Source organism: Ensifer canadensis (genome assembly GCF_017488845.2).
Lineage (GTDB): Bacteria > Pseudomonadota > Alphaproteobacteria > Rhizobiales > Rhizobiaceae > Ensifer > Ensifer canadensis.
In genome coordinates this window covers 1817501-1875171 of sequence record NZ_CP083371.1, presented here as the reverse complement: position 1 = coordinate 1875171, position 57671 = coordinate 1817501, and the positions used below count along the sequence as shown (strand labels likewise).

Annotated in this window: 50 protein-coding genes and 2 pseudogenes (2 of these 52 running past the window's edge); 32 read left to right on the top strand and 20 right to left on the bottom strand. The window is 61.9% G+C overall.

Features of this window, described 5'->3' with window-relative positions; translation table 11 throughout:
• The 5 genes from J3R84_RS28295 to J3R84_RS28275 form a co-directional block, all read right to left on the bottom strand.
• Nucleotides 1-451: the 5' portion of a TRAP transporter substrate-binding protein gene (locus tag J3R84_RS28295; RefSeq protein WP_057206047.1), read on the bottom strand. It extends 524 nt beyond the left edge of the window; the window shows 451 of its 975 coding nt (coding positions 1-451); its start codon is at nt 449-451; its stop codon lies off the left edge, out of view.
• 60 nt (nt 452-511) lie between these two features.
• Nucleotides 512-1393, bottom strand: coding sequence for an amidohydrolase family protein (locus tag J3R84_RS28290; protein ID WP_025429919.1), 882 nt, complete (start codon nt 1391-1393; stop codon nt 512-514).
• A gap of 1 nt (nt 1394) precedes the next feature.
• Nucleotides 1395-2531, bottom strand: a complete 1137-nt coding sequence (locus J3R84_RS28285; RefSeq protein WP_113567236.1) for a mandelate racemase/muconate lactonizing enzyme family protein — start codon at nt 2529-2531, stop codon at nt 1395-1397.
• Nucleotide 2532: 1 nt separating this feature from the next.
• The gene (gene kdgD, locus J3R84_RS28280) at nt 2533-3438 is read right to left on the bottom strand and encodes a 5-dehydro-4-deoxyglucarate dehydratase (RefSeq protein WP_057206051.1); all 906 of its coding nucleotides are present in this window, start codon (nt 3436-3438) and stop codon (nt 2533-2535) included.
• A gap of 69 nt (nt 3439-3507) precedes the next feature.
• A complete protein-coding gene (locus tag J3R84_RS28275) occupies nt 3508-4260 on the bottom strand; it encodes a FadR/GntR family transcriptional regulator (protein WP_113567238.1) in 753 nt (250 codons plus the stop codon).
• Nucleotides 4261-4451: 191 nt separating this feature from the next.
• On the opposite strand from J3R84_RS28275, the gene J3R84_RS28270 reads away from it, so the two are divergent.
• Nucleotides 4452-5249, top strand: a complete 798-nt coding sequence (locus J3R84_RS28270) for an NAD-dependent epimerase/dehydratase family protein (protein WP_203529050.1) — start codon at nt 4452-4454, stop codon at nt 5247-5249.
• 175 nt (nt 5250-5424) lie between these two features.
• Here the strand turns inward: J3R84_RS28270 and J3R84_RS28265 are convergent, their stop codons facing one another.
• The 3 genes from J3R84_RS28265 to J3R84_RS28255 all read right to left on the bottom strand — a co-directional run bounded on the left by J3R84_RS28265 (nt 5425) and on the right by J3R84_RS28255 (nt 8564).
• The gene (locus J3R84_RS28265) at nt 5425-6216 is read right to left on the bottom strand and encodes a LytR/AlgR family response regulator transcription factor (protein ID WP_207207670.1); all 792 of its coding nucleotides are present in this window, start codon (nt 6214-6216) and stop codon (nt 5425-5427) included.
• The gene (locus J3R84_RS28260; protein ID WP_057206062.1) at nt 6213-7307 is read right to left on the bottom strand and encodes a sensor histidine kinase; all 1095 of its coding nucleotides are present in this window, start codon (nt 7305-7307) and stop codon (nt 6213-6215) included. The genes J3R84_RS28265 and J3R84_RS28260 overlap by 4 nt, the downstream gene beginning before the upstream one ends.
• A gap of 162 nt (nt 7308-7469) precedes the next feature.
• Nucleotides 7470-8564: a sensor histidine kinase gene (locus tag J3R84_RS28255; RefSeq protein ID WP_203529048.1), complete on the bottom strand. Its 1095-nt coding sequence runs from the start codon at nt 8562-8564 to the stop codon at nt 7470-7472.
• 224 nt (nt 8565-8788) lie between these two features.
• Between J3R84_RS28255 and J3R84_RS28250 the strand changes: the two genes are divergently transcribed.
• Nucleotides 8789-11950: an autotransporter domain-containing protein gene (locus J3R84_RS28250; protein WP_203529046.1), complete on the top strand. Its 3162-nt coding sequence runs from the start codon at nt 8789-8791 to the stop codon at nt 11948-11950.
• Entirely contained in the window at nt 11950-12486 is a 537-nt protein-coding gene (locus J3R84_RS28245) for an invasion associated locus B family protein (protein WP_057206068.1), read from the top strand. The genes J3R84_RS28250 and J3R84_RS28245 overlap by 1 nt, the downstream gene beginning before the upstream one ends.
• A 61-nt stretch (nt 12487-12547) precedes the next feature.
• On the opposite strand, the gene J3R84_RS28240 is transcribed toward J3R84_RS28245, so the two are convergent.
• From J3R84_RS28240 to ytfQ, 6 genes are all read right to left on the bottom strand, one after another.
• Entirely contained in the window at nt 12548-13804 is a 1257-nt protein-coding gene (locus J3R84_RS28240) for a GGDEF domain-containing protein (protein ID WP_156585504.1), read from the bottom strand.
• A 114-nt stretch (nt 13805-13918) separates the two neighbouring features.
• Nucleotides 13919-14662: a FadR/GntR family transcriptional regulator gene (locus J3R84_RS28235; protein WP_082555537.1), complete on the bottom strand. Its 744-nt coding sequence runs from the start codon at nt 14660-14662 to the stop codon at nt 13919-13921.
• A gap of 23 nt (nt 14663-14685) precedes the next feature.
• A complete protein-coding gene (gene yjfF / locus J3R84_RS28230; protein ID WP_057206074.1) occupies nt 14686-15654 on the bottom strand; it encodes a galactofuranose ABC transporter, permease protein YjfF in 969 nt (322 codons plus the stop codon).
• Nucleotides 15651-16676 (bottom strand): ABC transporter permease, encoded by a 1026-nt coding sequence (locus J3R84_RS28225; protein WP_025429932.1) that lies wholly within the window; start codon nt 16674-16676, stop codon nt 15651-15653. Before J3R84_RS28225 ends, yjfF begins: the two co-directional genes overlap by 4 nt.
• Nucleotides 16673-18193, bottom strand: coding sequence for a galactofuranose ABC transporter, ATP-binding protein YtfR (gene ytfR, locus J3R84_RS28220; protein ID WP_113567245.1), 1521 nt, complete (start codon nt 18191-18193; stop codon nt 16673-16675). Before ytfR ends, J3R84_RS28225 begins: the two co-directional genes overlap by 4 nt.
• A 241-nt stretch (nt 18194-18434) precedes the next feature.
• Entirely contained in the window at nt 18435-19397 is a 963-nt protein-coding gene (gene ytfQ, locus J3R84_RS28215) for a galactofuranose ABC transporter, galactofuranose-binding protein YtfQ (protein WP_025429934.1), read from the bottom strand.
• 349 nt (nt 19398-19746) lie between these two features.
• On the opposite strand from ytfQ, the gene J3R84_RS28210 reads away from it, so the two are divergent.
• The 5 genes from J3R84_RS28210 to J3R84_RS28190 all read left to right on the top strand — a co-directional run bounded on the left by J3R84_RS28210 (nt 19747) and on the right by J3R84_RS28190 (nt 24992).
• Nucleotides 19747-20589 (top strand): inositol monophosphatase family protein, encoded by an 843-nt coding sequence (locus J3R84_RS28210; RefSeq protein WP_107028381.1) that lies wholly within the window; start codon nt 19747-19749, stop codon nt 20587-20589.
• An 80-nt stretch (nt 20590-20669) separates the two neighbouring features.
• Nucleotides 20670-21281 (top strand): dual specificity protein phosphatase family protein, encoded by a 612-nt coding sequence (locus J3R84_RS28205; RefSeq protein WP_113567246.1) that lies wholly within the window; start codon nt 20670-20672, stop codon nt 21279-21281.
• A complete protein-coding gene (locus J3R84_RS28200) occupies nt 21281-22996 on the top strand; it encodes a metallophosphoesterase family protein (protein ID WP_171521289.1) in 1716 nt (571 codons plus the stop codon). Before J3R84_RS28205 ends, J3R84_RS28200 begins: the two co-directional genes overlap by 1 nt.
• A gap of 2 nt (nt 22997-22998) precedes the next feature.
• Nucleotides 22999-23295: a MurR/RpiR family transcriptional regulator gene (locus J3R84_RS28195; RefSeq protein ID WP_057213248.1), complete on the top strand. Its 297-nt coding sequence runs from the start codon at nt 22999-23001 to the stop codon at nt 23293-23295.
• A 53-nt stretch (nt 23296-23348) separates the two neighbouring features.
• Complete coding sequence (locus J3R84_RS28190) at nt 23349-24992, top strand: Na/Pi cotransporter family protein (protein ID WP_057206084.1); 1644 nt, start codon at nt 23349-23351, stop codon at nt 24990-24992.
• Between the two features lie 27 nt (nt 24993-25019).
• Here J3R84_RS28190 and J3R84_RS28185 read toward each other — a convergent pair whose 3' ends face one another.
• On the bottom strand, nt 25020-26006 hold the full coding sequence (locus J3R84_RS28185) for a LacI family DNA-binding transcriptional regulator (protein WP_057206086.1): 987 nt from the start codon (nt 26004-26006) through the stop codon (nt 25020-25022).
• A 622-nt stretch (nt 26007-26628) separates the two neighbouring features.
• On the opposite strand from J3R84_RS28185, the gene J3R84_RS28180 reads away from it, so the two are divergent.
• The 8 genes from J3R84_RS28180 (at nt 26629) to J3R84_RS28145 (ending at nt 35462) form a co-directional block, all read left to right on the top strand.
• The gene (locus J3R84_RS28180; RefSeq protein ID WP_057206088.1) at nt 26629-28482 is read left to right on the top strand and encodes an ABC transporter permease; all 1854 of its coding nucleotides are present in this window, start codon (nt 26629-26631) and stop codon (nt 28480-28482) included.
• Nucleotides 28482-29615, top strand: a complete 1134-nt coding sequence (locus J3R84_RS28175) for an ABC transporter ATP-binding protein (protein ID WP_057206090.1) — start codon at nt 28482-28484, stop codon at nt 29613-29615. Before J3R84_RS28180 ends, J3R84_RS28175 begins: the two co-directional genes overlap by 1 nt.
• A 59-nt stretch (nt 29616-29674) precedes the next feature.
• Nucleotides 29675-30814: an ABC transporter substrate-binding protein gene (locus J3R84_RS28170; RefSeq protein ID WP_057206092.1), complete on the top strand. Its 1140-nt coding sequence runs from the start codon at nt 29675-29677 to the stop codon at nt 30812-30814.
• 33 nt (nt 30815-30847) lie between these two features.
• Complete coding sequence (locus tag J3R84_RS28165) at nt 30848-31981, top strand: ABC transporter substrate-binding protein (RefSeq protein ID WP_371412324.1); 1134 nt, start codon at nt 30848-30850, stop codon at nt 31979-31981.
• Nucleotides 31982-32032: 51 nt separating this feature from the next.
• The gene (locus J3R84_RS28160; protein ID WP_371412323.1) at nt 32033-33163 is read left to right on the top strand and encodes an ABC transporter substrate-binding protein; all 1131 of its coding nucleotides are present in this window, start codon (nt 32033-32035) and stop codon (nt 33161-33163) included.
• Between the two features lie 65 nt (nt 33164-33228).
• Nucleotides 33229-34119 carry an inositol monophosphatase family protein gene (locus tag J3R84_RS28155; RefSeq protein ID WP_082523488.1) on the top strand — a complete coding sequence of 297 codons (891 nt, stop codon included), beginning with the start codon at nt 33229-33231 and terminating at the stop codon, nt 34117-34119.
• A gap of 20 nt (nt 34120-34139) precedes the next feature.
• Entirely contained in the window at nt 34140-34763 is a 624-nt protein-coding gene (locus J3R84_RS28150) for a dual specificity protein phosphatase family protein (protein WP_057206096.1), read from the top strand.
• Nucleotides 34764-34901: 138 nt separating this feature from the next.
• Nucleotides 34902-35462, top strand: coding sequence for a methylated-DNA--[protein]-cysteine S-methyltransferase (locus tag J3R84_RS28145; protein ID WP_057206098.1), 561 nt, complete (start codon nt 34902-34904; stop codon nt 35460-35462).
• A gap of 150 nt (nt 35463-35612) precedes the next feature.
• On the opposite strand, the gene J3R84_RS28140 is transcribed toward J3R84_RS28145, so the two are convergent.
• Complete coding sequence (locus J3R84_RS28140; protein ID WP_057213238.1) at nt 35613-37610, bottom strand: putative bifunctional diguanylate cyclase/phosphodiesterase; 1998 nt, start codon at nt 37608-37610, stop codon at nt 35613-35615.
• Nucleotides 37611-37924: 314 nt separating this feature from the next.
• Between J3R84_RS28140 and J3R84_RS28135 the strand changes: the two genes are divergently transcribed.
• From J3R84_RS28135 to J3R84_RS28065, 15 genes and pseudogenes are all read left to right on the top strand, one after another.
• Nucleotides 37925-38968, top strand: a complete 1044-nt coding sequence (locus tag J3R84_RS28135; RefSeq protein ID WP_025429949.1) for a class I SAM-dependent methyltransferase — start codon at nt 37925-37927, stop codon at nt 38966-38968.
• 474 nt (nt 38969-39442) lie between these two features.
• The gene (locus tag J3R84_RS28130; RefSeq protein WP_203529037.1) at nt 39443-41080 is read left to right on the top strand and encodes an amidohydrolase; all 1638 of its coding nucleotides are present in this window, start codon (nt 39443-39445) and stop codon (nt 41078-41080) included.
• Nucleotides 41081-41201: 121 nt separating this feature from the next.
• Complete coding sequence (locus J3R84_RS28125; RefSeq protein WP_113567269.1) at nt 41202-42800, top strand: ABC transporter substrate-binding protein; 1599 nt, start codon at nt 41202-41204, stop codon at nt 42798-42800.
• A gap of 203 nt (nt 42801-43003) precedes the next feature.
• The gene (locus tag J3R84_RS28120; RefSeq protein WP_084815080.1) at nt 43004-43939 is read left to right on the top strand and encodes an ABC transporter permease; all 936 of its coding nucleotides are present in this window, start codon (nt 43004-43006) and stop codon (nt 43937-43939) included.
• 4 nt (nt 43940-43943) lie between these two features.
• On the top strand, nt 43944-44765 hold the full coding sequence (locus J3R84_RS28115) for an ABC transporter permease (protein ID WP_025429953.1): 822 nt from the start codon (nt 43944-43946) through the stop codon (nt 44763-44765).
• A complete protein-coding gene (locus tag J3R84_RS28110; RefSeq protein WP_025429954.1) occupies nt 44762-45739 on the top strand; it encodes an ABC transporter ATP-binding protein in 978 nt (325 codons plus the stop codon). The genes J3R84_RS28115 and J3R84_RS28110 overlap by 4 nt, the downstream gene beginning before the upstream one ends.
• Nucleotides 45732-46703, top strand: coding sequence for an ABC transporter ATP-binding protein (locus J3R84_RS28105; protein WP_113567251.1), 972 nt, complete (start codon nt 45732-45734; stop codon nt 46701-46703). Before J3R84_RS28110 ends, J3R84_RS28105 begins: the two co-directional genes overlap by 8 nt.
• Nucleotides 46704-46842: 139 nt before the next feature.
• Nucleotides 46843-47279 (top strand): annotated as a pseudogene (locus tag J3R84_RS28100) (ester cyclase).
• Between the two features lie 162 nt (nt 47280-47441).
• Nucleotides 47442-48542, top strand: coding sequence for a bifunctional DNA-binding transcriptional regulator/O6-methylguanine-DNA methyltransferase Ada (ada, locus tag J3R84_RS28095; protein ID WP_113567253.1), 1101 nt, complete (start codon nt 47442-47444; stop codon nt 48540-48542).
• Between the two features lie 132 nt (nt 48543-48674).
• Entirely contained in the window at nt 48675-49325 is a 651-nt protein-coding gene (locus J3R84_RS28090; RefSeq protein WP_113567255.1) for a hypothetical protein, read from the top strand.
• Nucleotides 49322-49969, top strand: coding sequence for a DNA oxidative demethylase AlkB (alkB, locus tag J3R84_RS28085; RefSeq protein WP_113567257.1), 648 nt, complete (start codon nt 49322-49324; stop codon nt 49967-49969). The genes J3R84_RS28090 and alkB overlap by 4 nt, the downstream gene beginning before the upstream one ends.
• 130 nt (nt 49970-50099) lie before the next feature.
• Nucleotides 50100-50663, top strand: coding sequence for a methylated-DNA--[protein]-cysteine S-methyltransferase (locus J3R84_RS28080; protein WP_113567259.1), 564 nt, complete (start codon nt 50100-50102; stop codon nt 50661-50663).
• A complete protein-coding gene (locus J3R84_RS28075) occupies nt 50660-51409 on the top strand; it encodes a 2OG-Fe(II) oxygenase (RefSeq protein WP_192434017.1) in 750 nt (249 codons plus the stop codon). Before J3R84_RS28080 ends, J3R84_RS28075 begins: the two co-directional genes overlap by 4 nt.
• Before the next feature lie 121 nt (nt 51410-51530).
• Complete coding sequence (locus J3R84_RS28070) at nt 51531-52442, top strand: alpha/beta hydrolase (protein ID WP_025429962.1); 912 nt, start codon at nt 51531-51533, stop codon at nt 52440-52442.
• 281 nt (nt 52443-52723) lie between these two features.
• Nucleotides 52724-53563 carry a phosphotransferase family protein gene (locus J3R84_RS28065; RefSeq protein WP_162771091.1) on the top strand — a complete coding sequence of 280 codons (840 nt, stop codon included), beginning with the start codon at nt 52724-52726 and terminating at the stop codon, nt 53561-53563.
• Here J3R84_RS28065 and J3R84_RS28060 read toward each other — a convergent pair.
• Nucleotides 53560-54504, bottom strand: a complete 945-nt coding sequence (locus J3R84_RS28060) for a 2-hydroxyacid dehydrogenase (protein WP_057206118.1) — start codon at nt 54502-54504, stop codon at nt 53560-53562. The genes J3R84_RS28065 and J3R84_RS28060 overlap by 4 nt on opposite strands.
• Nucleotides 54505-54518: 14 nt before the next feature.
• Nucleotides 54519-54931: pseudogene (locus tag J3R84_RS28055) on the bottom strand (VOC family protein).
• A gap of 93 nt (nt 54932-55024) precedes the next feature.
• On the opposite strand from J3R84_RS28055, the gene J3R84_RS28050 reads away from it, so the two are divergent.
• On the top strand, nt 55025-55894 hold the full coding sequence (locus tag J3R84_RS28050) for a LysR family transcriptional regulator (protein WP_435526095.1): 870 nt from the start codon (nt 55025-55027) through the stop codon (nt 55892-55894).
• 64 nt (nt 55895-55958) lie between these two features.
• On the opposite strand, the gene J3R84_RS38845 is transcribed toward J3R84_RS28050, so the two are convergent.
• Both J3R84_RS38845 and J3R84_RS28040 read right to left on the bottom strand, forming a co-directional pair.
• Complete coding sequence (locus J3R84_RS38845) at nt 55959-56354, bottom strand: helix-turn-helix domain-containing protein (protein WP_309239200.1); 396 nt, start codon at nt 56352-56354, stop codon at nt 55959-55961.
• 140 nt (nt 56355-56494) lie between these two features.
• Nucleotides 56495-57671, bottom strand: the 3' portion of a protein-coding gene (locus tag J3R84_RS28040) for an acetolactate synthase large subunit (protein ID WP_113567263.1). Its footprint extends 461 nt past the window's final position; only the last 1177 of its 1638 coding nucleotides appear in the window; the start codon falls outside the window, past its right edge; the stop codon is at nt 56495-56497.

Genomic DNA, 57671 nt, shown 5'->3' with positions numbered 1-57671 from the left:
AATAGAACGAGCGCGCGCCGGAATCGTAGAAGGCAAGTCCGATCAGGCCGTGCGGTTCGAAGGCGGCAAGCACTTCGTCGCCGATCGGCCCGTCGACGGTCTTGTGCATGTGCTCGGTCGAGCGGAACAGGAAGGGAAGCCCGAGCACGACGGTCTGCGGCACCAGGTTGTTGAAGGGTGCTGCATTGACGCGGTTCATGTCGATGACGCCGAAGCGCGTCTGCTCGATCGTGTCCTTTTCGCTACCAAGCGCTGCATTGTTGGTGACGTCGATCTTGATGCGGCCATTGGTGCGCTTGGCGACCAGTTCGCCCATGTATTTCACAGCCTCGACGGTCGGATAACCGTCCGGGTGGATGTCGGCCGAGCGCAGCGTGATTTCCTGCGCCTGCAGGGTGCCGGCGCTGAGGGCAACGCCCAGGGCCAGGCAAAGCGTTTTTGCGATGTTCATTTTGTCCTCCTCCTTCTTGTAGCGCCGAAGCCTCCTCGCTTCGGACGAATGCGGGTGGCTTCAGGCACCTCTGTCCGTGAATGGCTTCAAGCCAAAGAGCCGTTCAGGATTTTCGACGAGCACGCGATGACGGGCGCCGGCGTCCGGCAGCCAGCCCAGAACTGTGTCGGTCAGTTCGGCATCGTCGGGATAGTCGGCGTTGGTCTTTGCAAGGTTGTGTGGCCAGTTGCTGCCCCAGACCACGCGTTCGGGCGCATGCGCGACAACCGCGCGCGACAGTGCGGCGACGTCGGCAAAATCGGGACCGCCGGTCTTTGAGGATTCGTAGACACCGGCAAACTTGAACCAGCAGTTGCCGCCATCGATCAGCCGCTTGACCGCGGCGACTTCGGGTCCATCCGGTGCCGCGCCGGAGAAGAACTTGCCGTGATGGTCGAAAACCCAACGGGATTTCAGTTTCTGCAGTCTTGGTTCGTGCTGAAGGATGTTGCTGCCGTCGAACTGGATGGCGACCATCCAGCCGCGGGCTGCCGCCCGGTCATCCACAGCTTCGAGTTCGTCAAGGCCGACGGCGCCGCCGGGCAGATCCATGATCCTTGCGCCGATGACCCCTGCCGTAGATAGCGCGTCGAGCTCGCGCTCCGAGGTCTCCGCGCCGAAGGCGGCGACGCCGCGGGCCAAGGGTCCCATGGCTTTCAGGCAGGCAATCAGATTTGTATTGTCGCGCTGATGGGCATTGCCCTGCGTGATGATGACCCTGTCTATGCCGAGCCACCGCATGAGCTTTCTGTATTGGCCCGCATCGGGCAGGGCACCGGCGGGAAGTGCGGGCCCGCCAGCAAGGGCAGGAAAGCCGGGCAGATACATATGCAACTGGGTATCGACTGTGCCTCTTGGCAGCGCGATTTTTGGCGGGCGACCGGAGAGCGTTCTGACCAGCATCTCAATCATCCCTCATCCGAAACTCGGCAAGCGCATCGCGGTCGATTTCGATGCCAAGTCCCGGACCACCGGGGATTTTGACAACCCCCTGGTCATGCTCGATCGGCGTTTTGATCACCGCCTGCCGGAACGGATTTTCGGTGCGATCGAATTCGAGGATCGGCTCGATCGGATTGACGCGCACCGGGTTGGGCACCATCGCCGCCATGAACTGGAGGGCGGCAGCGATATGAACCGCCGTCCCCCAGACATGCGGGACGATGCGGACGCCATGGAGCGCTGCCATATCGGCGACGCGTCGCGCCTCGGTGAACCCACCAACGCCGGCAAGATCGGGCTGGAGAATGTCGACGGCGCGGGTTTCGACCGGCTCGCGCATCCCCCAGCGGCTATGCCAGGTTTCTCCGCCGGCGACCGGTATCGGTTGGCCGGCACGCACTTCACGATAGGCGCCGAGCTGTTCCGGCACCACCGGCTCCTCGAACCAGTCGATGTCCAAATCGGCAGCCTTGCGGCCAAACGCGAGCGCCTCAAGCACGTCGTAGCCATGATTGGCATCGACCATCAGCCGCATGTCTGTGCCGACCGCTTCGCGCACGGCACGGACGACAGCAAGATCCTCGCGCACGCCAAACCCGATCTTGATCTTGCTGGCATGAAAGCCCTCAGCGCGATAGCGGGCGACTTCGGCGGCGTTGTCCTCGACCCGGTCGATGCCGTCGCGCTTGAAGCTTCCCGTTGCATAGGCCTTGACCGTTTCGCGGAAGCGGCCTCCGAGAAGCGTGGAAACCGGCACGCCGAAATGTTTGCCCTTGATGTCCCAAAGCGCGATGTCGATGCCTGACAGCGCGGTCAGCGCCAGGCCGCGCTGGCCCTGGTCGCGCAGCGCGTTGTAGAGCCGCGCCCAGATCTTTTCGGTTTCAAGTGGATCGGCGCCCGTAAGCCAAGGGGTATAGGCGGCGACCACGGCGGCGTTGGGTCTTGCTGGGCCAAGGCATTCGCCCCAGCCGGTGGTGCCGTCGTCGCAGACGATCTCCACCAGCACATGGGCCCGCCGGTCGAAGCGCATCGACGCGCTCTCGAACGGCACCGCAAGGCGGTGTTCCAGCAGATGCGTGCGGACGGCTGTGATTTTCATCCTAGCGTTTCCAGGGCGCAATAAGCGTTGCGAGCATGTCTTCTTCCTGCGCCGTCAGGTCGTCGAGCGGCGGCCGCACGCGGCCCGCATCAAAACCCTGCAGCCGGACGCCGGCCTTGATCGCGGCGACGGCATAGCCCTTGCGGCGGTTGCGGATGGCCATGAAGGGGTAGAAGAAATCACGCAGGATCTCTTCGCAGCGTGCCCGATTGCCAGCGCGCAACGCCTTGTAGAACTCGACGGCGAGCCCCGGCACGAAATTGAAGACGGCGGACGAGTAGGTGGTGAAACCCGCTCCGAGATAGGCTTCGGCGAAGAGTTCGGCCGTTGGCATGCCGCCGAGATAGGTCAGCCGATCGCCCATGGTTGCGGTGATCTGGCGGATGAGGCCGATATCGCCCGTCCCATCCTTGAAGCCGATGAGGTTGGGGCATTCGTCGCACAGGCGCGTCAGCGTATCGACCGCCAGCACCGAGTTGTCGCGGTTATAGACCATGACGCCGATGCCGACCGATTGGCAGATCTGCTTCACATGGACGAAGAGCCCTTCCTGCGGCGCGTCGATCAGGTAATGCGGCAGAAGCAGGATGCCGTCCGCGCCGGATTTTTCGACGGCGCGCGCCAGTTCGACACCGATCTCGGTGCCGAAGCCGCATCCCGAAACAATGGCGGTTTTGCCGGCAGCTTCCTTCGCGGCGGCGACGATGCCGGGTATTTCCTTAGGCGAAAGCGAAAAGAACTCGCCGGTCCCGCCGGCGGCAAACAGCACCGGAGCATCGAAGCCGGACAGCCATTCGACATGGCGACGGTAGCTCTCGGGATGGAACTTTCGCTCGGCATCAAAATGCGTCACGGGGAATGACAACAGTCCGGCGCCAAGCGCGGCCTTGATCTCTTGCGGCGTCATGCTCGATTTCCTCTGCCTGCCTCCTCCGGCAGAGTTGTCGTACATGTACGGCGATATTGTGTCAATAAGTTATCGTACAGGTGCGCGTTGTTCGCGCAGCAGTGTCCGGTAGCGGGCCTGGCTGCCCCGCAGATGGCGTCGCATCGCCTCGCGCGCACCCTCTTCGTCGCCGTTGGATATGGCGACGACGATGTCATTGTGTTCGTTGTCGAGCATGGCGATATAGGCGGACTGATCCTGTTCGCTGTCGTCGTTGCGCAGTGCACCGCGCGGGATGACGTTTCTGCCGATCATCGCCAGGAACTCACGGAAGCGCGGATTGTTGGTGGCCTCGGCTATGGCGAGATGCAGGGCGAAGTCGGCTTCGACGCTGGAGACGCCGGCGTTGAGGCAGGCGCGGACCGCATCGTGTCTTTCGATGATCACCTCTTCCTGCGCCGGCGACCGTCGAAGCGCGGCAAGTCCTGCGGCTTCTACCTCGACGGCGGTTCGCAACTCCAGCAGTTCGATCATGGAGGATACGCGCGCCGGGTCGATATGATGCAGGGAAAGCGGTATGGGTCCGGCGGCGGGTGGGGGCTCGAGAACGAAGACACCCGCGCCCTGACGCGCCTCGACCAGCCGGTCTGCCCGAAGTGCGGCGATCGCCTCGCGCACGACCGTGCGGCTGACGCCGTGAGCCTCGGAGAGCTGCGCCTCGCTCGGCAACTTGCTGCCCGGCGGAAACTGACCCGCAGCGATCGCCCGCCGCAACGTGTCGCCGAGCCTCGACGTCAACGTGCCTGTTCCGGTGCCCGGCTCCAGCTTCGTTTGAACGCTCATCTCGTCTCCTTCTCGTGGTCGTTTGTCCGCCTGTCGGTACGTTTTGTCCAGCCTGTGTGCCACATCAATCGGGCTTGTGGCATCACATGTCCGATTTATTGACGCCCTCGCATCAACCTGTATGATGAGTTGCGCAGAAATGCAATGCATCGATCCCGGCGACAAGGCGCGCCGGTTACGGAGGACTGGACTTGAAGCGACTGTTGATGACAGGTGCGGCGGGAGCATTGGGTCGCGCCATGCGGGGGCGCTTGGCTCACCTGGCGGAGGTCGTGCGTCTTTCGGATATTGCCGATCTAGGCACGGCGGCACCGCATGAGGAGATCATGCCCTGCGATCTCGGCGACGCAGCCGCCGTGCATCGGCTGGTCGAGAGCTGCGACGCCATTCTTCACTTGGGTGGCATCTCGGTCGAGGACAAGTTCTCCAAGATCCTCAATGCAAACCTGCTGGGTCTCTACAATCTCTACGAGGCCGCACGGGCGCACGGTCAGCCGCGCATTCTTTTTGCCAGTTCCAACCATACTGTCGGCTTCTACCGGCAGGACGAGCACGTGGAGGCGGATGCGCCGATGCGCCCCGATGGCCTCTATGGCGTGTCGAAATGTTTCGGCGAGGCGTTGGCCCGGATGTATTTTGAGAAATTCGGCCAGGAGACGGCGCTTGTTCGGATCGGCAGCTGCATGGAAAAGCCGACCAACCACCGCATGCTGTCGACCTGGATGTCCTATGACGATTTTGCCGCGCTGATCGCTTGCGTGTTCCGCGCGCCGATGCTCGGATGCCCCATCCTCTGGGGCATCTCGGACAATGACAGCCGCTGGTGGGACAATTCGCACGCCGCCTATCTCGGCTGGCGACCTCGCGACAATGCCGAGCACTTCCGCGCCGAACTCGAACTCTCTCCCGGCCGGCCGGAGACCTCGTCGCCGCTTGCCGTCTATCAGGGCGGGATGTTCACGCAGGACCCGATTTTTACCGAAGACTAGCAGGTTGGGGATGGTAGCCTGACCTTTGCCATCGGCGACAGTGCGCCGTTGGATGCTGCGGCCGGCCGGCGTCCTAGAGCAATTCCACGAAAAGTGTGAAACGGTTTTCCGTCCGGAATTGCGCTATTTCAACGAGCTAGATCATTTCACTGTTTCGATGAAACAGTGAAGTGATCTAGCGCTCTGTGGAGAGGGGACGCACCTGCTTTACGTAGGTTCGCCCGACGCGGATTTCGCTTCCGTCCGACAGAAGCGCGATCAAGGCGGCGAAGGGCGCCTGCCGCAAGCCGACGATGCAATGGCGCCGAACGATCGAGCTTCGGTGGAGCCGGAGAAACTCAGCCGGGTCCAGCCGGCCTGCGAGTGAAGCCAGGCTCTCGTGGTGCAGGTAGGATTTGTTCTCGGTGTGGATGCGGACGTAGTCGCGCTCCGCCTGGAACCGCACCACGCGATCGAGCGCGATGCGAATGAACTCGCCTCTTGCCTTCACCCAGATATCGGCGACCTGCGCCTCCTGCTTGCGAAGCGCCTGCCGGAGCGCCCGCACGGTTTCGTTGAGTTCCAGCACGCGTTCGGCGCTTGTTAGTGCCGCAATCGCCATGCGGGCCCGATCAATCGCAGTTCGTAGACGATTGGGCTCGATCGGTTTGGTGACATAGTCGACCGCGGCGGCCTCGAAGGCGCGAAGGGCATAGTGATCGAAGGCGGTCACGAAAACGACGGCAGGTGCGTTGTTGCCCAACCGTTCCAAAATGTCGAAGCCGGTGCCGCCGGGCATCTGGATGTCGAGCAGGATCACGTCCGGCAAAAGTTCGGCGACGAGAACGCAGGCCTGCTGCACATTGCCGGCCGTCCCGACGATCTTGATCCCGGGCATGGCCCCGAGCAGGCGTATAAGCCGGCGACGCGCCAGGGGCTCGTCATCGATGACGAGGATCGACAGGGGCTCTATCTGGATTTCGTTCATGCGAGCCTCAGGGGCATTGTGATTGCTGCTCTGAAACGCTTGGGCGTTACAAGGCCGGATACACAGGCGCCGACGCCTGGAAAGCGCGCCTGCACCCGATCGGCGACATTCTTGAGACCGATCCCGGTGCCGGAAGACTGGCGTCGCCCGCCCCCGGTCTCCGGCGCGATATCGTTTTCGACGGCGATCTCGAGCGCATGGCCGACCTTGGCCGCGCTGATGACGATCTCAACCTGATCAGGAGAGCGGCCGACGCCGTGTTTCACGGCGTTCTCGATCAAGGGCTGCAGGATCAGACTTGGCACCAGAGCCTCTTCCAGGCCATTGGCGATGTCCATCCGCAGCTTCATCCGGTCGGAGTAACGCTCGCCTTCGATATGCAGATATCCGGTTTGCAGGGCGAGTTCATCCGCAAGCCGCACGTCGTGCAGCGGGTCGAGCTCCAACGTCGTGCGCAGAAAGTTCGAAAGCGACATCACCATGCGGGTCGCTGCAATGGTCTGCCCTTCCTCGATCAGGCCGGTGATGGAGTTCAGCGTATTGAACAGAAAGTGCGGATTGACCTGGTATCGGAGCGCACGCATTTGCGCGGCCAGTGCTTCCTCCCGCGAGATCGCCAGGCGCCGTTCGCGCTCACGCAGCTCGAAGCTGTAGAGCAGCGCGACGAAGAAGAACGACCACCCCACGAACGTCGCCATGCTGTAGACGAGCGTGTAACCGGTATTCGTCCAGTCGACCGTGATCGGGTCGGGACGCACGAATAAAACATAGAGCAGGAAGTCGATGCCGGTATTGGCAAAGGCGGCAATGAGAGAGGTGGAGAATCCAACGACGATCTTGGTGGCTATATGCCGGTGCCTGACCCGAAACATCGCCGCCGCGATACCGTAGGAAAGAACCATGCCACAGGACATCAGCAGCAATTTGCCGGGGGCAGACACGATCGGATCGGTTCCGAGTATGCCCCACAGGATACTGCTGATGAGAAATTCCACGAACCAATAGAGAAAACCGAGCCAGAGCGTCGTGCGCCGAACGCTGCCGATATAGGCGCTTTCGTCCGGCGATTTTGTTTCGTCCTTGGGTTTCATGCCATTTTTATCGTTCAACCGGCCGCCAATGTCGATTGCCGTTCGTCGGCGAAATCAAGCCGTTTGCAGAAAGTCCTGACCTTTCGGGCGCTGCTATTTGCCGCTTGCGGAATGCAAACCCCGTTGCTTTTGCCGGCCTGCCGCTCCGCGGAGGCCTTAGCGTCATGCCAGCCTCAAGGGCATGGTGATCGCCGCCCGAAAGCGGTGCGGTGCGACAAGACCGGAAATGAAGGCCCCCATCTCCGGAAATCGGGCCCTGATGCGGTCGGCGACATTCTTGAGGCCTGTACCCGTTCCCGGAGGCTTTTTGGTCGCGCATTGCGGTTCGATCGTCAGGTCGTTTTCGACGGAAAGCTCGAGGGTTTCACCGTGACGTGCCGCGCTGATCAGGATTTCGACCGCGCCGGCCGAACTGCCGACGCCGTGTTTCACCGCATTCTCGATCAGCGGCTGGAGAATGAGGCTCGGCACGAGCGCCTGCTCCAGGCCGGGTGCAATGTCGAGCTTCAGTCGCATGCGGTCCGAGAAGCGCTCGCCCTCGATGTTGAGATAGCCGATCTGCAGCGCCAGTTCGTCGGCGAGACAGACGTCTTGCATTGGGTCGAGTTCGAGCGTCGTGCGCAGGAAGGAGGAGAGCGAAAGCACCATGCGGCCCGCCGCCGTCGAAGCACCTTCCTCGATCAGCCCGGCGATCGAATTCAAGGTGTTGAACAGGAAGTGCGGGTTGACCTGGTAGCGCAGCGCCCGCATCTGCGCCGTTAACGCTTCTTCTCGCGTCAAGGCCAGGCGCCGTTCGCGTTCGCGCAACTCAAAATTGGAGAGAAGCGCAATGTAGAAGAAGGCCCATCCGTGGAACAGCGCCACGCAATAGATGACGGTATAGGCGACGTTGGTCCAGTTGACGTCGGCCGGATCGCCATGCGCGATAAGAAAGTGGCAAGCGAGGTCGACGCCGGCGTTGATCACTGCCGCGACGAGCGACAAGGCGGAGCCGACCAGGAGCTTGAAGAGAATGGAACGCTCCCTGCACCTGAAGAGCGTGGCTGCCATCGCATAGGACATCAGCGTGCCGTTCAACACCAGGATCAAGGTGATCGGCGCAACTTCTATTGGGTCATATCCGAGGACTGCCCATAGTACGCTGCTGATGACGCCCTGCATGAATTGATAGAGGAAGCCGTAGGAAAGCGTCGCACGGCGAACACCTGCGGTATACTGAGTCTCTTCCGGCGAAGCCGTGTCATTTCCTGGTGCCATGTGGGTTTATCCCTCAAGCGGAGATGGTTGTCGATTGCCGTTCGTCGGCGAAATCGAGCCGTTCGCAGAAAGCCCCAACCTTTGGGCGCTGCAATTTGCCGTTTGCAGAAAGCAGAATTCTCCCCTTTCCCTGGCTTGCTATAGCGCCCGATGACCCGCCGCCCCCTGGCTCGTATTCGCCTGGGGGTTGTGCGCTGACGAATGCAAATGAAAAGGGGCAGACATTGAATACCTGTGTGAAGGCGGACGTTTTGAGGATCAACCTTCTGAGCTCGACTGCGCTTGGACGCGCCGGTCTTGTCTCGATCATGCTGGCGGCCGTGCCGTTCGTCCCGTCGCCGGCGAAGGCGACCGGATTGCTCGTTCCAAACGACACGACCTGGACCACCGACCATACGATCAACGGCAATCTCGTGATCCGCGGCGGTCCCAGTGGCGCTACTCTGACGATCAAGGACGGCGCCTCCGTCGAAAGCAAGGGCGGCTACATCGCTGACGGCAAGGGCTCGGTCGGAACGGTCGTCGTCTCCGGTCCCGGCTCGACCTGGGATATCGTCGATCCAGATCCGCGCGGCTACCGCGTGCTTTTCATCGGGGGTTTCGAGGGCGGCATCTACGGCGGAAAGGGCACGCTGATCGTCGAGGATGGCGGCAAAGTCTCGGCGAAGGAGACCTACATCGGCGCCTTGCAGGAAGGCGACGGAACGCTCGTGGTGCGCGGTGCCGGATCCATGCTCAGCACCGATTTTCTGGGGGTGGCCTTCGGCGCGCTGACGCTCAACACTGGCGCGGTCAGGATCGAGGACGGTGGCGTCATCAACTCCAACAAGGCCATTTTCGAGAACGGCACGGTTCTGGTGAGCGGCGAGAATTCGCGCTGGATCAACGCCGGCGACTTTACGATCGGCGACAGCTTCACGATCGAGAAGGGCGCCGTGGTCTCGACCAACACCGCGACCCTCCGGGAGGATGAGAGCGTCGACACCATTCAAGTGTCTGTCGACGGCGCTGGCAGCGAGTTCAAGGTCAATGACAAGCTGACGATTGGCGAGGCCGGAGACGTCAGCCTTTCGGTCGCCAACGGCGCAAAGCTGTCAGCGGGCGGTGGTATCGTCCTTTCTGGCGTCGGTGGTGCGATCCGGGAAGGCATGGGCAGTCTTTCGATCGGCGGCAAGGTCGATATGGATCGTGTCGGCGGTCCGATCGCTCGGCAGGCGCAGGCGGCCGGCACGGTCGATCCCTCCTCGAAGATCGATTTCGGCCCAAGGAAGGGGCACGTCAATTTCAACCACACGAACACTGGCTATGAATTTGCCAACACGATCGGTGGCCAAGGGTCGATCAACAATTTCTCGGGCGAAACGGTCGTGAGCGGCGACCTGACGAAGTTCCACGGCAAGGTGAACGTCTCCGGCGGTAAGCTGGTTCTCAAGAGCAACCTCGACACAATCGATAACGACGCGGACACGGGCCCCTTGGACTACAGCACGACCCGGTTCGACGTGAAGGATGGAACCCTGATCGTCGATGGCGAAGCGGGAAGAGTGCAGACAACTTTTCTTGACGGAAAGACCTACACCAATTCCGTCGTCGTCTGGGGGGAAACGCTGAACCGCATTGGCAATCCGGCCTCGACGGCTTTCGGCCGCCTTGGCGGATCCGGCACTATTGGCACCACCGCGGTCGACAAGAGAGCGGTCATTGCACCGGGAAACAATTCGACCGGCACGCTGACGATCATGGGGCAACTGGAAATGAGCGACGGCTCGATCTACGAGGCCGACATCGCCGGCGACGGTCGCTCCGACAGGATCGCCGTCAAGGGCCTGCAGAACGGCGTGCGGGGCGATGGCGTCGCGACGATCGGCAATGGCGTCAATGTCGAGGTGACCGCGCTCGATGCCAATACCAGCTACCAGAACGGCCACACCTATACCATTCTGACCGCGGAAAACGGTGTCGACGGTCAGTTTGCCCAGGCGATTTCGAAGTCCGCCTTTCTCGATGTCACGCTGGAGCAGAAGGACAAGCAGGTCGATCTCAAGATCGCGATCAAGGATACGGGTACACCTAATCCTGGTAATCCCAATCCTGGCAACCCGAACCCCGGTAATCCAAATCCCGGCAACCCGAACCCGGGCAATCCCAATCCCGGCAACCCGAACCCTGGCAATCCCAACCCTGGAAACCCGAACCCGGGCACGCCGGGCACGTCGGCCAAGTTCGAACGCGTGGCCATCAGCGGCAATCAGAGGAACACGGCGCTCGCCCTCAACACGCTTGCGCAGAGCGGGCCATCGCTTGCGCTCTACAACATTCTCCTGAGGCTCGACGCCGCCAATGCGCGTGGTGCCTTCGACCGCCTGTCCGGCGAGGTTCATGCTTCGGCACAGACAGCGCTGATCAATGACAGCAGCTTGCTGCGCAACGCGGCGAACGACCGCATTCGCGACGCTTTCGGCGACGTTGCTGCTGCGAATGTCCCGGTTCTGGCCTACGGGCCGGAGGACAAGATCACGACCGGTGCAGTCGCCGCGATCGACGCGGTCGCCGTCCCGCCGCCGCCAATGGTCGGCTGGGGACAGGTTTTCGGCTCCTGGACCAACACCGATGGCAACGGCAATACCGGCCAACTCGATCAGTCGACGGGTGGCTTCATCACCGGCTTCGATGCGGCGGTCTCGGACAATGCGTTGGTTGGCATCATGGCCGGCTACAGCCGGACGAATTTCGACGTCGACAGCCGTGCTTCGAGCGGCGACAGCGACAACTACCATCTCGGCGTCTACGGTGGCGGCCGTTGGGGCGATGTCGCGTTGCGGTCCGGCCTTGCCTATACCTGGCATTCGATCGAGACGGAGAGAGCGGTCGTCTTCCCAGGTTTCCGGGACGCGTTGAAGGCCGACTATGATGCCGGCACATTCCAGGCGTTCGGCGAAGTCGGATACCGTATCGACCTGCCGAGCGTAGCGCTCGAGCCCTTCGCGAACCTCGCCTATGTCAGCCTTCACACCGACGGTTTCACTGAGAGTGGTGCTGCGGCGGCTCTGTCGAGCAGGAGCAACACGACCGATACGACCTTCACGACGCTCGGTCTTCGTGCGTCGGCCCCTCTCAGTCTGGGGGCCACCAATGCCAAGGTGCGCGGCATGCTTGGTTGGCAGCACGCCTTTGGCGATACGACGCCTTTCTCGACGATGGCTTTCGGCACGGGCAGTGCCTTCGCGGTTGCCGGTACGCCGATCGCCGAGGATGCGGCGATCATCGAGGCCGGCATTGATTTCGCGCTGACCGACACTGCGAGCCTCGGCATCACCTACACCGGCCAGTTCGGCTCAGGCACGACGCAGAATGCCGTCGATGCCAAGCTTGATGTGCGCTTCTGATGCGGCTTTTACGCTGGATCACCGCAACGTTGATGGCGACGATCGTCGCCACCAACCCGCTCTATGCGCAGGAGGCGCCGAAGGACGCGACGGCCCCCTCTTCGCTCGCCGAGACCTACGACGACTGGAGCGTCGCCTGCGCGGTGACAGACGGCAATCGCAGGTGTGTTCTTTCGCAGCGCCAGGTTCACCAGAGCGGACAGCGCGTGCTGACGCTGGAACTTGAACCGGTCGACGGCGCTGGCCTCCAGGGACAGCTCGCGCTGCCTTTCGGTCTCTACCTGGACAAGGGCGTCTCTCTTGGGGTCGATGATGCCACGGGTAGCAAACCCTCGCGGTTTCGAACCTGCATGCCGGTCGGATGCATCGTCGCGCTGACGTTCAATGAGGAGACGATCAAGCTGCTGCGTGGCGGCAAGGTGCTGAAGCTCGTCGCCTTTGCCAGCGACACCGAGAAGGAGGTCAGTTTCTCGATCTCGCTCAAGGGGTTTGCAACCGCGCTCGACCGCACCATTGCCTTGATGCAGAAGGCTTGAGGCGAGGCGTGTTGCCGGCGGCTGCTTGCGCCTCAGTTGCCGGTACGACGATAGCGACGGCTCAGGCGCAGTTAGCCATCGGACCTCTCTCGGTCCTCCCCGGGGAAGGCGCTCTCTCGTTCGGTTGGGCCGCCAGCCCCGATGCGAACTGGGGAGCGCTGTCCTTGCCGGCGATCCAGACCGCGTTTCGCCCTGCCGCCTTTGCCGCATAGAGCGCTCGATCGGCGGAAGACAGAAGCTCGCTTGCCCCCTGTTGCCTTGCGACAAAGGCAACACCGACGCTGACGGTCGCCGAAAGCGTCGTGTTTCCGGCCCTGACCCGCGCCTGCTCGAAGGCACTGCGGATGTCCTCGGCGATGGCTGCGGCCTGCGATCGGTCGACCCCGGGGAAGCAGGCCGCAAACTCTTCGCCGCCCATGCGCGAGAGGAAGCCCTTGCCGCCAACGGCTTGCGAGATGACCGCCGCGCACTCGATGAGCACCTTGTCGCCGACAGCGTGTCCATGGCGATCGTTGATCGCCTTGAAGTGGTCGATGTCCATGTACATCAACGCTCCATCATCGGGTCTTGTCGCCAGATAGGCGTCGACGCTCGCCATGAAAGCGCGCCGGTTCTGCACACCGGTGAGGGCGTCGGTTTCCGACGCCAGCTTGTATCTGTACTGCGTTCTTTCTTTGATCAGCGCGAAGAACGAGAACCCGCCCGCAAGACTGTGGATGAAGAGTTCGAAGGTCAGCAGCTGATACCATATCGGCTGTTCGGCGCCCGACGCCGTGTTGCCGAAAAGCGGCCAGACGAAGATCAGCGGGATGCGCACGAGATAGAACAGGCCATGCGTGGCGAAGAGAAATGCGACGATGTAAGAGCTTGGAAGCCTGCGGAAATTGTCGGAGCGGAAAATCTCGACCGCGATCATCGCCGAATAGACGAAGATCAGCGCGGAAAACAGCACGATCCTGCTGGTGACATTGTTCTGGACATAATCGGAAAAACCGGTGACCAGCAACCACAACACCGGCCCGGCCAATGCGGACGCGATCTTCAGCGGTTGATTGTCGAAGGCGCGCAGGCCGAGCCAGATGAGCGCCAAGCCCAGAACCGTCAGGGCGTTGCCCAGCGTCACCGGGACGAAGGAATAACCCGGACCTCGGAAGGCAAGCAGGGTAAATCCAAGTGCGGCGACCAGAAATGCGCAGGACCACAGCCTCAGTTCCAGGCTGTTGCGCTCCTGGCGTGACGCGAGCGCGAAGAAGACTGCAAAGACCACCAACGTCGCGAAGGAGCTGATCATGATCGTCGGGGTATGTAGCGCTTCCACCGTCAACTCCTGGATTCTGCGGGACGTTATGCGCCAGAATCTTAAAGGTTTCGCAAATGATGGGGGCGGCGATTAGCAGGGGTCGGGGACGCCGAACTCGGTATTTCCTGCGCGCTATGACGGCCTGGTTTGTCGCATCGTCAGGTCCGACATCAGCCGCTGTTGGCCGGCCCGGATCACGTCTTCCATTGCATGTCGGGCGCCTTTGGCATCACCGCGGCGGATTTCCTCGACGATGCGGATATGGGTCACGGCGACGCGGTCGATTTCGCTGCGGTCGGCGGAAGGATTGGTGAGTTTGAAGACGCCGATCAGTGCCGCCTCGATCAGGCTGCCCACCGTGCGCATGAACGGGTTGAGGGACGCTTCGAGGAGATGCAGGTGGAATTCGAGGTCGGCATGCGCCAGCGTTTCGGCGCTGTGGTCTTCATTGCCCATGGCAACGGCGAGCCGCATCATCTGGGCGATGTCGGCGTCGGTGGCGCGCTCAGCCGCAAGCGCTGCCGCAAAGGGTTCGAGCGCCAGCCTGATTTCGCTCAGGTGATTCAAAAACTCCTCGTCGACGCCAACGCTGAAATGCCAGGAAAGCACGTCGCTGTCGAACAGGTTCCAATGCGCCCGCGGCATGACCCGCGTCCCGATGCGCGCGCGCGGGAACACCAGACCTTTGGCCGCGAGCGTCTTCATTGCCTCGCGCAGCACGGTGCGCGACACCTTGAAGCGTGCCGCCAGCTCGACGTCACCAGGCAGAATATCGCCGGCTAAGAACTCTCCGCCGACCACCGCGCGCCCGAGCTCGTCCACGACATGGCCGTGGCTTGAGCGTTTCACAGGTTGCTTTGCGAAGGTTCCTGGCAGCATGAGGTGCACCCATGCCCTTCCTAGACGTGCCGCTGTTCGTTGCGGGACACGTATACGATGCCCTTCTGCATGAGGATGAAGACGAACAGCAACAGACCGATCAGGATCTTCGTCCACCAGCTGGAAAGCGAGCCGTCGAAGGTGATGTAGGTCTGGATCAAGCCCTGGATGAGGATACCGATGAAGGTCCCGGCAACAAAGCCGGAGCCGCCGGTCAAAAGCGTGCCGCCGATCACCACCGCAGTGATCGCATCGAGTTCGACGCCGACGGCCGCAAGCGAGTAGCCGGCCGAGGTGTAAAGCGAGAACACGATGCCGGAAAGGCCCGCGAGCAAACCTGACAATGCGTAGATCATGATGGTGGTGCGTCCGACCGGTACGCCCATCAGCTTGGCGGTGGCGGTGCCGCCGCCGAGGGCATAGACGTCGGTGCCGAAGCGGGTGCGGTGGGCAATGAGGATGCCGATGGCAAAGACGAGCAGCATCAGCCCACCGATGAGCGTGATCCTGCCGCCGCCGGGAAGCTTGTAATAAAAACCCTTCAACGTGCCGTAGAACGGATGCTTGATGGCGATGGAATCGATCGACAGCACGAAGGCCATGCCGCGGGCCAGAAACATGCCGGCGAGCGTGACGATGAAGGCCGGCATCTCCAGATAGTGGATGATGGCGCCCATTACCGCTCCGAAGAACGTCGTGATCAACAGCACCATGGCGAAGACGGCGAGCGGATGGGCGCCGCTATTCTCCAGCACGACGGCCAGGAACACACCGGTGAAGGCGATCACCGAGCCGATCGAAAGGTCGATGCCGCCGGACAGGATCACGAAGGTCATGCCGACGGCGGCGATGCCGAGGAAGGCGTTGTCGGTCAGCAGGTTGCCGATGACCCGCGTCGACAGGATGTTGGGATACTGCGCCACGCAAAGCGCATAGCTCAAGACGAAGATGACGATGGTTGCGGTCAGCGGCAGGTATTTGGGTTTCATCGCGCTTGCCGCTCCGTCGGTTTTCTGCTGGCGCGCAGAAGCGCGACAAAGGTGAAGGCGTTTCGAACCGGTGGCGACTGCAGCACGAGAATGAAGACGATGATCGCCGCCTTGATGATCAGGTTGAATTCCGGCGGAAAGCCGGAAAGCAGGATGCCGGTGTTGATCGACTGGATGATGATGGCGCCGAGCACGGAGGCGGCGATGCTGAAGCGGCCGCCGAGAAGCGAGGTGCCGCCGATGACGACCGCAAGAATGGCGTCGAGTTCGAGCCAGAGCCCGGCATTGTTGGCGTCGGCGCCCTTGATGTCGGCGGCGGCGATAATGCCGGCAATCGCGGCACAAAGGCCTGATAGCATATAGGCAGCGATCAGCAGCACCGGCGTCAGCACACCGGATAGCGTGCTTGCCTGGCGGTTGACGCCGATCGCCTCGATCAGCATGCCAAGCGCCGTCTTTCGCACGATCAGCGCTACCAGGATGCCGAAGATCAGCCAGATGATCACGGGCAGGGGCAGCCAAGCGAATGAGCCGCTGCCAAGAAAAATCAGCCCCTCATCGTTGAAGGTGAGGATCGCGCCTTCGGTGACGAGCTGAGCGATGCCGCGCCCGGCGACCATCAGAACCAGCGTTGCGATGATGGGCTGGATATCGAGAATGGCGACGAGGATACCGTTCCAGAGACCGCAGAGAATGCCGGTGCCAAGGGTGATCAGAAGCGTCATCGCCAGCGAGTGGCCCGACGTGATCGACGAGGCGGCGACTGCCCCGCAGATCGCCATCACGGCGCCGACAGAAAGATCGATGCCCTTGGTGGCGATAACGACGGTCATGCCGATCGCGAGCAGAACCACAGGGGCGCCGCGGTTGAGGATGTCGATGAGACTGCCATAGAGGCGGCCGTTCTGGATTTCGAGGCGGAAGAAGCCCGGGAACACGAAGGATACCATCAGGAGAATGACCGCCAGCGCTATCAGCTGCGGTAGGAGCCTGATCGCATAGCCCCTAAGTATTGCTGTCATGCCGCTCCCCGTTCATTCGCCGATGCGATGGCCTCGATGATCTGGTCCGCCGTGATCCGATCGCCTTCGAGCGAGGCGACGTGCTGGCGGTCGCGCAGCACCACGATGCGCGTGCTGTAGGCAACGAGTTCCTCGATCTCCGACGATATGACCATCAGCGACATGCCTTTCTCGCGCAGACCCTCGATGAGCCGGACGATCTCGGCATGCGCGCCAACGTCGATGCCGCGCGTCGGCTCGTCGAGGATCAGGAATTCGGGTTCCGTTGCTAGCCAACGGGCAAGAATGGCTTTCTGCTGGTTGCCGCCGGAAAGCAGTCGGATCGGCTTTTCGCGATCGGCCGTGCGGATGTCGAGCGCCCTGATATAGTGGTCCGCCAGGCGGTTCTGCTCGGTACGGGAGATCGGACGGGTCCAGCCGCGTCGCGCCTGAAGGGCGAGCACGATGTTTTCGCGCACCGAGAGATCTCCGACGATGCCCGCGGTCTTGCGGTCCTCGGGGCAGAAGCCGAACCGTCGCGCGATCGCCTGGCGCGGCGACGATAGCTGGACGGTCTTGCCGTCGACTTCAGCCGTGCCGCTGTCGGCGCGATGGGCACCAAAGAGGATCTCGGCCGTCTCCGTGCGGCCGGAGCCGAGAAGCCCGGCAATGCCGACAACTTCGCCCGCCCTCACATCGAGGTCGAAGGGGGAGACGTGGCCCTTGCGGCCAAAATTGCGGAAGCGATAGCGCACCGATCCGGTGAGATCCGCTCCTTCGCGCGCAGAGCGGATTTCCGCTGCAAGCTCGCGGCCGATCATCATCGAAATCAGGTCGCGCCGCTCGAGTGACGCCGTGTCTCGGGTGCCAACCAGCTGGCCGTTGCGAAGCACAGTGATGCGGTCGGAGATTTCGTACACCTGTTCGAGGAAATGGGTGATGAAGACAATGCCGAGGCCACGCGCCTTCAGTCGCTGGATGATGCGAAACAGCATCTCGACTTCGTGGGCGTCGAGACTTGCCGTCGGCTCGTCGAGGATCAGCACCTTGCCGGAGAGATCGACGGCGCGGGCGATCGCGACGACCTGCTGTATGGCGACGGAATAGCTGTCGAGCGCGCGGGTGACGTCGAGGTCGAGCTCGTAGTTTTCAAGCAGTGCGCGCGCCTGACGGTTCATGGCGCGGACATCGACGAAACCCAACCGGCGCGGCTGTCGGCCGAGGAAAAGGTTTTCCGCTACCGTCAGGTTCGGCAGCAGGTTGACCTCCTGATAGACGGTGCCGATGCCGAGCTTCTGCGCATTGAACGTATCGCGCGGATCGATCTCGACGCCGTCGAGCAGGATCATGCCCCCGTCGCGCCGGTACGCGCCGGTGAGGCATTTGACCAGCGTCGACTTGCCGGCGCCGTTCTCGCCGAGAAGCGCATGGACCTCGCCTCTGCGCAAATGAAAGTCAACCTTGTCCAGGGCTCTCGCACCGGGAAAGACCTTGTCGATCCGGGTCGCCGAAAGCAGGTTGTCGCCGATGGTCTGCATGATCCCTCCCTGACTGGAACGCGGCGCACTCGGTCGAGCACGCCGCATTACTTCAGTGTTCCGAAAATCAGCATGCTTCACCTCGATCCTCGTGCTCGAGCGAAGCATGCCGACCGGACATCGAGCCCGCGGCGACAACGAGGCGGGCGAGCCCGTTCCGTCGTCCAACTCCGCAGTATCGATCGTCTGGCTTGTGACAACAGGCGCCGACGGTTCGCGTCGACGCCGGTCGCGCCTGGGATCAGTAACCGAGACCCTTCTTCGCTTCGTAGATCTTCATCGGATCGTCGGCCTGGGTGTAGAGCTTCGATTCCGTCTGGATCCACTTCGGCGGCTTTGTTCCGTCCTTCTGGAACGCGGCGAGCGCGTCGAAAGCGGGGCCTGCCATGTTCGGGGTCAGTTCGACGGTGGCGTTGGCTTCGCCCGCGGCCATCGCCTGGAAGATATCCGGCACGGCATCGATCGAAACGACGAGGATGTCGCTGCCCGGCTTCAGGCCGGCTTCCTTGATCGCCTGGATGGCGCCGACCGCCATGTCGTCGTTGTGGGCGTAGAGCGCGCAGATATTCTTGCCGCCGTCTTCGGCCTTGAGGAAGCTTTCCATGACTTCCTTGCCCTTGGTGCGGGTGAAGTCGCCGGTCTGGCTGCGGACGATCTTCAGGTTGTCGTGGCCGGAAAGCGCCTGCTCGAAGCCCTTCTTGCGATCGATCGCCGGTGAAGACCCTGTCGTGCCCTGGAGTTCGACGATGTTGCACGGCTTGCCGGCAACCGTGTCGGCAAGCCATTTGCCGGCGACATTGCCTTCATGCACGAGGTCAGACGTGACGGCGGTCATGTACAGCTCGTCGGACGCATCGACGGTTCGGTCGAGCAGGATGACGGGGATTTCCGCGTCCTTGGCTTCCTCGAGAACCTCGTCCCAACCGGTGGCGACGACGGGAGCAAGCAGGATGGCGTTGACACCCTGGGCGATGAACGAGCGTAGCGCCTTGATCTGGTTTTCCTGTTTCTGCTGGGCATCGGCGAATTTCAGGTCGATGCCGCGCTCTTCAGCCTGCTGCTTCGTCAGCGTCGTCTCTGCAGCGCGCCAGCCGGACTCCGAGCCGATCTGCGAAAAACCGACAACGAGATCTGCGGCAGATGCGCTGCCAAACGTGCAGGCAGCAAGGATCGTTGCACTCGCGAGTGCTTTGGCGAATTTCATGATTTCCTCCCAAAGAAAGCTGCTCTCCTCGCAGCAGTTTCAAAAAATCATATAATAATACTTTTGTAAACTCACCTTTGAGGACAAGCGCCGAGGGCGCGCATCGGATGCGCCTCGCCGGCATCGTTCCGGGCCGTGCGACGCGGCGGCTCGCTTCCGGCTCGCATTCGCCGCACGGTCAAGAGGATCGAAGACAGCCGCCGATATCGCCTGCATCCCGCCTGCATTGTTCGAAACCGTTCGTTGGCGGCGAGCAGGGCATTCGTCGCACGAGCTGGTCCAGAATGAGGCTTGTCACCATTGAACGCGTGTGCAAAGATGCTCGCGTGTGCAAAGGAGTCGTGCCCGAATGAACCTGGAAAGACCATTCTATTCGAACGATCTTGAGGGTCGGGCGAGCCTTTGCCGAGACATTATCCTGTCGGCCGGAGCGCTTGTGCTCCGTGGCTTTGAAGACAGCGCGACGCGCGCCTTCTCGATGAAGGGGCCGCAGGACTTTCTGACCGAGACGGATGCCGCCTCCGAGGCGCATATCCGCAAGGCGATCGCCGAGCACTTTCCTGACGACGCCTTCTTCGGCGAGGAGGGCGGCGGATCGATCAGTAATCGTCTCTGGGTGGTCGATCCGGTCGACGGCACCGCCAATTTTGCCCGCAGCATCCCGCATTTCTGCATCTCGATCGCCTATATCGAGGATGGTCGGGCGGAGATCGGCGCCATCTACAATCCCGCACTGGATGAGCTCTACTTCGCCCGGCGCGGTTCAGGCGCGACCCGCAACGGTCAGCCGATCGCCGTCGCCGCCACCACGGCGTTTGAGACGGCGTCGGTGGAAATGGGCTGGTCCGGCCGCGTGTCGAACGAGATTTATCTCGAAACGATCCGCGATCTGCTGGCGCTCGGCACCAATGTCCGCAGGGCAGGCTCGGGCGCGCTGGCGCTTGCCTATGTCGCTGACGGTCGTTCGGATGCCTATATCGAACTGCACATGAACTCCTGGGACTGCGTGGCGGGATTGCTGCTTGTCGCCGAGGCCGGCGGTGATGTCTGTCCCTTCATGGAGATCGGTAGCCTTCGCGGCGGCGGGCCGGTTCTGGCATCCGCGCCAGGCATCGCCGGTGGGATAAGCCGGGCATCGCGGATACCGATCGCCTCGGCAGGCGACGTCGTTGCCGAACTGCAGCTCGCCTGAGCGGCTCTGCCAAGGGCGCCGACAATGCGAATTCTGGGTGGCATGCCTTTCGGCGTCGCCCGATCTGGAAAGGAAACGGCATGGATGCACCTGTTTATGCGCGCCCGGCGATCAGTCTGATCGCAAGCGGGATCGGTCCGCACAAATCCGATCTCTATATCGGCGGCAGCGACGGCGCACGCGATCTCGAATTGCTGAAGCACCACGGCATTTCGGTGGTGGTCAACTGCGCGATCAATCTCGATATCAACTGGGTGCGCGAGAGGGAGGCTGACGATGGTGGCGATCTGCGGCCGAGCGGCTATGCCGACATTCGCTACTACAAGCTCGGCCTGATCGACGGCGAAGGCAGTCCGGATACGATGATGCTCGGCGCCTACTACATCCTGGACGGAGCATTGCGCCAGGCGATGCCGAAGCGCGAAACCTATCCCTTCGCCGATGGCGGCAATGTGCTGGTCAACTGCCGCGGCGGACGCAGCCGATCCGTCTCGCTCGTGGGCCTGTTCCTGCACAAACAGCAGCCGGAGCTTTTCCCGACGCTTGACGCCGCGGTCGCCCACATTCGTGAATACCGCGAACTGCGTCCCGACGAGTGGTTCGAGACACCGAAGCCGATGCTTTACGAGGCGGCACGCCGGGCGTCTGAATGGATCGACATGATCGCCGGCAAGACATCCGGGCGGGACTGATGTTGAAGCGCAGCCAAGCCAGTATCGCCGTCATCGCCGACGCGCATTTCCACGATCTCGAAGGCGATTTCGATTTCCCCGGCATGAGCATCGACGGGCAGCGGATGATGGTTCGCAGCTGGGCCGAAACGCGGCAGTCGACCCGTGTTTTTAACGAGAGCGCCAAGGCACTTTCAGTGGCATTGGACGAGGTGCGGGATCGGGGCATCCGGCACGTCGTCCTGCTCGGTGATTACACCGATGACGGTCAGCGGCAGACGACCGCAAGCCTGCGCAGGATCCTCGACCGGCACGCCAACGCATACGGCACCGCCTTCTATGCCCTTCCCGGCAATCACGACATTTTCGGTCCGACGGGGCGCCACCACACCAAGGAGTTCCTCGACCAGGATGGCGCCAGCGTCTGGGTGACCAGCGATCCTGCGTCGACGGCGGCGGGCGCGATCGTCACTCCGCGCATGTATTGCGAGGGATATCCCACCGGCCTCGGCCCGATGGCTGCCTGCGGCTATTTCCGCAAGCCGGAATATCTCCATTGGGAGACGCCGTTCGGCCTGTCCGACGATATCGAAAGTCGGCGTTACGAGGTGGTTTCGCCGGATGGAAGCAACCGATATTCGTTGATGGATGCCTCCTATCTGGTCGAGCCGGAACCGGGAATCTGGCTGTTGATGATCGACGCCAATGTGTTCGAGCCACGGGATGGCACGTTCGTAGGCGGCGAGGAAGCAGCCTTTGTCGACAGCACCGCCGCCGGCTGGAACGCCATGCTGCGCCTGAAACCCTTCATCGTCTCGTGGATCACAGACGTCTGCGCGCGGGCAGAGGCGCTGGGCAAGACCGTGCTCGCCTTCTCGCATTACCCGGCGCTCGATCCATTCGACGGCGCGACCGGTGCCGAGCGTGTGCTCTTCGGGGAAACCAACATCGCCCGCCGCACGCCGCGCCAAGCTGTCACCGATGCCTTGCTGGGCGCCGGGCTGACCGTGCATTTCAGCGGCCACCTTCATGTCGAGGGTGTAACGCGACGCACCCGCGGCGAGCGCCAGTTGACCAATGTGGCAGTGCCCTCGCTCGTCGCCTATCCTCCAGCCTTCAAGATCATTCAGCCGGTGAACGGCGGTATTGTCGTCGATACCGTCGAGCTGTCGGCGAAGACGGTGGATCCGCGTCTGGCGCAGGCCTATCGCCGCGAGACGGAGCGGCTAGGGGAGACGGACGATGCCGCCTTCAATGCCGAGGATTACGGCGCTTTCCTGCGGGCTCATAAGCTGGCTTTGGTTCGCCACCGCTATTTTCCCAAGGAGTGGCCGCAGGATGTGGTGAGCCGCGTCTCGGGCGCCACGCTCTCAGGTATCTGCGCGGAACTTCTTGATGCCGACGTGGTGGTGCAAGCATTGCACGCGCTTGCAAAAAAGTCCGGATTTTCGGCCGAACAAGTTGCTGCCTGCCGCATGATCGATGTCATCGCCGACTGGTACTGCCTGCGCCAGGCGGGTCACTTGGCGCTGCCTGCGATATCGCCAGAGCGGCTGCGTCTTTACCGCGCCCTTTCCGAGCGCTTCGGCCGAGAGCCGGATGAGGGGTGGGACCGCTCTGTCGCCGGTTTCCTGTCGATCTTCCTGGGCGCGTTTGCCGCCTTTCTCGACCGAGCGGAAGTGGGTGCGCGGCAGATCGAGATCACCTTGCAGCGAGAAGCGAAGGAGGTTGTTTGACCATGGACCAGCAGTCTTTTGTATTACCCGGTCGAGGGGTGAAACCGCCGGCAAGCGTCCCGGAGTTGAAGGAGGCGTTTCGCCTCGGTGCCCGCGGGCTCAAGGGCGGGCGGCTCGAAGTCGCGAAGTTCGCGCTATCCCATCCCTATGACATCGCCTTTGCGAGCGCACGGGAAGTGGCTGAGCGGGCCGGCGTTTCGACCACCACGGTCATGCGGCTGATCAGCGATCTGGGCTTTGAGAAATACGCCGCATTCCAACAGTTGTTCCGCGAGGAACTGCGCCGCGGCAGACAATGAAACTGGGCTTCGAGCAGTAACGAACCGAAGGACCGTCCGACCGGAGTGCACCCATGGAATCGGCCATCGTCAGCATCAATCTCGTTGGCGCCGTGGCGCTGCTGCTGTTCGGGCTTTCGCAGGTCAAGGATGGCGTGCAGCGCGCCTTCGGCGCCCGGCTGAAGGCCGGCTTGGCCGCCGGCACGCGCGACGGTTTGCGATCCTTCCTCGCCGGACTGGTTGCGACGATCGCACTGCAAAGCTCGACTGCGACGGCACTGATGATCGCATCCTTCGCCGAACGCAATCTCGTTGCGCCGCGCATGGCGCAGATCGTGCTTCTGGGCGCCAATGTCGGAACGGCAATGACGGCGTGGATCGTGTCGATTGGCATCGGCTGGCTCTCACCGCTGCTGATCCTCGTCGGCGTCATCCTTTCACGGGGAACGTCGAATGGGCGAAAAGGCGGTGGCGCCGCCCTTGTCGGCGTCGGGCTCATGCTGTTGTCGCTGCATCTGATCGGTCTTGCGACGGAACCGGTGCGCGCATCTGCGGCGCTCTCGGCCTTTTTGGCGATGCTCGACAATGCCTGGCCGGTCGCACTAATTTTCTCGGCCATGCTGGCGATCCTGGCATCCTCGAGCCTCGCCATCGTCGTCCTCATCCTGTCGCTCGCGGCAACGGGCGGCATTTCGACCGGGCTGATCATCGTCCTGGTCCTCGGTGCCAATCTCGGCGGCGCCGTGCCGCCGGTCCTGGCGACGCTGCATGCGCCGATCAGCGCGAGACGCGTGACGATCGGTAATCTCATCGTGCGCGCCATCGGCTGCTTGGTGGCGCTGCCGCTTGCCGGCTATTCGGCACAGTTGCTCGATATCCTGCCGCTGTCGCATGACAAGCTGCCTGTGGATGCGCATCTCGTCTTCAATCTGGCGCTGGCGGTGCTTGCATGGCCGCTGTCGCGACCGCTCGCCCGGATGACCGCGCGGCTGTTGCCGGAGCCGAAGCAGACGCCGGACGCGCCGAGCTATCTCGACGAGGACAAGCTTTCGATGCCGGTGGCAGCCCTTGCCGGCGCCAGCCGCGAAGTCCTAAGCGTCGGAGATCTGATCGAAAGCATGCTGGCGCAGGCAAGCGATGCGCTGCAGCATGCGGATCCTGCGAAGCTCGCGGGCATCAGCACGCTCGAAGGCCGGGTCGATCGGCTGCAGCATCAGATCAAGGTCTATGTCTCGCGCCTTGGTCAGGCGGATATCGGCGAAGACAACCGCCGGCGAGCAATGGATGTCGTCGACTACGCTATCAATCTCGAACATATCGGCGATATCATCGAGAAGGGCCTGCTGGCCGAACTCGCAAAGAAGATTGCGTTGGGCCTGACCTTTTCGAGGGATGGCCACGAGGAGCTGACACGGCTGTTTGCGATCACGCTCGACAACCTGCGCATGGCGCAGACGGTGTTTGCCACCCGCGATGCGGCTTTGGCGCGGCGGCTGGTGGAGGTCAAGGAAGACGTCCGTCGCCTTGAGCGCCAATCGGCCGAGCGGCACCTGCAGCGCCTGCGCGAGGGGCGGGCGGAAAGCATCGAAACCAGTTCGCTGCACCTCGATATGCTGCGCGACCTCAAACGCATCAACGCCCATATCGCATCGGTCGCGCACCCGATCCTCGACGACAGCGGCCTGTTGATCGAAAGCCGCATCCGACAGGCCGGCTGATTTCGAGAGGCGCGCCTGGAGGAGGGACTAACGCACCGTCTTGCGCTCGATCATCGACACGGGCACCACCTGCAGCCGGGTCGCGGGCTCATCGGTTTCGAGCGCCGTCAGGACGTTCGCGGTCAATGTCGATAGAGACTGCTCGATGGTGGTCAGCTCATAGCTCTTCCAGCTCGCCTGGGGAATATCGTCGAAGCCAACGACAGACACATCCTGCGGCACACGGCGATGCATTTCGATGCGAGCGGCATCGAGGAAACCCAGCGCCAGCAGATCAGTGACGCAAAATGCTCCGTCAATCCGCTTGTCGCGCAAGAGGTCACAACCGGCCTGATAGCCGCTTTCGTAGCTCGTCGGCCCGTCCGACCAGGCGACCACCTCGATCCCGGCGGTCTGCATCCGCTGCGTAAACGCAGTCGCTCGCCGAACCTGTGCCGGCGTCTGGCTGGCACTGGAGACGACCGCAACCTTCTTGCATTTGGCCGCGATCAACCGGAGTGCGGCCAGGTCCGCCCCGTGCGAATCGTCACTCAGCACCATGTTGGTATCGGTGCGATCGAGCCGTTGATTGACCAGGATCAGCCGGACGCCATTGGCGATACACTCATCGACGATCGAGGACGGCGGCTCGCCCGAAAGCACGACGATCGCCTGGGCGCGGAATTCAAACAGCAGCTCGATCAGCGGCGCGATATCCTTGCGCGCATCGGCGGCGTTCAACAGCAGGCACTGGAGCCCGCGCCGGAGCAGGCCGATGCTCAAGAGATCGAGCTGCTTGGAAATGAAGGGCGCACTGAGGTTGGTGCCCACGACGCCGATCAGGTTCGAGCGGTCGTTGTTCAGCCCCTGGGCCAGCCGATTTACTCGATAGCCGAGTTCGCGCGCCGCCTTCAGTACCTTGCGCCGGACAGGCTGCGAGACGCTGGCACCCGGCGTGAACGTGCGCGAGACGGCCGAGCGTGAAACACCCGCGCGTTTTGCGACCTCCTCGGCCGTGACGAACCCTCGTGCCATGGTTTCCCCCAAAGAATCAGCTCGCGGCTATCTGGGCCACAAATGCCGGTTCATTCCAACGAAAAAGTATCCTTTGGCTCTGCAGGTGATGTCGCCTGAGTGCTGCGCGCCCGCCGGAAATCCGGCTGTTTTAGTTCGCCATTCCCTATGCGGCCGGAGCGTCTTCGCTGGCCAGTCGCGAGGCAATGACCACGTGTTCGAAAAAAGCGGATCCATCTGAGAAAAATATGCAATAAAATCAAAGCGATAAATCGTTGCGCACGTGTGCATTTTTTTGTTGACAAGCGCGACCTCTCAATGGATCATGCATTCCATAGGCGGTGACGAAATGGAATTTTTGTTCCGTCTATGTTCGTGATGATGGCGCCGGCTTCTGAGGAGTGGCCGGATGCCGTCGGGCCCGATCCGGACAGGATCGTTGATCGGGGTCGGTCGCGAACAGGGAGGATTGGATCGATGACGAGATATCGCGTTCTCGCGGCGGGTTGCCTTGCTCGACATGGAGCAGGGGCGGCTGCCTGCGCGGCTTTCCCTGATCTCCCCGTTCGCATGTTTGCTCGTCCGCAAGGCGCCGGCGCATAGCCGGATCGTGTTGCGAGGCGAGGTCTCAAGGGGAAAGAGCATGGCTTTTCTAAGTGATTCAGCGAAGGCGCCGCGGGCAGCGGGCGGTGAAGCCGCTGTGCCCTCGTCCTGGCAAGTCTGGCGATATCGGTTGAAGGTCGCCTCCCGGGAGCCGACGACATTGATCGGGGTGCTGACGGCGCTGCTCTTCACCTACCTGATCGTCGTGCCGATCATCTCCATCGTGCTCGATTCCGTGCGCGTGCAATTCGGACATGAGCGCCGGCTCGGCAAGGATTTTGGCGACCTGACGCTGTACTATCTCGACAGGACATTTACCTCGCCTGTCTCCGTCGATCTCTTCTGGCGGCCACTGTTCAACACGCTGTCGGTTGCAGTCGGCGCGATCCTGTTGTCGCTATTGATCGGGACCGTTCTCGCCTGGCTGATCAGCCGCACCGACATGTTCGGAAGGCGCTGGTTCGCGACCGCCCTGATCGTGCCTTACATGCTGCCTGCATGGACGTTCGCGCTCGCCTGGACCACGCTGTTCAAGAACCGCACTGTCGGCGGCCAGCCCGGCTGGTTCGAGGCTCTCGGCTGGACGCCGCCGGACTGGGTCGCCTATGGCCGTTTTCCGATCACCATCATTCTCGCCCTGCACTATACGCCTTTCGTCATTCTGCTGTTCGGCTCGGCGCTTAGGCGCTTCGATTCCCAGCTGGAGGATTCCGCCCGCATCCTCGGCGCCAAGCGCTACCAGGTGGCAATGCAGATCATCCTGCCGCTGATGCGCCCGGCGCTGATGTCGTCGATGATCTTGATCTTCGCAAAGTGCCTCGGCGAATTCGGCGTGCCCTATGTGCTCGGCCTGCCCGTCAAGTTCGAGGTGCTCTCCACCTCGCTCTTCCGCAGCATCGCCTCGCGCCAGACGGGTGTCGCCGGTGTCGTCGCCGCCTCCATCATGCTGATTGGCATCATCACCCTGATGATCGACGCGCGGCTGGTGCGTGAAGCGCGCCGCTTCGTCACCATCGGCTCCAAGGGCTCGATGAACCGGCAAAGCCGCCTCGGCAAGCTCAGGCTTCCGGCAACGGGTTTCGCCGCGACGATCTTCATGCTGAGCGTCGGTCTGCCTCTCCTGACCCTGTTCCTGTCGACGGTCATGAAGCTGCCGGCACAGTTCACCCTCGACAACTTCACGCTCGACTACTGGATCGGCCGAGACCTTCATACCGTAGCGCTGCAGACCGGCGTGCTCCTGAGCCCCGATCTCTGGGCGGCCGCCAAGAACACGCTGATGATCGTCGGCCTCGCCTCGATCGCCTCGGGCATTCTCGGCCTGCTCGTCGGTTATGTCGTCATCCGCACGCCGGTCAGAGCCCTGTCTGTCTATCTGCGCCAGGTGACGTTCCTGCCCTATCTGGTGCCGGGCATTGCCTTTGCCGCCGCCTATCTCTCGCTCTTTGCGGTTCCCCGGGGTCCGATGCCGGCACTCTACGGCACCGTCACCATCCTGGTGCTGGCGCTGATGGCCGACCAGATGCCCTACGCCTCGCGCGCCGGGATCTCGGCCATGACCCAGCTCGGCAAGGATCCGGAAGAGGCGGCCCAGATCGCCGGCGCCGGCTGGTTCCGCCGCATGATGTCGATCGTCATCCCGATCCAGAAGGGCTCGCTCGTCACCGGTGTGCTGCTGCCGTTCATCTCCGGCATCAAGGGCCTCAGCCTGTTCGTCATCCTCGCCGTGCCCAGCACCGACGTTCTCACGACCTATTCGCTGCGGCTCGTCGACTACCACTACACCCAGGCGGCAAACGCGGTCGTGCTGATCATCGCCGCCATCGCCTATCTCGGAACTCTGGCAGCCCAGAAGCTGACCAAGACCAATCTTGCAGAAGGACTCGGAAGCTGATGCCCACTATCAATCTGCGCGGCGCCCAGAAGAATTATGGCGTCAATTCCGCCAATGCCGTCTCCAACCTCGATCTGGAAATCCGCGACGGCGAGTTCATGTGCCTGCTCGGCCCATCGGGTTGCGGCAAGACGACGACGTTGCGGATGATCGCGGGGCTGGAAAACCTGTCGGGCGGCGAGATCCGCATCGGCGACCGGGTGGTCGATTCGATCTTCGACGGCGTCTTCGTGCCACCGGAAAAGCGCGAAATGGGCCTGGTGTTTCAGAGCTACGCGCTCTGGCCGCATCTGACCATAGAGCGCAACACCGACTTTGGTCTGCGGCTGCGCAAGCTGCCGAAGGCCGAGCGTGAGGCCCGTGTCGAAAAGGTCATGCAGGCGCTCGACATCGCCAAGTACCGCGACCGCTATCCGTCGCAGCTTTCGGGTGGCCAGCAGCAGCGCGTGGCACTTGCCCGCATGCTTGCCGTCAATCCGGGCGTGCTGCTGCTCGATGAGCCGCTGTCGAACCTCGATGCGCGGCTGCGGCTTGAAATGCGCGCCGAACTCAAGCGCCTGCACAAGGAATTCAAGACGACGATCGTCTTCGTCACCCACGACCAGTGGGAAGCGATGACGCTGGCAACGACGATCGCCGTCATGAACGAAGGCACGCTGCAGCAGATGGGCACGCCGAACGACATCTATGACCGCCCGGCCAACCGCTTCGTCGCCGAGTTCGTCGGCAGCCCGCCGATCAACATCCTGTCCTTCGAAAAGAAAGACACGTCGGATGTTGCCAAGGAGGCGGAAGCCTACCTCTCCGCCCGCTATCCCGGCCTGCGCGGCATCGGTTCCATCGGCATCCGTCCCGAAGCGCTCAGCTACGCCACGAGGAAGGAAGACGTTCCGCAGGGAAGCTTCAGCGGCAAGATGGTCGTCACCGGCATTCTGCCGACGGGCGGCAGCTGGATCCTGGAGCTGAAGAGCGACAGCCACACGCTGTTCCTGACGACGCATGCGCTGCCGCGGCTGGAGCTTGGAGAAAAGGTCCGCTTCTTCGCGCCGCCGGAGGCGCTGCACGTCTTCGACAAGGACGGCCAACGCATTGCCGAGGCCGACAAGCTGCTGCGCAGCACGAAGCTGAACTGACGAAATTACTGATCGTATCAACCGAAAGACGAACACCGCTTACTGAGGAGGAGCAGTCGATGCATTTTCGGAAGAATGGAACGGCAGACACCAAAAGCCGTTGCCTGCTATGGACGACGGCCTTTGCCGGCCTCTTGGCGGGGCAGGCGATGGCTGAGGACGCCTTCGACCTGAACGCACTGGTCGAGGCCGCCAAGAAGGAAGCGCCGATCACCGTCTATGACAGCACCGGCAAGATCGTCGAGATGGCCAAGGCGTTCTCGGCCAAATACGGCGTCGCCGCCGAAGGATCGAAGGTCAAGGCGTCGGCGCAGCTCGAGATGATCATCCGCGAGGCACGCGCCAACAATATCCAGGGCGACGTTTCGATCATCAGCGATGCGCCGGCCGCGATGGCGCAGCTGATCCCGCAGGGTTTTGCCGAGAGCTGGCTGCCGCCGGACATGGCGTCGAAGATTCCGGAGCAGTACCAGAATCCCCTGACGGTGGTCACCAGCGCCAACGTCTGGGCCTACAACACCGAACTCTACGACAAGTGCCCGGTGACCAACATCTGGCAGCTGACCGGCGCGGAGTGGAAGGGCAAGGTCGCCATGCAGGACCCGCTCGGCAAGGCGTCCTATGTCGACTGGTTCAACCAGATGGCAAAGCACGGCGACGACAAGGTCGCCGCCGCCTACAAGGAGCTCTACGGCAAGGACCTGGAACTCGACGATGGCAGCGCGACGGCGGCCTGGGTGAAGGCGCTTGCCGCCAACGCGCCGCTGCTGACCGATGCCGACGCCGCGGCAGCCGATGCCGTCGGAGCGCCGGGCCAGTCGCAGCCGTTCATGGGCCTGATGAGTTCGGCAAAGTTCCGCGACAATGCGGAGAAGGGCATGAAGCTCGGGCTCTGCACGGATCTGAAGCCATGGCTCGGGTGGATGTATCCGGGCGTCGGCCTGATCACCAAGGGCACCAACAGCCCGAACGCCGCCAAGCTCTTCATCCACTACGTCATGACGGAGGAAGGCATCGCGCCGCAGGCGGTCGATGGTAAGATGTCGACCAATACCGATGTGGCACTTCCGGCTGACGAACCCTCGGGCATCGGCAAGGTTCTCGACCAGGTTCTGCCCTACCAGATGGACACGAGCCTCGACGACTGGGATGCGCGCGAAACCTGGCAGGATTTCTGGCGGGTGAACTACCAGAAGTGATGGCTCAGCCGGGAGAGTGACGACATGATGGAAATGAAACGCAGCGCGTTGCGCGACCGCCCATTAGCCTGGGCGGTCGCAGGTAGCCTTGCTGCCATGACACTGACCTGTGGGCCGGCGAAGGCTGAAGAAGCCTTCAACCTCGGCGCCCTGATCGAGGCGGCAAAGAAGGAGCCGCCGATCACCGTCTATGCCGTCACCGGTAAGATCGTCGATACGGCCAAGGAGTTCTCGGAAAAATACGGCGTGCAGGCGACGGGCAAGAAGGTCAACGAAGCCACGCAGGTGGAGCTGATGATCCGCGAGCACCAGGCCGGCAATATCCTCGGCGACGTGAGCGTCGCGACTGACGTGGCATCGGCAATCGGACAGCTGTTGCCGGAAGGTATCGCCACCAGCTGGACGCCTCCGGATCTCGCCAAGGATATTCCGCAAGCGCAGCGCAATCCTCTTGTTGTTGTCTCGGACCCTCACGTCTTTACCTACAACACCGAGAAATACGACAAGTGCCCCGTGACCAACATCTGGCAGCTGACCGAGCCGCAGTGGCGCGGCAAGCTGGCGATGCTCGATCTCTTCGACAAGCCGCTATATGCCGACTGGTTCAATCAGATCGAGACGCATCGCGACGCCGATGTCGCGCGGGCCTATGAAAGCCTTTACGGCAAGAAGCTGGAGACGAACGGCCAAAGTGCCACAGCTGCCTGGGTCAAGGCCTTTGCGGAAAACGGGCCGCTTCTGGCGGATTCGACAACGGTCGCCAACGCCGCCGGCGCCCCGGGACAAGCCGAGCCGTTCTTCGTCATCACCTCGACGGCCAAGTATCGCGACAACCTCACGAAGGGCCTTAAACTCGGTATCTGCGCCGGCGTCGAGCCGTTTTCCGGATTTCTCTATCCGGGCTTCGGCCTGATCGCGGGCCAGACCAAGAGCCCGAATGCCGCCAAGCTGTTTGTCCGTTACCTGATGACGGCAGAGGGCATTGCACCCCAGACCGAAGACGGAAAGATCTCCGGCAATTCGACGATCGGTCTGCCGGCCGATGAACCCTCGGGCGTCGCGAAGTATCTCGATCAATTGATGGCCTTCGATGCCGCGACCGCCGGCGACGACCTCGACAAGCGCGAGGCCTGGCAGGACCTTTGGAGAATAAACCACCGAAAATGACGCGACGGGCGGTGCCGATCACCGAGTGCTGTTTCCTTGGGAGGGGAAGCGATGAAAACGGAAAAAAAGAGAGTGCGTGATATGACGATGGCAGCGGTCGCAGTTGCGGCCGGCCTGCTTTCGGCGCAAGCCCATGCCGCCGACGGCCTCGATCTCGACGCGCTGATTGCCGCGGCCAAGACGGAAAAGCCGATCAACGTCTATGACAGCACCGGCAAGATCGTCGAGATGGCCGAAGGCTTTACGGCCAAATACGGTATCAAGGCGACGGGCGTCAAAGTGTCGGCGAACAGCCAGTTGGAAATGATCATCCGCGAGAGCCAGGCGGGCAACGTTCAGGGCGATGTCGCCTTGATCACTGACGCGCCGGCAGCACTCGCGCAGTTGTTGCCGCAGGAGTTCGTCGAAAGCTACCTGCCGGCCGACATGATCGCGAAAATCCCGGCGGAGTTCCAGAATCCGCTGGCGATTTCGACCAACGCCAACGTCTGGGCCTATAACACCGAAGCCTACGACAAATGCCCGGTCGCCAATATCTGGGAGCTGACGGAACCGAAGTGGAAAGGCAAGGTTGCTCTCGTCGATCCGCTGACCAAGGGCACCTATACCGACTGGTTCAACCAGATGGAGAAACACGCCGACGACAAGGTTGCCGGTGCCTACAAGAGCCATTTCGGCAAGGACCTTGCGACCGAGGAGAAGAGCGCGTCGGCCGCCTGGATCAAGGCACTGGCGCAGAACGCGCCGCTCGTCACCGATGGCGATGATCCAGTGGCCGAAGCCGTTGGTGCTGCCGGCCAGAAGGAGCCCTTCTTCGGCCTGCTCTCGTCGGCAAAATTCCGCGACAACGAGGGCAAGGGGTACAAGCTCGGCATCTGCAAGGATCTCAATCCCTGGGTCGGCTGGAGCTACGTCAAGCTTGGCCTGATTGCGACGAAGACGCAGAGCCCGAACGCGGCAAAGCTGTTCATCCACTACATCCTGACGGAAGAAGGCATCGCGCCGCAGATGAAGGACGGCAAGCTGCCGACCAACATCGACATCAAGATGCCGGCCGACGAGCCGTCCGGCCTGATGACGGTCGCCGACCGCCTGTTCGGCTACAATTCCTCGACCGGTCTTGAGGACTTTGACCGACGCGAGGAGTGGCAGGATTTCTGGCGTGTGAACTACACCAAGTGAACAAAAGCCGGTGCGCCACCGGGTGGCGCGCCGGCACTTTCTCGATAAGAATGGATACGCACGACATGGAAAAGCGCCTTCCCGCAGCGACCTCACCGGCGGCTGACCCCGAACAACGACTGGAGCGGTCGAAGCGCCTCGTCGAGATTGCCCGTGGAGCGGCCAATGCCGTGCGCGAACCGCTGCTGAGCGCGTTCCGGTCGGACATGGTCGTCGACTACAAGCGCGACCTGCATGATGTCGTGACCATCCATGACAAGCGCGCCGAAGTCACCATTCGCGATTTCATTTTTGCGCACGAGCCCAATTCGTCCATGCTCGGCGAAGAGGGCGGACAGGTGGGCGATGGCGACATCCAGTGGTATGTCGATCCGATCGACGGGACCTCGAATTTCGCGCGCGGACTGGCCTTCTGGTGCGTGTCTATCGCCGCCGTCGAAAGGGGTGGCGTCGTGGCCGGCGTCGTTTATGACCCGGTCGCTGACCTGATGTTTTCTGCCGATCTCGAACAAGCCTATCTCAATGGAGCAAGTATCTCCTCGCAAGCGGTCGAGGAAGAGAACCGGGCAACGCTGATCACCGGCTATCCCGTCTCCCGTGACTTTCGCCTCGACGGCCGGGAAATGGCACTCGCCAATCTCGGGGAATTCGTCGAGACGTTTTCGACCCTTCGGCGGCCGGGAAGTGCCGCTCTCAGCATCGCCCATGTGGCTGCGGGCTGGGCGGATGCTGCGACCGGCTTTGGCGTCAACTCCTGGGACGTGGCGGCGGCGACATTGATCCTGAAGAACGCCGGCGGCCGATATGAGCCGCTGACCTTGGGCAAGGTGCCGGCGGATGCGCCCGACTTCATGTGCCCGGGCTACATTGCGACGGGCGCCGGCGCCAACTATCCGACATTGCGGCGCGTTGCGCGGGCGATCTCGGAAAAACGCATTGCCGCGGCGGCAAACTGACAAGACAGCGGAGACAGCAGTTGAACATCAGCCAGGAACCCGAGACGAAGGCGCAACCGTCTGCCGAACTTGCCAAGCTCAGCCTCGTCTACCAACAGCACCCGCTTTATGGCGTCGATATCTACATCGCCGGCAAGGAGGGCACGAGCGATCTCAATCTGCTCCGACAGAACGGCATCACCACCGTCGTCAACTGCGCCGTCAATCTCGATTTCAATTTCGTCCGGCAGGCGCAGCTGGTGTCCGATCACGAGGGCAGCGTCTATGGCCCGGGCGAGATCCGTTATTACAAGATCGGATTGATCGATGGTGGCGGTAATCCCGACACGCAGATGCTGGCCGCTCACTATATCCTGCGTGCGGCACTGGAGCAGGTGCTGCCGGAAAAGCCGTCCTATCCGCGCCGGGAGATGGGCAACATTCTCATCAACTGCCGCGGCGGACGCTCGCGTTCGGTCATTGTCGTGTCGCTGTTTTTGCACCTGACCTTGCCGACCGAGTTTCCGACGCTGGATGCGGCGATCGCCTTCGTGCGCAACCGGCGCGGTCTGCCGGAGAACGAATGGTATAAAGCGCCGAAAGCGGTGCTGATCGAGTCCGCTGAGCGCGCTGCAAGCTGGGCGAAGATGATAGAAGCCAAATAGCGCTGCTGCCCTTGGGGATTATCCGGCGCCGGCATGGCGCGCAATCTGTTGGCGACCACGGCTGCGCGCAGGAAACGGGTTGAATTCGAACGCCTTCCGCACGATTTTCATCGAGTATGAAAATGCGAGGACGGTCAGATGGCGCAGACAGTTCACAACTATCTTATCTTCGAAACCGCTGCCGGCTTCTGCGGCATCGCCTGGAACGGCGTCGGCATCACCCGTTTCCAACTGCCGACCAAGAAGGCTGAGGATACCGAGCGCTTGCTTCTGCGCCGGCTTGCTGCCGGCGAACCGGGCACGCCGACGCCGGAAGTTGCCGAAGCGGTTGCCGCGGTTCGACGCTATTTCAACGGTGAACAGGTCGATTTCTCCGATATCCAGCTCGACCTCGAAGGGCAGGACCCATTCTTCAAGCAGATTTATGCTGCCGCGCGCAGGCTCGGCTGGGGACAGACCACCACCTATGGTGCCCTGGCAAAGGAACTCGGCGTCGGCCCTGAAGCCGCGCGCGATGTCGGCCAGGCGATGGCAAAGAACCCGGTGGCACTGATCATTCCCTGCCACCGGGTGCTGGCCGCCGGCGGCAAGGTTGGCGGTTTCTCGGCTCCGGGCGGCTCGACATCGAAGATCCGCATGCTGGAGCTCGAAGGCGTGCGCCTCGGTCCGCCGGAGCCTGCTCAGCAATCGCTGTTTTGAGCGTGGTGCCTGCGGCTTCGACGAGGAGGCAAACGGTTTTTGGTCAGCCGAGCGCGTCGCGATCCTTAGGGTTCGCTTTCTGCACTTTACGTTCTTGTTCTTTTGCGTGTCGTTGTCCCGAAACCGCTGCGCACTTTCGGGCGACATGCTTTATCCCGGTCTGACGAGGCTCGCCGGGCGCGATCCGGTATCCGCCGCCGTGCGATAGCTCGCGGCGGAAGCCGGGCGGCCGACATGGAAACCCTGAACATGGTCGATGCGGAACTCTCGCACCAGCGCCATTTGCTCCTCGGTTTCGACACCTTCCACCAGGATCTTGTGGCCACGGTTCCGGACCAGGCCGATGATATCCTTCAGCATCGCCTTGCCCCTTGGCGTGCCGCAGTCATGAAGGAACGAGCGGTCGATCTTGACCGTATCGAAATCGATCAGCCGGAGCCAGGAAAGGCCGGCAAAGCCGGTGCCGAAATCATCGAGCCAGATCCGGATGCCCAGCGTTTCGAGGTCGCTGATGCAGCGCAGCACGTCCGAGTGCATCTCCATCTCGAGGCCCTCGGTAATTTCGAAAGCGAGCCGGCCGCCGGCCACTCCCGTTTCACCAAGGATGGCGGCAACCGATGTGGCGAAGCCCGGCGTCTTCAGCTGGATCGGCGAGACATTGACGCTGACGACAGGCACATGATCGTTGGCGAGAAGCTCGCGGCAGACCGTGCGGATCGCCCAGCGTCCGAGGTCGATGATGGCGCCGGTACGCTCGGCAACGGGAATGAAAAGGCTGGGCGGAACTGCGGTCCCATCGAGCATTCTCAGCCGCATCAGCGCTTCGACGGCCTCGACGCGGCCTGTCGCAACATTCTTGATCGGCTGATAGACGAGGGAGACGAGATCCTGGTCGGTCGCTATCTTCAACAGCGCCGCGATGTTCTCGCTCTCGTCGCTGGTTTGCGGGTCGTTCGGATCAAACAGCTTGGCGCAGTTGCGTCCGCTTGCCTTTGCTGCGTAAAGCGCCCGGTCCGCCTCGTGGATGATCCGTTCGAGCTTCGAGCCCGTCTGATGCCTGGTGAACGCGGCACCGACGCTGACCGTGACGATGGACGTGCCATCCCGTCGTTGCCCGTGCACCAGCGCAAGGTCTTGCACTGTGCGGCAGATGGCGTCGGCCAGATCGGCGGCCTCTTCGCGCGTGTCCATGCGCGCAAGAATGATGAACTCCTCGCCGCCGTATCGGCCGATGGACGCGTCGAACTGCTCGATCGATTCCCTCAACGTGTTGGCCACGAGAATGAGGCAGCGGTCACCTTCCTGGTGGCCATAGCAGTCGTTGTATTTCTTGAAGAAGTCGACGTCGATCAGGATCGCGGCGAAACGGTCGCCGAACTTCTGCCAGTCGCTCCAGTATTCCCGCAGCTTCTGGTCTACCGCCCGACGATTGTCGAGACCGGTTAGGGAATCGGTGTTGGAGAGCCTGAGCAGCGCCTTGCCGCGCTCGGTCGCCTCCCGCTGCTGGACCCTCGCCTCGAACGCATTGAGGAAGACCTTGTAGCGTTCGCGGTTGAGCTTCCAGTTTACGTAGGAGGTGAACACGAAACAGGAGACGTAGAACGTGCCGAACGCCAGCTGGTAGGACGGGTTCTGCGGCGAGAAATAGAGGAGATCGAGGAAAAATGCGCCAAGGATGATGCTCGATGAGATCACCGAAAGGCGGAACTGGAAGATGAAGAACAGGTTGGCGCCCATCATGAAGATCGCACCGAAGATCATGTAGTAGGACATGTCCTGCGTGTATGCGGTCATCATTGCCGGAATGAGCCAGCCGAGATAACCGAAAACAAGCGCGCCCGAACAGGTCCTGTCCAGCCAGTCCGTCTTGACGTTGAAGTGGACCTGGATTTCCAGAACGGCAAGCGCAACTGCGCCGACGACAAAGCGCGAGGCAATCGTGTAGCGGGCGACATCCGAGATCAGCAGCAGGTCGGTAATCGAAAACAGCAGATAGACCGCGACGGCGATCCAGAGCCCTTTTCTCGTCGCTTCCCTGCGGGTCGTTTCACCTTCCTGGCGATAGAGCAAGCGCAGCTCCGCCGGCAGCGGCCTGAGTGGCTGCTTGTGCAGATCTATCTCAACGACGTCGGCCAAGGTTTGCTTCATGCACCGGTCCGGGGAATTGCGTCGCGCTCAACGGAAATCTGGTCTCGTCTTTCCATCTCTGGACGTTGCTTCAGACGCTCCACGCTTGCCATTCACTGGATACCACAACAAGCACAAGCGGCCTCAACGACATAGTAGAAGACGCCCATTAAATTTTGATAAATTAGCCGAGACTGACGGCCGGTGCAGGGGTGTATCCAAATGGGTACTGTCCGCCAGTATTTACCATATACTCTACAAAAACTTGCAATTCGAGACGCAGTTCGCGCATTCTTGCCCACATTGTTAACAAAGCATTAACGGATGGGTTTTGCGTGAGCCAGCTTCAAATCGTATTCGATGGCGAAAGTCTTATTACTCCCCAATCAATCGCAACCGAGTTCACTTCGTCAAGAAGTGAGTTTTATGATGAGCAGTTTGCAACAGGAAAAGCCGAACTCGCCCTGATTCTCCAAATTGCACAGCAGCAATTTGCCCAGGAACTGGACCCCCGGAAGATAATACATCGCTTGGCGGCCGCACTTCACGAGACGCGCGCGAAGTTTCATCCGAGCGTATGGCAGGAACTGATTCCGATCGCACAAAAGCATCCGGTGTCGGAGTTTTTCCTGCAGGACCCTTTTACCCGCTGGTCCAGCGAAAAGCCGCGGGGTTATTCCGGCGACGCCCAACTGCTCGACTTCATCTACGGCCATCCAAGCGTTGCCGGCGAGATCGCCAAGGCGTCGCCGGTGGGCAAGGCGCTTTACGACTATACCAAGGACGCTTCGTCGTCGGTTGCTGTGCGCGAACGGCGGGACCTGCTGACCCAACATGTCGATGAGATCGCGGCGACACGCGACGGGGAGGCAGAGATCCTGACGATTGCCGCCGGGCATCTGCGCGAGGCAAACCGGTCGGTTGCGCTGCAGGAAGGGCGGATAAAGCGCTGGGTCGCGCTCGACCAGGACCCGCTCAGTGTCGGATCGATCACCAGGGATTTTCGAGGAACCAGCGTTGAAGCGATCGACGGTTCCGTCCGTGGCATTCTCACCCGGGCTCACAAGCTCGGCAAGTTCGACTTCGTCTATGCGGCGGGGCTTTACGACTACCTGCCTCACAACGTGGCAGTGAAGCTCACCCGCCGATGCCTGCAGATGCTGAAACCCAACGGCGTCTTCCTCTTCGCCAATTTCGCGACCGACATCGGCGTCGACGGCTATATGGAGACGTTCATGAACTGGGCGCTGCTGTTGCGCTCGCAATCGGACATGTGGCGCATCGTCAACGAAAGCGTCGACGGCACCAACTTCGAGTCGCACGTGACGTTCGGGGAGAACCGCAACGTAGTCTATGCGACGCTGCAAAAGCGCTCGTAACCACGACTGAAGCACATTACAGCGGCGCGCGTCATCTTTGACGCGCGCCGCTGTCGTTCGGCAAAGGCGTGATGCCGCCTTGGCATGCAAAACGACACGCTGGACACTTTCCCGTCTCAGCATCGACGTTCGCGCGCAACGAACCGTTCTCAAGGTCTCCACAGCGAAGTGTTTCGCCGGTGCGGCCGAGGGGCGAAGGTCCTTCAGGCTTGAGGACGTTCAACGGATCTACCCAGGGCTGTTATGCAATTATTTCATAGCGCCTGAAATTCTATGCATTGGCGGGCCGCTTTCCTTTTCTCTAGCATCCCCGACTGCACGACTTGTGGCCCATCGGAACGCCGCACCGGAATGGATAACGATCCAGCTTCGGCACGCAACCGATGCGGGCGGGAGACATGGGTCGTGCCGAGAGCCGGTTTGTCATCAAACCTGACTCTACGTTGCAGTGACGGCGGAGGGGAGGAGCCTTAGATGCCAGCGGGACAGAGTTTTCACGCCGACATGATCGTGCACAATGGTGTGATCTGGTGCGGTATGGCCGAGGGCGTCGTCGATGCCCTGGCAATCTGGCAGGGCAAGGTCCTGGCGACGGGCACCAGGCAGGAAATGGAAACCTATCGCGGCGACCGGACCGAGCTCCTCGACCTCCAGGGACAATTTGCGACCCCCGGCCTCAACGATGCGCATCTGCATCTCATTTCCGTCGGCCTGACGTTGAACTGGGTCGATGCAACGCCGCAGGCTGCCCCCACGCTCGAAAGCCTGCTCGATGCCATCCGGCACCAGGCCGAAAGCACGCCGGCCGGTACCTGGATCCGGGCGCGGGGTTATGACCAGACCAAGCTCGACACCGGTCGCCATCCGCTTCGCGCGGAACTCGATGCGGTTGCGCCGCACCATCCCGTCATGGTGGTGCGCGCCTGCGGGCATGTGTCGATCTTCAATTCGGAAGCATTCCGCTTGGCCGGCGTCGACGAGAACTCGGCCGTGCCGGAAGGCGGCCTGATCGAACAGGTGTCTGGTGCTCTTACGGGCTTGGTCGCCGAAAACGCGCAAGGGCTGGTTCGCGCCGCGATCCCGAAAGCCTCGACCGACGACATGATCGATGCGATCGAAAGCGCCGGAAATCTGCTACTATCCCACGGCATTACCAGCATCATGGACGCGGCCGTCGGTCAGGTCGCAGGCTTCGACGAGATCAGGGCCTATAATCTGGCGAAGCTCAACAACAGGCTGCCGGTGCGCACCTGGCTCGTTCTTCTCGGCGATCCCAACGTTTCGATCGTGCCGCAGAGCTATGAGGCTGGTCTCGTTTCCGGTGTCGGCGACGACATGCTGAAAGTCGGCGCCGTCAAAATCTTCCTTGATGGCTCGGCCGGTGGCCGCACCGCCTGGATGAGCAGCCCCTATCTCGGCGATGACAACAATACCGGCGTTCAAATTCTACCGGATGCGGAGCTCGAGGCGCTGGTGCTCGACGCGCACGCCAAGGGTTATCAACTGGCCTGCCATGCGATCGGCGACGCTGCGATCGGTCAGCTGATTACCGCCTACGAGAAGGCGCTTGAGGCGATCCCGGACGCGGACCGCCGTCACCGGATTGAGCATTGCGGTTTTTCCAGCGAGGCACAGCACCAGCGCATGGTGAAGGCCGGGATATATCCGTGTCCGCAACAGGTGTTCATCTACGATTTCGGCGACGCCTATGTCTCGGTGCTCGGCGAAGAGCGGGCGCTGTCGAGCTATCCCTTGAAGACCTGGAAGGACCTGGGGCTGAAGCCTGCGACCGGCAGCGATGCGCCGGTCTGTCATCCCAACCCGTTCCCCAATATCTACAGCATGCTGACGCGCAAGACCGCCAAGGGCACGGTGATGGACGCTCGCGAGCGGGTCTCCATCGAGGAGGCTTTGCAGGTCTATACCGAATACGGCGCGTTCTCGCAGAAGCTCGAAACCGTCAAGGGACGACTGATCCCGGGACAGCTTGCCGATATCGCGGTGTTCTCCAGGAACATGCTGACGGCGAGCCCCGAAGACATCCTCAACGACACGCGCTGCACCCTGGCAATCCGGGGCGGCGAGGTGGTCTTCGAGCGACAGAACGCCTGACGAAGGGCGAGAGGGAGCCGCAAGAGCGGCTCAATGCATCTCAACCGATCCGGGAGGTCGGATGAGATCGCGGTTTTGTTCATCCATACGCAGAACAACAAGTGGGGAGGATATGGGAATGATGAAGAAAATAGCATTACTTTCGAGATTGACCGCAGCGTTGCTGGCAGGGGTGGCTTCGGTGCAGGCGGCCGACACGCCGCGGGCCGGCGGAACGGTCAACTTCGTGGCGCCCTATGGGGACAGCTTCTCGACGCTCGACATCCAGGCGTCGCCGCAGACGCAGGACGAGTTCTACGCCAAGGCGATCCATCGCACCCTTTATGATTGGGACGCGGACAAGAACGTTCCGGTGCTGGCGCTTGCGACCGACGTCGACGTCTCCGCCGACAAGCTGGTCTATACCTACAAGCTGCGGCAGGACGCCTATTTCCACAACGGCAAGCAGATGACGGCCGACGACATCATCTCGAGCTTCACCCGCATGGCCGATCCGGCCAAGGCCTATCCACCTTCGCGCTACATCGCCAACATCAAGGGCGGCGCCGACTACATGGCCGGCAAGGCAGAGGCGATTTCGGGCCTGAAGAAGGTCGACGATTTCACGCTGGAAGTGACCCTGACAGACCCGGTCGATCCGGCGTTCCTGTTCATGCGCAACAACACGGCGATCTACCCGGCTGGGGAAGCCGACAAGGAAGGCTTCCAGAGCCACCCGATCGGCCTCGGGCCCTACAAGTTTGCCGAATATGTGCCCGGCTCGCGCCTGACGGTCGAAAAGTGGGAAAAGTACTACGAAAAAGACAAGCCCTACGCCGACAAGATCAATATCCTGATCATGGGGGATGCTTCGGCGCGCGACGTCGCGTTCCGCAACAAGGAGGTCGACGTCTCCGTGCTCGGGCCGTCGCAATACGTCGCCTATCAGGCCGATCCGGAACTGTCCAAGGGCCTTCTCGAAGTCGCTGAAGTCTATACGCGCTATGTCGGCTTCAACCTCGATTTCGAACCGTTCAAGGACAAGCGTGTTCGCCAGGCGTTCAACTATGCCATCAATGCCGACCTGATCATCAAACGGCTGGCGAAGGACAAGGCCTACCGCGCGAGCGGCTGGCTGCCGACATCGTCGCCGGCCTATGACAAGGACGCGCAACCCTACGCCTACGACCCGGAGAAGGCGAAGGCACTGCTGGCTGAGGCCGGTTATGCCGATGGCTTCGACGTCGAGCTGACAGCGACGCAGAACGAAAGCTGGGGCCTGACGATCGTCGAGGCGATCATCCCGATGCTGGAAAAAGTCGGTATCCGGGTGAAGGCAAAACCGGTCGAGGCTTCGGTGCTTTCCGAAGTCGTGCCATCAGGCGATTTCCAGTCCTTCATGTGGTCGTCGGAGAGCGGCCCGGACGCCCTGACGGCGATGCAGTGCTTCTATTCCAAGACGTCGCAGGCTGCGTGCAACTACCAGAAGTTCGCAAACGCGGACTTCGACAAGCTGTTCGAGGCCGCCAAGGTCGCCAAGACCGACGAGGAAAAGAACGAGCTGCTACGCAAGGCCAACAACCTCGTTCAGGAAGAAGCGCCGGTCTGGTTCTTCAACTACAACAAGGCTGTGATGGCCTACCAGCCCTGGCTGCATGGGCTGCAGCCAAACTCCGCCGAGCTGGCGATCCAGTCCTATGAAAAGCTCTGGGTGGACGAAACCGTCCCAGCCGGACGTTGATGGAGGCGCCCCGATATCGTCGTCGCGGTATCGGGGGCCTTTCCACTGGTATCTGGCACCTATGCTGCCGATAACGTAAGTCAATGCTTACGATGCGGCAACCCGCCGGAATGATCTGGCCCGAGTGGCCTATCGCTCGGTGGCATGTGCCGGAGGACTATCGCCCGCGCATCCGTTGATGGGCGCCGCGAGGGAGGAAATGAATGCTTCAGTTCGTCGTGCGCCGCATCTTGCAGGTGATCCCGACAGTCATCGCGATATCGCTGTTGATCTTCGTGATCTTCAGCGTGGTGCCGGGCAGCATCGCCACCAGCCTGACAGCCAATGGCAAGGGCGGCGGCGACCCAAAGATCGTCGAGAAGATGACACGTGAATTCGGTCTCGACCAACCGCTCTATGTGCGGTTCGGCGCCTATCTCTCCGATCTCGCAAGGTTCGATCTCGGAACATCGTTCCGCAGCCGCCAGCCGGTGGCCCATCTGATCGGCGAGCGCATGTGGCCGACCTTGAAGCTCGCATTCGCGGCGATGGCGATCGCGATGTTCGTCGGTGTACCGCTCGGTTTCATCGCCGCCTTGAAGCCGGGCAGCATCATCGACACGTTGACGATGATCGGCGCGATCTCGGGCCTGTCCCTGCCGCAGTTCTGGCTCGGGCTGCTCGGCATGTATCTGTTCGCGCTGACGCTCGGCTGGTTGCCGAGCTTCGGCTACGGCGACGGCGGGCCGATGAACCTGATCCTGCCGGCCTTGACGCTCGGCGTGGCGCCGATGGCACTCCTGGCGCGCACGACGCGCGCCGCCGTCCTTGACGTGATGAACGCCGATTTCATCCGCACCGCCCGAGCCAAAGGCATGAACGGCTTTCGCCTCGTCACCTGGCATGTCGTTCGCAACGTGCTTGTGCTGATCATCACCACCATCGGCCTGCAGTTCGGTTCGATGATGGGTCAGGCGGTGGTGGTCGAAAAACTGTTCTCCTGGCCGGGGCTGGGATCTCTGCTGATCGACAGCGTCAGCCTGCGCGACATCCCGGTGGTTCAGGGTGCGATCCTCGTCATCGTCCTGTGGTTCCTGCTCATCAACACCATCGTCGATATTCTTTACGCGGTCATCGATCCGCGCATCAGCCACGGATAGATCCATGAGAATACGGCTCAATCTCCTCATCGGTGGCGTCCTCTGTCTCGTCATCATCTCAGCGGCGCTGCTTGCGCCCTGGCTGGCGCCGACCGATCCAGTGCTCGACGCGGACCTGATGAATGCGGAGCTGCCGCCGGACGCACAGTTCTGGTTCGGCACCGACGCGCAAGGGCGTGACGTTCTCAGCCGCATCCTCTACGGCGCCCGCATCTCGCTTGCCGTCGGTATCGGCTCGCAGGTCATCAACACGCTGATTGGCCTGGCGCTCGGCATTTCGGCCGGCTATTTCGGCGGCTGGTGGGACGATCTTGTCACCGGGCTCACCAACCTGATGCTGGCGATCCCGAGCCTGATCTTCGCGCTCGCCATCATGGCGATCCTTGGGCCCGGCCTTTCCAGCCTGCTGATCGCGCTAGGCTTGACCAACTGGTCATGGACCTGTCGCATCGCGCGAAGCTCGGCGCTGTCCTTGAAGAAGCAGGGCTATGTCCAGGCGGCAAAGACGCTCGGTTACGGCGACATCCGCATCATGATCACGCAGATCCTGCCCAACATGATCGGCCCGATCCTGGTGATCGGAACGCTGGGCATGGGCGATGCGATCCTTGCCGAGGCAGCACTCTCCTATCTCGGACTGGGCATCAAGCCGCCGTTCCCGAGCTGGGGCAACATGCTGACGGATGCACGCGAACTCATCGTCATTGCGCCCTGGGCGGCGATCTTTCCGGGGCTGGCGATCTTCGTGACGGTTCTCGGTCTCAATCTTTTCGGCGACGGTCTACGCGATTGGCTGGACCCGCATATGAGGGCGCGGCAGCTATGACCGAGAACTTGCTGAATGTCAGGGATCTGCGCCTCGATATCGTATCGGGCCGGGTCAGCCACAACGTCGTCGACAACGTGTCGTTCTCGATCGGGCGCGGCGAGGCCTATGGCCTCGTGGGCGAATCGGGCTGCGGCAAGAGCATCACTGCGCTTTCGATCATCGGCCTGTTGCGTGCGCCGCTCGCCGTCACGGGCGGTTCGCTGAAGTTCAACGGTCGGGACCTGAGGGAGCTTTCGAAACGCGAGTTGCGGCGGCTTCGGGGCGAGCGCATCGCCATGATCTTCCAGGAACCGATGACCGCGCTCAACCCGTTGTCTCCGGTCGGCCGGCAAATTGCCGAGATGTTTGTCCTGCACAAGGGTGCCACCTGGAAGGAAGCCGAAAGACTGGCGATCGAGGCACTCGGCAACGTACAGGTCCCGGCGCCGGAGGAGCGGGTGAAGAACTATCCGCACCAGATGTCCGGCGGCATGCGGCAGCGGGTGATGATCGCCATTGCGCTTGCCTGCAATCCGGATCTGCTGATCGCCGACGAGCCGACGACGGCGCTCGACGTGACGGTGCAGGCGGAGATCCTCAAACTCGTGAAGGAGCTTTGCGCTGCACGCGGCACATCAGTGCTGATGATCAGCCACGATCTCGGCGTGATTGCCAATATGTGCAACCGGGTCGGCATCATGTATGCCGGGCGCCTGGTCGAGGAGAGGCCGGTCGCCGACCTGTTCCTCCATCCGGCCCATCCTTATACCGACGGCCTGTTGCGATCGCTGCCGCATCTGGGCTCGCGCCGGCTGGAAGGGCGCAAGCGCCTTCAGGAGATCGAAGGCACGGTTCCCTCCATCGCCAGTTTTCCGCCGGGCTGTCGCTTTCAGCCGCGTTGCCACAGGGCGACGTCCATCTGCAGCGCCGAAATTCCACCGCCAACCGGCCTCAGCCATGATGGCTTCGTGAAGTGTTTCAACCATGAGTGATAACAACGAACCACTGGTCAGAGTCGACGGCCTGAGCGTGCATTTCCCGGTGCGCAACGGCGTCTTCGGCCGCTCGAAGCGCACTCTGCGCGCGGTCAACGACCTGAGCCTGACGCTGAACCGGGGCGAATGCCTGTCGATCGTCGGCGAATCCGGTTGCGGAAAGTCGACGCTTGCGCTTTCGATCCTCGGACTTCAGGAGCCGACCGCGGGCGAGATCTATTTCGAAGGGCGATCGATCACCGGCAAGGCGCGGCCCTCCCGGCTCGAGCGTGCCGGCATGGCGCAGATGGTGTTTCAGGACCCGTACGCGTCGCTCAACCCCCGTCAGACGATCTACACGTCGCTGGCAGCACCGCTGAGATTGCACGGAATTTCCGACCGCAAGGAGATCGCGCGACGCATCGAAGAGATGATGCAGTTGGTCGGATTGAAACCGGAGCAGGCGGGGCGTTTCCCGCATGAATTTTCCGGCGGCCAGCGCCAGCGCATCGGCATTGCACGCGCTTTGATCCTCAACCCTAAGGTCGTGGTGCTGGACGAGCCGGTGTCCGCGCTCGACGTCTCGATCCGCGCCCAGATCATCAACCTGCTGCTGGAACTCAAGGAGCGGCTGGATCTGTCCTACATCATGATCAGCCATGACCTGAGCGTGGTCGAACATATGAGCGACCGCGTGGCGGTGATGTATTTCGGCCAGATCGTCGAGACCGGCAGCTGGGACCGGGTCTTCAGCGAACCACAGCATCCCTATACCCGCCGCCTGATCGGGGCGATCCTCGATCCGGTCACCGAGCTGACGGGCCAAAGCCCGGTGGATCCTCGTGAAACACCGGAACCGCCGCCGGGCTATGACTACTACCCCAGAGAATTCGGAAAGCATGACGTCTACAGCCTGCCGCCGTCTTCGCAATTGATTGCGCTTCGGGACGACCACAGCGTTCGTCTGATCGCGCGGGGCTGAGCCGGCGCTCGGAATTGCGAACTGGTTTCGATTGGAGGGTAAGAACCGGAGTTTTGGGCGCCGTAGCTCAGGCTACCTTTATGCGCAGGCAACCGGCGTTATCGACGGTCGAGCCTGTGTCAATTCGAGGAGAAAGCCAATGAGCAAGGAAGAAGACAACAAGGCGGTGGTCAGCAGATGGTTCACAGAGTTTTGGGGTCGCGACGTAGATCTTTCCATCGTCAACGAGATCGCGTCTGCAGACATGCTGTTGAAATATTCCCTGCATGAACCGCGCCGCGGCCATGATGATATCAAAGCCTTCATGACCGATTTCCGGATCTGAACTTCTGGGGCACGGCCGACCTCATCGCCGAAGGCGACTATGTCGTCGGCCAATGGGAAGGCGGCGGCACCCATACCGGCGCTGCCTTCGACGACTTCCTGGCCGGCAGTCTGCCGGCAGGAAGTGGCCGCAAGATGCGCTTCACGGGGACGACGGTTCTGAAGGTCATCAACGGCAAGATCGTCGAGGAGATCGGTCTCGACGACGGGGTTGCGGCCCTGACGCAACTCGGATTGATGAAAGCGGCCTGATCGATCGGGTGCCACGCTACGCACAGGAAACGGGTGGCGTGGCCCAGCCTTTTTGGCGAAGCTTCTTGGAGCAGCAGATCGCCCGAGTGGTGGTCAATCTTGAGCTTGAAGGCCGCGACCCGGATACCTCCCAGGAGCGACCGGCATGAGGAGCGTCCGACGATGAATATGGCGACGACATTCCCAACCGCAGCTGCCGCGACCAGGGTCCCAGTCGCGCGCGACCCGCGCTGGGTCGCCATCGTCAGCCGCGACAAGGCTTCCGACGGGCATTTCTGGTATTCGGTCACGACCACCGGCGTCTATTGCCGCCCCTCATGCCCTTCACGCATCGCCAATCCCAAGAATGTCCAACTGCACGACACGCTTGAAGGCGCGAAGGCGACGGGCTTTCGCCCGTGTCGGCGGTGCAACCCGGACGGCCCATCCAGCGATGAGGCAAACGCTGCCATCGTCGTTAGGGCTTGCCGGCTGATCGAAGACAGCGATGAAGAGCTGGCCTTGGGCGATCTGGCCGCTGCCGTCGGCAAGAGCCAGAGCTATTTCCATCGGCTGTTCAAGGCAGCGATCGGCTTGACGCCAAAGGACTATGCGGCTGCTCATCGAGCTGCCAAGGTTCGTCGTGGGCTGGAAGCGGGCAACAGCGTAACGGAGGCGATCTATGAAGCGGGCTTCAACTCGAGCGGTCGTTTCTACGAGAACTCGACTGATATTCTCGGCATGACGCCGGCACGCTACCGCGCAGGCGGCGCGGATGAGGAAATCCGATTTGCCGTCGGCCAGACGTCGCTCGGCGCGATCCTCGTCGCATCAAGTCGGAAAGGTGTCGCGTCCATCCTGCTCGGAGACGATCCGGAGGCGCTTGTGTGCGACCTTCAGGACCGTTTTCCGAAGGCGGAGCTGATTGGCGCCGATGCCGACTACGAGGCGCTTGTCGCACAGGTGGTCGGCTTCGTCGAAGCCCCGGGCATCGGCCTCGACCTACCGTTCGATGTTCGCGGGACAGCATTCCAGCAGCGGGTCTGGCAGGCCCTGCAGGAAATTCCGGTCGGCAGGACGGTGTCCTACGCGGAAATTGCCCGTCGCATCGGGCAGCCGAAGGCGGTTCGTGCCGTCGCTGGCGCATGCGCGGCGAATAGCCTCGCCGTTGTCATCCCGTGCCATCGGGTGGTGCGGAATGATGGAGCGCTGTCGGGTTATGCCTGGGGCGTCGAACGCAAGCGCGCCTTGCTCGACCGCGAGGCGGCCCGTGGAGCCGCTTAATGGGTGCCGCCGCGCGGTGTCGCGCCCAAATGGTTATCTTCACGGCGACGAAGCGGTGCGTCGGGCTGCATATCGCCCGCCCGTTCGATGATATCATTTCCGACGTAATGCGGCCCGGGGAGATCCGCCTGTATGAATAGCGTTCGCCAGCCCCTCCAGAATCGCGTGACGCCATTCGGCGACATTATCGCTATCGCGCAGCGCGGCCTGTTCACCGGCAACCGCGGCATCATCCACGACCCCGAGACGAAAACCCTATTGCGGCGGCGGTGGACGTCCAAGGCGTGGCTGATCTGCACCTGCGAATACGGGGATCGCCGGCGCGACGTCATGGCCGGCCGAAGCTGGACCGAGCTTTTCTTCCTCGACGAGGCCGTGGCGCTGGCGGCGGGGCACCGCCCGTGCTTCTTCTGCAGACGGGAGGCCGCTCTAGTCTTCAGAGTCGCCTGGACTGGCGGCTTGATGGCGTCGCCTTCGGCGGGCGAACTCGATGCGGTGCTCCATAGCGAACGAGTTCTACGCGGACAGAAGCGCATCCATCCGTTGCCGTCGCCAGTCAGGGATCTACCAGACGGGACGATGGTGGTGGCATCCGGCTTTGCCTTCACGCTCGCATCCGGGCGCTGTTTCCGCTGGACCGAGGCGGGTTACCTGAGCCCGGAAATGGGCATCATCGCTGAGGGAATTCTGACGCCGCCTTCGACCGTCAGGGTTCTTCGGGCCGGTTACCGCCCTGTCCTTCATCCCGACATCACCAGTTTTCTCTCCGGAAAGACGCCATGACTGACCTATTCGCCAAGCTTGCCGTCGAACCGTCACGCGAGAGCATGGCCGAAGGCGCGACGCTGCTTCGCGGCTTTGCGCTGTCGCTTGAGGGGCAAATCCTGCCGGGACTGCGATCGGTCATTGCTGAGGCACCGTTCCGGCACATGGTGACACCGGGCGGCTACACGATGTCGGTTGCGATGACCAATTGCGGGGCGGCCGGATGGGTCACGGACCGGAGCGGGTACCGCTACGACCGGCTAGACCCGGAGAGCGGCAAGCCGTGGCCGCCGCTGCCATCGTCCTTCCTCGACCTTGCCATCGCGGCGGCGACCGAAGCAGGCTATCCGGATTTCAGACCCGATGCCTGCCTGATCAACCGGTACGAACCGGGCGCACGGCTTTCGCTTCATCAGGACAAGGACGAGCGCGATTTCTCGCACCCCATCGTTTCGGTTTCGCTCGGGCTCCCCGCCACATTCCAGTTTGGCGGACCAAACCGCACGGACCCAATCCGCAAATACGCGCTGCGTCACGGCGATGTTGTCGTCTGGGGTGGGCCGTCGCGCCTATTCTATCACGGGGTCACAGAGTTGAAGGACGGCGAACACGAGACCCTTGGCCGCATGCGCATCAACCTGACCTTCCGGCGTGCACGTTAAGGGACCATCGATGTGATGCGGGCGGCGCTGCAGGAGACAAGTCTTTTCGATTTGAAAGCAAGGAGCGGAGTTCGGCCAAGGCGACGCATCTCTAGGGTCGGTGAAGAGAACGGAACAAGGAGTTAGTCTCATGAACCTCATCGACAACCGGACGCACACCCCGCGACCGCGGCAAGCCGTCGGCGTCGCTAACCGCACAACCGTGGAGTATGGCGTTGCACAAGCAGAGTTGGGCTGTGTTCTGATCGCGCGCAGCGTCGGCGGTGTTTGTGCGATCCTGATCGGTGCTGACGCGGAGCAACTGGAGCGAGATCTTGCGGATCGTTTTCCTGGCCGTGCATTGAACCGGAACGAAGCCGGACTTCGCACCGAGCTGGCGAAGGTCCTTCGCTTCATCGATAACCCTGGCGAGGGTCTGGATCTCCCGCTTGCCCTTCGCGGGACAACACTCCAGCGCCGTGTCTGGCAGGCGCTTCGCGCGATTCCGGCGGGGACGACGATCACTTACGCCGAGCTGGCGGTCCGCGTTGGCGCACCGACATCCGCGCGCGCCGTTGCCAACGCCTGCGCCGCCAATGTCATCGCTTTGGCCATTCCATGCCACCGTGTCGTGCGCAGCAGCGGTGAACTCGCCGGCTACCGTTGGGGCATAGAGCGCAAGCGCACGCTGATCGCCAAGGAGGCGATGCTATGAATCCGCGCATTTCAATGGCTATTGCAGATCGGACCGAACAGGCTGTGGAGACGCATGTCGCAGCTTACGATTGGCAGGCGATTTCGGACGCGTTGAACGGCTATGGCTGCGCGGTCATGGAAAAGCTTCTGTCGGCGGACGACTGCCGACGGATTTCGGCGCTCTACAAGGACGAGCAGCATTTCCGCAGCCATATCCACATGGCCAGGCACGGTTTCGGCAAGGGGGAATATCGCTACTTCAAGTATCCGTTGCCGGATCTGCTTGGCGGTCTTCGCACTGCGCTCTATCCGCGCCTCGCCGACGTTGCCAACCAATGGAACGGTCGCATGGGGATCGAGACGAGATATCCGGCGGAGCACCGGGAATTCCTGAGGCAGTGCCACGATGCGGGCCAGACACGGCCAACACCGCTGCTGCTGCAATATGTGCCCGGCGATTTCAATTGCCTGCACCAGGACCTCTATGGTGATCTTGCCTTTCCGATACAGGTCGCGATCCTTCTTTCCGAACCGGGAAAGGATTTCACGGGCGGTGAATTCGTGCTGACGGAGCAGCGTCCGCGCATGCAAAGCCGGGTCGAGGTCGTTCCCCTCCGCCAAGGTGATGCCGTGGCTTTTGCCGTTCACAACCGGCCGGTTCAAGGCACGAAGGGCAATTATCGCGTCAACCTGCGCCATGGCGTCAGCCGTGTCAGGTCAGGCCTGCGCCACACTGTCGGCATCATCTTTCACGACGCAAGATAGCGCGGCTCGCACCGCCGCTTTCATGGCTTGCGGTCAATGTCCCTCGCTTTCGGGTGAGGGGCTTTGTTTGACAACGACTTCCTTCCGCCTATTTGCCAAGCCTGCAGACAGGAGGAACTCGATGTTCAAAACGACCGTTCTTGCCGGCTTTCTCGCGCTCGTTTCCTTGGCCAATTCCTGGGCGGCGAACGCGGGCACGGTGCTCGAAGGGCAAAAGATGCCCAGCAGGATTCTCGGCAAGGATGTCGAATATACCGTCTATCTCCCGCCGAAATACGAGGCCGGGAACCGCTCCTACCCCGTCATCTATCTCATGCATGGCGGGGGCAAAGGCAAAAATACCGACTGGTATCGTTTCGGCGGAGCCGACCGGGTGTTCGACCGGATGATCGAAAGCGGGGAGGTGCCGGCCTTCATCGCAGTCACGCCGGAAGGGCGCCGGGACAAGGAGAACAGATTCAACACCTACTACATGAACGACGCTGACGGCGGTTACCGCTGGCAGGACATGTTCCTTCAGGAGTTCGTAACCTACATCGACCACACCTACCGGACGGTGCCGGAGAAGGAAGGGCGCGGGATTCTCGGCCTTTCCATGGGCGGCTATGCGGCCATCGCCTTCTCATTCAAACGGCCTGAGATGTTCTCCGCCGCTGCGGCGCTGAGCGCGGCCTTTCGAACAGACGGTCAGGTCGTCGAGATGGACCAGTCGGGATACGATCGTCGCTATGGCAAAGCCTGGGGGCTGGGGCTTGCCGGCAAGGGCCGTTTGAATGCCGCCTATCACGACAACAGCGTGCTCGATCTGGTCGAGACGATCCCTGCCGAGCAAATCGGCAAGACAGCGCTCTATATGGATTGCGGTTCGAGTGACGATTTCTTCGCTGGCAACTCCGAGCTCCATTTGAAGCTTCAAAAGCTTGGCGTGGAGCACCGCTTCATCGCACGGGAGGGCGGCCATGACTGGGCCTATTGGCGCAGCGGTTTGCCCGAAGCGCTGAGCTTCGTCGGCGCCAGCTTCCGAAACGGCTAGGGCATCGGGCGCACAACCCCCTGCGGCTTGGCACTGTGACACTCCTATGCGTCGGATGGGATGTGTTATCGCAGGAACACGCTTGCCGCGTGATAAACTTGACTATAAAAGACAAGTATTGGCGCACGGCACCCGACCGACCCGTTGGCACTCCACGAAGTTATGCAGTATGTCCCTGAAAACGCGCGGCCACAGCCGCCGCATTGCAGTTCGCTGACGAGGGCGGAATGGTGGCGTTTGGCAGAACCTTTGAGAACGCTGTTGCTTTGAGAGGGCGGACGATGCGTCCGAGCATAGATGAAATAGTATCGGTCCTCGGGCGGCTGGAAATCCTGTCGGCGGAAGTCATCGACACCGGGCAGAACAATCATGTGCTCGACACCGGGCAATTGATCATTCGGGTTCCACGGCATGACGGCGCGTGTCGTGATCTCCTGCGGGAAACGAAGGTCCTTGCGGCTCTTGCCGGGCGGCTGCCGCTGCCCGTGCCGGCCGCAAGCGTTGTGACCCTTGCCTCGGGCATTGTCGCGACGCACACGAAATTGCCCGGCACGCCTTTGCTGGATCTCGCCGGCATGAGTGACACCCGGCGACAACAGCTGGCGTCGCCACTCGCCGGCTTCCTCCGGGCGCTGCATGCACTGCCGCTCGATTCTCTCGGCGTGCGGAACGAAGCGCATGATCCCCTGACGGAATGGCGCGACCTCTTTTCTGATGTTGTCGAAAAGGTTCTGCCGCTCGTGCCGGCCGACATTGCCATCGCAATTCGAGGCAATTTCGAACGGTTTCTTTCGGCTGACAGCGAACAACTCGCCACGGCGATCATTCATGGTGACTTTGGCACGGGAAACATTCTCGTCGACGACGGCCAGGTCTCCGGCGTTATCGACTTTGCGGGATGCTCGATCGGCGACCCTGCTCATGACCTCGCCAGCCTTTCCGCCGGCCTGGGCGACGATTTCCTCGCGCTCATGCACCCATACTATCCCGGGATAGATGCGATGCAGGACCAGATCCGCTTCTATCGCAGCACCTTCCCGCTGCTGGACGTCCTCTTCGGCCTCGAGCATGGTGACGATGGGGCGCTGAACGCGGGGCTCGAGGCACTAAGACGCGGCTAGTACCCGCGCTTGATATCGATGGCTGCGGGCAGGGCGCCGGTCGCATAATAACGCTTGATATTATCAGCGACGATCACGGCGGCCGTGTTCCTGTCGGTCGGCGCGGAAATGTGCGGCAATACCGTCACGCTGTCATGCCGCCAATAGGGCGACGTGGGTGGCAAAGGTTCGGCGTCGAAAACATCGAGCACCGCATGCGCGATATGCCCAGCGTCCAACGCCGCGATCAGGTCGACGTCGACGATGATCGGCCCGCGGGAAAAATTGATGAGGCGCGCGCCGGTTTTCATGGATGAGAGGCGACGGGCATCGAGCAGGCCGCGGGTCTCTGATGTCAGCGGCAACAGGCTGACGACTATGTCGCTTGTCCGCAAGAGCCGATCGAGGCCGCTCTCGGCGCTGACCATATCGACGCCGTCTATCTGCTGCGGCGACCGTGCCCAGCCCGTAACCCGGAAGCCGGCTGCCGTCAGTTTTCCTGCCGCTGCTTTTCCGAGAAGCCCCATGCCCAGGATCCCGACCGTGAGATCGCCTGGCCGGCGGTACGGATGCTGCCGCCAGATTGCCGCCGCCTGCTGCCTGCGGTAGGCGGGCATGTCGCGGTGAAGATAATAGGTCCAGGCAAGGATCGCTTCCGCCATGACCCGAGCCAGCTCGGGGTCTTCAAGCCTGACGATCGGGGGCGCTGCCTGGCCGAGCTCAGCGACCAGTCGCTCTACCCCTGCCCAAAGACTGTGTATCCACTTGAGATTGGGCAGCGCCGCCACGTGCCCAGGATCGGGATTGGCAACGATGGCGATTTCGGCGGCGTCGCGCTGCGCATCGTCCATCTCGTGGAAGTGCACGATTTCGCTCTCCGGCAACAGCCTGGCCAGGATGGCAACCCAGGCCTGTTCGTCGGCGCGGTCGATGCGCGTCACCAAGGCGATAGGCTTCTTCACATCCGCCTCCGGTGTCAGCGTGCAAACAGGCTGTCGAAATCGGCAACCCCTTGACCTCGATGGGATTGCCGCTCGGATCGAGGAAGAACATCGTCCGCTGCTCGCCGGGCTCGCCTTCGAAACGCACGACCGGCGGAATGTCGAAGCGCACGCCCTTTTGTTCCAGGCGCTCGGCCAGCACGAACCAATCCGCCAAGCGCAGCACCACGCCCATATGCGGCATCAGTACGAGGTGGTTGCCGACCTTGCCGGTCCGCGTGACTTCGAAGGGCTTGCCCAGATGCAGCGACAGTTGATGGCCAAAGAAATCGAAATCGACCCAGGTATCCGTGCTGCGCCCTTCCTCGCAACCAAGCACGTCGCCGTAGAACCTGCGGGCCTCATCGAGATCGGTGACGTGAAAGGCGAGATGGAAAAGCGACTTCATCTGGAACTCCTGTGTCTCCGGTTGACACAGGGATAGCGTCTTGAGAGGCTAAGAAAAACTATGTAATTCTTTCTCTGAGAATAAGGATTCATGGTGGATATTCGCTTCCTGCAAAGCCTAGTCGCCACGGTGGAAACGGGGTCCATCGCAGCCGCTGCACGCCGGGAAAAGTTGACGCCGGCCGCCGTCAGCCAGCGCATTCAATCGCTCGAACGGGCCCTTGGGTGCATTTTGCTTGCCCGCGGCGCCCATTCGGCCCAGCCGACGGAGGCCTGTCTTTCGCTGTTGCCGCGGGCGCGTCTCTTAATCCGGGAAGTCGAAAACCTCAGATACGACGTTGCAGGCGGCGGTCTTGCCGCCGAGTTGAAAATCGGGGCGATCTCGACGGCGCTGACAGGCATCTTCCCTGAGGTTCTGGACGAACTCTCCCGTCGGGCGCCGAGCCTGAAGCTGATACTGCGCCCCGGTTCGTCGTTGCAGCTCTACGAACAGTTGCTTGCAGGCGAGCTCGATGCCGCGGTTCTGGTTGAACCGCCATTCTTGCTGCCAAAGGGATTGGCGGCATATGTCATTCGCCGCGAACCGCTTGTGTTCATCAGCAGGGATGCGACGGAACCTGACGATATCGCTGAGCAAATCCGGCAGGCGCCGTTCATCCGCTACGATCCGGGATCCTGGGGCGGGCGGCTGTCGTCACAATATCTCGCCGATGCCGGGCTTGATCCGGACATTCGTTGCGACATGGACGCGCTCGAAACCATAGCCATGCTCGTGGCCAACGGGATGGGAAACTCCGTCGTTCCGGCCTGGCAGGGCCTGGGACGGGACGGATTTTGCATGGTCGAGGTACCCGATGCCGCCTCGTACGAGCGCAGGATTGTTTTCCTGCATCAGCGCGTGCCAAGTCGCCCCACGCCGCTTGCGCTACTGAAGGAGATTCTATCGCAGGGTTTTACAGGTTGATTGGCATCGCTCCAAGAACGCCGGGTGGGTGTCGCGTCTCGTGTGGACGCGACGCCCATTGGGCCTAGCTGAGCAGGAAGGTGGTTAGGGGCAACTGAAGTGCGGCGGCGATCCGACGGAGCTTGGCCGGATCGGTGTCGACACCAAGCTCGATGTTGGTGATTTCGATGTCGGTCAGCCCGCAGGTGAGCGCAAGTTCGTCAACGCTGTAGCCGATCGCTTGACGGGAACGTCTGACGGTATCGCCGATATCGACATGGGCCAAAGCGCCCGTGGTGGAGGCATCAAGATTGTTTATCGAAACAGTCATGAAGTGGTCCTTCGGTTGTGCGCGAAGAGCGAGGCTTTTCGCGTGAAGGCGGCATGCAGCCAAGAAAAACTCGGCCAAAACAGGCGCCGAGTGCAGTGCAATATAAGTCCAAAAGATGGCAGCGCAAGGCTTGTTGCCAATCACGGCCATGGGGCCGCCTTGATTGGCAACATTAGGATCCATGGTGAGACGAAGGCCGGGGTGTCCTTTGGATACGGGCCCGTCAGGCCGGTCGCCCGATTAAGGCAACGGCTGGCGGGCCTATGTTACTCGCCTGGAGAAAGCAGGTTTTAAGAGCGGGTGCGCAGCTCATCGACCAGCACGCGCATGTTTTCGGAATAGTCGATCGGCACATCGACGAGATGCACGCCGCCGCCGGTAAAGGCAGCCTCGAGCGTCGGCACCAGCATGTCCGCGCTCGAGACCCGCGAGCCCGTCGCACCATAGGCTTCCGCGTAGCGCACGAAGTCCGGATTGCCGAATGTCAGGCCGAAATCCGGGAAATCGTCAACGGCCTGCTTCCAGCGGATCATGCCATAGGCACTGTCGTTGAGGATGACGACCACCAGATTGAGGCCGAGGCGAACGGCGGTCTCCATCTCCTGGGAGTTCATCATGAAGCCGCCGTCGCCGCACACCGCCATGACGCGGCGCTCGGGATAGAGCATCGCCGCCATCATTGCAGAAGGCAGGCCGGCGCCCATGGTGGCGAGCGCATTGTCGAGCAACAGCGTGTTGGCGACATGGGTGCGGTAGTGCCGGGCAAACCAGATCTTGTACATGCCGTTGTCGAGGCAGACGACACCGTCTTCCGGCATCACCTTGCGCACGTCATGGACGATACGTTGCGGCGTCACCGGGAACCGGTCTTCGTCTGCGCCTTCGTTGAGCTTGTCGAGAATGGTCTGGCGCAGGCTGAGCAGCAGCGGTTCCGGATCGAGCTTGCCACCGAGCCGATCGGCGATCGCGGTCACCGTCGTGCCGATGTCGCCGATCACTTCTGTGTCGGGATGATAGACCTGCTCGACATTGGCCGAGCTGTAGCCGATGTGCAGAACCTTCGGCCCGCCTTCGCTGCGCATCAGGAAGGGTGGCTTTTCCACTGTGTCGTGACCGACGGAAATGATCAGGTCCGCCTGATCGATGGCATCATGCACATAGTCGCGCTCGGAAAGAGCGGCCGTGCCGACATAGAGGTTGGAGCCGCCGTTGACCGCGCCCTTGCCCATCTGGGTGTTGAAGAAGGGGATGCGCATCCGGCGGACAAAGGCGGAGAGCGCATCCACGAGCCGCGGGCGGCTGCTGGCCGCGCCGATCATGATCAGCGGCCGCTTGGCCGCAAGGATGATCTCAACCGCCCGGTCGATGGCAGCAGACGGCGCCACCGGCCGGTCGAGCGGGTGAACCGGAATGATCGGCGCCTCACCGATGGTTTCGCCGGCGACATCCTCCGGCAATTCAAGGTGC

Excerpts from the sequence above, each read along its gene's own strand:
- J3R84_RS28290 (WP_025429919.1), bottom strand. The coding sequence starts at position 1,393 with ATGCTGGTCAGAACGCTCTCCGGTCGCCCGCCAAAAATCGCGCTGCCA.
- J3R84_RS28285 (WP_113567236.1), bottom strand. The coding sequence starts at position 2,531 with ATGAAAATCACAGCCGTCCGCACGCATCTGCTGGAACACCGCCTTGCG.
- kdgD (WP_057206051.1), bottom strand. The coding sequence starts at position 3,438 with ATGACGCCGCAAGAGATCAAGGCCGCGCTTGGCGCCGGACTGTTGTCA.
- J3R84_RS28275 (WP_113567238.1), bottom strand. The coding sequence starts at position 4,260 with ATGAGCGTTCAAACGAAGCTGGAGCCGGGCACCGGAACAGGCACGTTG.
- J3R84_RS28265 (WP_207207670.1), bottom strand. The coding sequence starts at position 6,216 with ATGAACGAAATCCAGATAGAGCCCCTGTCGATCCTCGTCATCGATGAC.
- J3R84_RS28260 (WP_057206062.1), bottom strand. The coding sequence starts at position 7,307 with ATGAAACCCAAGGACGAAACAAAATCGCCGGACGAAAGCGCCTATATC.
- J3R84_RS28255 (WP_203529048.1), bottom strand. The coding sequence starts at position 8,564 with ATGGCACCAGGAAATGACACGGCTTCGCCGGAAGAGACTCAGTATACC.
- J3R84_RS28245 (WP_057206068.1), top strand. The coding sequence starts at position 11,950 with ATGCGGCTTTTACGCTGGATCACCGCAACGTTGATGGCGACGATCGTC.
- yjfF (WP_057206074.1), bottom strand. The coding sequence starts at position 15,654 with ATGAAACCCAAATACCTGCCGCTGACCGCAACCATCGTCATCTTCGTC.
- J3R84_RS28225 (WP_025429932.1), bottom strand. The coding sequence starts at position 16,676 with ATGACAGCAATACTTAGGGGCTATGCGATCAGGCTCCTACCGCAGCTG.
- ytfR (WP_113567245.1), bottom strand. The coding sequence starts at position 18,193 with ATGCAGACCATCGGCGACAACCTGCTTTCGGCGACCCGGATCGACAAG.
- ytfQ (WP_025429934.1), bottom strand. The coding sequence starts at position 19,397 with ATGAAATTCGCCAAAGCACTCGCGAGTGCAACGATCCTTGCTGCCTGC.
- J3R84_RS28210 (WP_107028381.1), top strand. The coding sequence starts at position 19,747 with ATGAACCTGGAAAGACCATTCTATTCGAACGATCTTGAGGGTCGGGCG.
- J3R84_RS28205 (WP_113567246.1), top strand. The coding sequence starts at position 20,670 with ATGGATGCACCTGTTTATGCGCGCCCGGCGATCAGTCTGATCGCAAGC.
- J3R84_RS28200 (WP_171521289.1), top strand. The coding sequence starts at position 21,281 with ATGTTGAAGCGCAGCCAAGCCAGTATCGCCGTCATCGCCGACGCGCAT.
- J3R84_RS28195 (WP_057213248.1), top strand. The coding sequence starts at position 22,999 with ATGGACCAGCAGTCTTTTGTATTACCCGGTCGAGGGGTGAAACCGCCG.
- J3R84_RS28190 (WP_057206084.1), top strand. The coding sequence starts at position 23,349 with ATGGAATCGGCCATCGTCAGCATCAATCTCGTTGGCGCCGTGGCGCTG.
- J3R84_RS28185 (WP_057206086.1), bottom strand. The coding sequence starts at position 26,006 with ATGGCACGAGGGTTCGTCACGGCCGAGGAGGTCGCAAAACGCGCGGGT.
- J3R84_RS28180 (WP_057206088.1), top strand. The coding sequence starts at position 26,629 with ATGGCTTTTCTAAGTGATTCAGCGAAGGCGCCGCGGGCAGCGGGCGGT.
- J3R84_RS28175 (WP_057206090.1), top strand. The coding sequence starts at position 28,482 with ATGCCCACTATCAATCTGCGCGGCGCCCAGAAGAATTATGGCGTCAAT.
- J3R84_RS28170 (WP_057206092.1), top strand. The coding sequence starts at position 29,675 with ATGCATTTTCGGAAGAATGGAACGGCAGACACCAAAAGCCGTTGCCTG.
- J3R84_RS28165 (WP_371412324.1), top strand. The coding sequence starts at position 30,848 with ATGAAACGCAGCGCGTTGCGCGACCGCCCATTAGCCTGGGCGGTCGCA.
- J3R84_RS28160 (WP_371412323.1), top strand. The coding sequence starts at position 32,033 with ATGAAAACGGAAAAAAAGAGAGTGCGTGATATGACGATGGCAGCGGTC.
- J3R84_RS28155 (WP_082523488.1), top strand. The coding sequence starts at position 33,229 with ATGGAAAAGCGCCTTCCCGCAGCGACCTCACCGGCGGCTGACCCCGAA.
- J3R84_RS28145 (WP_057206098.1), top strand. The coding sequence starts at position 34,902 with ATGGCGCAGACAGTTCACAACTATCTTATCTTCGAAACCGCTGCCGGC.
- J3R84_RS28140 (WP_057213238.1), bottom strand. The coding sequence starts at position 37,610 with ATGAAGCAAACCTTGGCCGACGTCGTTGAGATAGATCTGCACAAGCAG.
- J3R84_RS28130 (WP_203529037.1), top strand. The coding sequence starts at position 39,443 with ATGCCAGCGGGACAGAGTTTTCACGCCGACATGATCGTGCACAATGGT.
- J3R84_RS28125 (WP_113567269.1), top strand. The coding sequence starts at position 41,202 with ATGAAGAAAATAGCATTACTTTCGAGATTGACCGCAGCGTTGCTGGCA.
- J3R84_RS28120 (WP_084815080.1), top strand. The coding sequence starts at position 43,004 with ATGCTTCAGTTCGTCGTGCGCCGCATCTTGCAGGTGATCCCGACAGTC.
- J3R84_RS28115 (WP_025429953.1), top strand. The coding sequence starts at position 43,944 with ATGAGAATACGGCTCAATCTCCTCATCGGTGGCGTCCTCTGTCTCGTC.
- J3R84_RS28110 (WP_025429954.1), top strand. The coding sequence starts at position 44,762 with ATGACCGAGAACTTGCTGAATGTCAGGGATCTGCGCCTCGATATCGTA.
- J3R84_RS28105 (WP_113567251.1), top strand. The coding sequence starts at position 45,732 with ATGAGTGATAACAACGAACCACTGGTCAGAGTCGACGGCCTGAGCGTG.
- ada (WP_113567253.1), top strand. The coding sequence starts at position 47,442 with ATGAATATGGCGACGACATTCCCAACCGCAGCTGCCGCGACCAGGGTC.
- J3R84_RS28090 (WP_113567255.1), top strand. The coding sequence starts at position 48,675 with ATGAATAGCGTTCGCCAGCCCCTCCAGAATCGCGTGACGCCATTCGGC.
- alkB (WP_113567257.1), top strand. The coding sequence starts at position 49,322 with ATGACTGACCTATTCGCCAAGCTTGCCGTCGAACCGTCACGCGAGAGC.
- J3R84_RS28080 (WP_113567259.1), top strand. The coding sequence starts at position 50,100 with ATGAACCTCATCGACAACCGGACGCACACCCCGCGACCGCGGCAAGCC.
- J3R84_RS28075 (WP_192434017.1), top strand. The coding sequence starts at position 50,660 with ATGAATCCGCGCATTTCAATGGCTATTGCAGATCGGACCGAACAGGCT.
- J3R84_RS28070 (WP_025429962.1), top strand. The coding sequence starts at position 51,531 with ATGTTCAAAACGACCGTTCTTGCCGGCTTTCTCGCGCTCGTTTCCTTG.
- J3R84_RS28065 (WP_162771091.1), top strand. The coding sequence starts at position 52,724 with ATGCGTCCGAGCATAGATGAAATAGTATCGGTCCTCGGGCGGCTGGAA.
- J3R84_RS38845 (WP_309239200.1), bottom strand. The coding sequence starts at position 56,354 with ATGGCCGTGATTGGCAACAAGCCTTGCGCTGCCATCTTTTGGACTTAT.